Source organism: Streptomyces sp. 7N604 (genome assembly GCF_052245475.1).
Lineage (GTDB): Bacteria > Actinomycetota > Actinomycetes > Streptomycetales > Streptomycetaceae > Streptomyces.
Genome location: NZ_JBQQBX010000003.1, coordinates 55654 through 112002, shown reverse-complemented (window position 1 = coordinate 112002; position 56349 = coordinate 55654). Strand labels below are relative to the sequence as shown.

53 protein-coding genes (2 of these 53 cut by a window edge) are annotated in these 56349 nt (G+C 70.3%); 27 read left to right on the top strand and 26 right to left on the bottom strand.

All coding sequences use genetic code 11. The annotated features are described in order from the left end of the window. On the top strand, positions 1 to 302 hold the end of the coding sequence (ligD, locus tag ACTWP8_RS04335) for a non-homologous end-joining DNA ligase (RefSeq protein ID WP_443320812.1). The gene continues 718 nt to the left of window position 1, outside the view; only the last 302 of its 1020 coding nucleotides appear in the window; the start codon falls outside the window, past its left edge; it ends in the stop codon at positions 300 to 302. 23 nt (positions 303 to 325) lie between these two features. On the opposite strand, the gene ACTWP8_RS04330 is transcribed toward ligD, so the two are convergent. Next, a complete protein-coding gene (locus ACTWP8_RS04330; protein ID WP_443320811.1) occupies positions 326 to 838 on the bottom strand; it encodes a GNAT family N-acetyltransferase in 513 nt (170 codons plus the stop codon). 241 nt (positions 839 to 1079) lie between these two features. On the opposite strand from ACTWP8_RS04330, the gene ACTWP8_RS04325 reads away from it, so the two are divergent. The 4 genes from ACTWP8_RS04325 to ACTWP8_RS04310 all read left to right on the top strand — a co-directional run bounded on the left by ACTWP8_RS04325 (position 1080) and on the right by ACTWP8_RS04310 (position 6140). Continuing rightward, positions 1080 to 2855: a ricin-type beta-trefoil lectin domain protein gene (locus tag ACTWP8_RS04325; protein ID WP_443320810.1), complete on the top strand. Its 1776-nt coding sequence runs from the start codon at positions 1080 to 1082 to the stop codon at positions 2853 to 2855. Positions 2856 to 3063: 208 nt separating this feature from the next. Further along, complete coding sequence (locus ACTWP8_RS04320; RefSeq protein WP_443320809.1) at positions 3064 to 3480, top strand: STAS domain-containing protein; 417 nt, start codon at positions 3064 to 3066, stop codon at positions 3478 to 3480. A gap of 504 nt (positions 3481 to 3984) precedes the next feature. Next, a complete protein-coding gene (locus ACTWP8_RS04315; protein ID WP_443320808.1) occupies positions 3985 to 4992 on the top strand; it encodes an alpha/beta fold hydrolase in 1008 nt (335 codons plus the stop codon). Positions 4993 to 5165: 173 nt separating this feature from the next. Further along, the gene (locus ACTWP8_RS04310; protein ID WP_443320807.1) at positions 5166 to 6140 is read left to right on the top strand and encodes an acetylxylan esterase; all 975 of its coding nucleotides are present in this window, start codon (positions 5166 to 5168) and stop codon (positions 6138 to 6140) included. Between the two features lie 74 nt (positions 6141 to 6214). Here ACTWP8_RS04310 and ACTWP8_RS04305 read toward each other — a convergent pair whose 3' ends face one another. Then, positions 6215 to 6571 (bottom strand): DUF2255 family protein, encoded by a 357-nt coding sequence (locus ACTWP8_RS04305; protein ID WP_443320806.1) that lies wholly within the window; start codon positions 6569 to 6571, stop codon positions 6215 to 6217. A gap of 76 nt (positions 6572 to 6647) precedes the next feature. Further along, positions 6648 to 7079 carry a nuclear transport factor 2 family protein gene (locus ACTWP8_RS04300; RefSeq protein ID WP_443320805.1) on the bottom strand — a complete coding sequence of 144 codons (432 nt, stop codon included), beginning with the start codon at positions 7077 to 7079 and terminating at the stop codon, positions 6648 to 6650. Between the two features lie 108 nt (positions 7080 to 7187). Between ACTWP8_RS04300 and ACTWP8_RS04295 the strand changes: the two genes are divergently transcribed. Further along, positions 7188 to 7745, top strand: coding sequence for a PadR family transcriptional regulator (locus ACTWP8_RS04295; protein ID WP_443320804.1), 558 nt, complete (start codon positions 7188 to 7190; stop codon positions 7743 to 7745). 144 nt (positions 7746 to 7889) lie between these two features. Here the strand turns inward: ACTWP8_RS04295 and ACTWP8_RS04290 are convergent, their stop codons facing one another. Next, on the bottom strand, positions 7890 to 8597 hold the full coding sequence (locus ACTWP8_RS04290) for a class F sortase (protein WP_443320803.1): 708 nt from the start codon (positions 8595 to 8597) through the stop codon (positions 7890 to 7892). 8 nt (positions 8598 to 8605) lie between these two features. Further along, positions 8606 to 9439 carry a hypothetical protein gene (locus ACTWP8_RS04285; protein WP_443320972.1) on the bottom strand — a complete coding sequence of 278 codons (834 nt, stop codon included), beginning with the start codon at positions 9437 to 9439 and terminating at the stop codon, positions 8606 to 8608. A gap of 378 nt (positions 9440 to 9817) precedes the next feature. Between ACTWP8_RS04285 and ACTWP8_RS04280 the strand changes: the two genes are divergently transcribed. Then, complete coding sequence (locus ACTWP8_RS04280) at positions 9818 to 12079, top strand: family 2 encapsulin nanocompartment cargo protein terpene cyclase (RefSeq protein WP_443320802.1); 2262 nt, start codon at positions 9818 to 9820, stop codon at positions 12077 to 12079. Positions 12080 to 12304: 225 nt separating this feature from the next. Continuing rightward, complete coding sequence (locus ACTWP8_RS04275; RefSeq protein WP_443320801.1) at positions 12305 to 13888, top strand: S8 family peptidase; 1584 nt, start codon at positions 12305 to 12307, stop codon at positions 13886 to 13888. Positions 13889 to 14011: 123 nt separating this feature from the next. Here the strand turns inward: ACTWP8_RS04275 and ACTWP8_RS04270 are convergent, their stop codons facing one another. Continuing rightward, on the bottom strand, positions 14012 to 15076 hold the full coding sequence (locus ACTWP8_RS04270) for a lytic murein transglycosylase (RefSeq protein WP_443320800.1): 1065 nt from the start codon (positions 15074 to 15076) through the stop codon (positions 14012 to 14014). Between the two features lie 918 nt (positions 15077 to 15994). Between ACTWP8_RS04270 and rox the strand changes: the two genes are divergently transcribed. After that, positions 15995 to 17422 carry a rifampin monooxygenase gene (gene rox / locus ACTWP8_RS04265; protein ID WP_443320799.1) on the top strand — a complete coding sequence of 476 codons (1428 nt, stop codon included), beginning with the start codon at positions 15995 to 15997 and terminating at the stop codon, positions 17420 to 17422. 119 nt (positions 17423 to 17541) lie between these two features. On the opposite strand, the gene ACTWP8_RS04260 is transcribed toward rox, so the two are convergent. The 5 genes from ACTWP8_RS04260 to ACTWP8_RS04240 all read right to left on the bottom strand — a co-directional run bounded on the left by ACTWP8_RS04260 (position 17542) and on the right by ACTWP8_RS04240 (position 19963). Next, positions 17542 to 17718 (bottom strand): hypothetical protein, encoded by a 177-nt coding sequence (locus tag ACTWP8_RS04260; protein WP_443320798.1) that lies wholly within the window; start codon positions 17716 to 17718, stop codon positions 17542 to 17544. 231 nt (positions 17719 to 17949) lie between these two features. Beyond that, positions 17950 to 18180 carry a hypothetical protein gene (locus ACTWP8_RS04255; protein ID WP_443320797.1) on the bottom strand — a complete coding sequence of 77 codons (231 nt, stop codon included), beginning with the start codon at positions 18178 to 18180 and terminating at the stop codon, positions 17950 to 17952. A gap of 245 nt (positions 18181 to 18425) precedes the next feature. Beyond that, positions 18426 to 18995 carry an extensin gene (locus tag ACTWP8_RS04250; protein ID WP_443320796.1) on the bottom strand — a complete coding sequence of 190 codons (570 nt, stop codon included), beginning with the start codon at positions 18993 to 18995 and terminating at the stop codon, positions 18426 to 18428. Positions 18996 to 19197: 202 nt separating this feature from the next. Beyond that, complete coding sequence (locus ACTWP8_RS04245) at positions 19198 to 19605, bottom strand: hypothetical protein (RefSeq protein ID WP_443320795.1); 408 nt, start codon at positions 19603 to 19605, stop codon at positions 19198 to 19200. A gap of 148 nt (positions 19606 to 19753) precedes the next feature. After that, on the bottom strand, positions 19754 to 19963 hold the full coding sequence (locus ACTWP8_RS04240) for a hypothetical protein (RefSeq protein WP_443320794.1): 210 nt from the start codon (positions 19961 to 19963) through the stop codon (positions 19754 to 19756). Between the two features lie 9 nt (positions 19964 to 19972). Here ACTWP8_RS04240 and ACTWP8_RS04235 point away from each other — a divergent pair, with 9 nt between their 5' ends. Both ACTWP8_RS04235 and ACTWP8_RS04230 read left to right on the top strand, forming a co-directional pair. Next, positions 19973 to 20137 (top strand): hypothetical protein, encoded by a 165-nt coding sequence (locus tag ACTWP8_RS04235; protein ID WP_443320971.1) that lies wholly within the window; start codon positions 19973 to 19975, stop codon positions 20135 to 20137. Between the two features lie 95 nt (positions 20138 to 20232). Then, positions 20233 to 20658 carry a hypothetical protein gene (locus tag ACTWP8_RS04230; RefSeq protein ID WP_443320793.1) on the top strand — a complete coding sequence of 142 codons (426 nt, stop codon included), beginning with the start codon at positions 20233 to 20235 and terminating at the stop codon, positions 20656 to 20658. 55 nt (positions 20659 to 20713) lie between these two features. Here the strand turns inward: ACTWP8_RS04230 and ACTWP8_RS04225 are convergent, their stop codons facing one another. Then, positions 20714 to 22348, bottom strand: a complete 1635-nt coding sequence (locus tag ACTWP8_RS04225) for an IS1182 family transposase (RefSeq protein ID WP_443320792.1) — start codon at positions 22346 to 22348, stop codon at positions 20714 to 20716. 527 nt (positions 22349 to 22875) lie between these two features. Here ACTWP8_RS04225 and ACTWP8_RS04220 point away from each other — a divergent pair. Then, entirely contained in the window at positions 22876 to 24105 is a 1230-nt protein-coding gene (locus tag ACTWP8_RS04220) for a peptidoglycan-binding protein (protein WP_443320791.1), read from the top strand. Beyond that, positions 24098 to 24469, top strand: a complete 372-nt coding sequence (locus ACTWP8_RS04215; protein WP_443320790.1) for a hypothetical protein — start codon at positions 24098 to 24100, stop codon at positions 24467 to 24469. Before ACTWP8_RS04220 ends, ACTWP8_RS04215 begins: the two co-directional genes overlap by 8 nt. Before the next feature lie 307 nt (positions 24470 to 24776). On the opposite strand, the gene ACTWP8_RS04210 is transcribed toward ACTWP8_RS04215, so the two are convergent. Both ACTWP8_RS04210 and ACTWP8_RS04205 read right to left on the bottom strand, forming a co-directional pair. Next, the gene (locus tag ACTWP8_RS04210; protein ID WP_443320789.1) at positions 24777 to 25091 is read right to left on the bottom strand and encodes a hypothetical protein; all 315 of its coding nucleotides are present in this window, start codon (positions 25089 to 25091) and stop codon (positions 24777 to 24779) included. Positions 25092 to 25127: 36 nt separating this feature from the next. Then, positions 25128 to 25967, bottom strand: a complete 840-nt coding sequence (locus ACTWP8_RS04205) for a recombinase family protein (RefSeq protein WP_443320788.1) — start codon at positions 25965 to 25967, stop codon at positions 25128 to 25130. A gap of 269 nt (positions 25968 to 26236) precedes the next feature. Between ACTWP8_RS04205 and ACTWP8_RS04200 the strand changes: the two genes are divergently transcribed. Continuing rightward, positions 26237 to 27475, top strand: coding sequence for an epoxide hydrolase family protein (locus tag ACTWP8_RS04200; RefSeq protein ID WP_443320970.1), 1239 nt, complete (start codon positions 26237 to 26239; stop codon positions 27473 to 27475). Here ACTWP8_RS04200 and ACTWP8_RS04195 read toward each other — a convergent pair. Genes ACTWP8_RS04195 through ACTWP8_RS04185 form a run of 3 tightly spaced genes read right to left on the bottom strand, consistent with a single transcriptional unit; the run spans position 27405 to position 29985 of the window. Then, positions 27405 to 28433 (bottom strand): Tn3 family transposase, encoded by a 1029-nt coding sequence (locus ACTWP8_RS04195; RefSeq protein WP_443320787.1) that lies wholly within the window; start codon positions 28431 to 28433, stop codon positions 27405 to 27407. The two genes, ACTWP8_RS04200 and ACTWP8_RS04195, sit on opposite strands and share 71 nt — an antisense overlap. 18 nt (positions 28434 to 28451) lie before the next feature. Next, on the bottom strand, positions 28452 to 29420 hold the full coding sequence (locus tag ACTWP8_RS04190; protein ID WP_443320786.1) for an SDR family NAD(P)-dependent oxidoreductase: 969 nt from the start codon (positions 29418 to 29420) through the stop codon (positions 28452 to 28454). 58 nt (positions 29421 to 29478) lie between these two features. Beyond that, positions 29479 to 29985 carry a MarR family winged helix-turn-helix transcriptional regulator gene (locus ACTWP8_RS04185; protein WP_443320785.1) on the bottom strand — a complete coding sequence of 169 codons (507 nt, stop codon included), beginning with the start codon at positions 29983 to 29985 and terminating at the stop codon, positions 29479 to 29481. 99 nt (positions 29986 to 30084) lie between these two features. Between ACTWP8_RS04185 and ACTWP8_RS04180 the strand changes: the two genes are divergently transcribed. Next, positions 30085 to 30498: an organic hydroperoxide resistance protein gene (locus tag ACTWP8_RS04180; protein WP_443320784.1), complete on the top strand. Its 414-nt coding sequence runs from the start codon at positions 30085 to 30087 to the stop codon at positions 30496 to 30498. 163 nt (positions 30499 to 30661) lie between these two features. Further along, entirely contained in the window at positions 30662 to 31513 is an 852-nt protein-coding gene (locus tag ACTWP8_RS04175; protein WP_443320783.1) for a DUF427 domain-containing protein, read from the top strand. A 106-nt stretch (positions 31514 to 31619) separates the two neighbouring features. Here ACTWP8_RS04175 and ACTWP8_RS04170 read toward each other — a convergent pair whose 3' ends face one another. Together ACTWP8_RS04170 and ACTWP8_RS04165 are read right to left on the bottom strand one after the other, a co-directional pair. Next, positions 31620 to 32195: a peptidoglycan-binding domain-containing protein gene (locus ACTWP8_RS04170; RefSeq protein ID WP_443320782.1), complete on the bottom strand. Its 576-nt coding sequence runs from the start codon at positions 32193 to 32195 to the stop codon at positions 31620 to 31622. A gap of 673 nt (positions 32196 to 32868) precedes the next feature. Further along, the gene (locus ACTWP8_RS04165; RefSeq protein WP_443320781.1) at positions 32869 to 37446 is read right to left on the bottom strand and encodes a glycoside hydrolase family 2 TIM barrel-domain containing protein; all 4578 of its coding nucleotides are present in this window, start codon (positions 37444 to 37446) and stop codon (positions 32869 to 32871) included. Positions 37447 to 37625: 179 nt separating this feature from the next. On the opposite strand from ACTWP8_RS04165, the gene ACTWP8_RS04160 reads away from it, so the two are divergent. From ACTWP8_RS04160 to ACTWP8_RS04145, 4 genes are all read left to right on the top strand, one after another. After that, on the top strand, positions 37626 to 40580 hold the full coding sequence (locus tag ACTWP8_RS04160; protein ID WP_443320780.1) for an ATP-binding protein: 2955 nt from the start codon (positions 37626 to 37628) through the stop codon (positions 40578 to 40580). Between the two features lie 173 nt (positions 40581 to 40753). Further along, a complete protein-coding gene (locus ACTWP8_RS04155; RefSeq protein ID WP_443320779.1) occupies positions 40754 to 41551 on the top strand; it encodes a dioxygenase family protein in 798 nt (265 codons plus the stop codon). A gap of 61 nt (positions 41552 to 41612) precedes the next feature. Further along, positions 41613 to 42791: a hypothetical protein gene (locus ACTWP8_RS04150; protein ID WP_443320778.1), complete on the top strand. Its 1179-nt coding sequence runs from the start codon at positions 41613 to 41615 to the stop codon at positions 42789 to 42791. 250 nt (positions 42792 to 43041) lie between these two features. Then, complete coding sequence (locus tag ACTWP8_RS04145) at positions 43042 to 43629, top strand: GNAT family N-acetyltransferase (RefSeq protein ID WP_443320777.1); 588 nt, start codon at positions 43042 to 43044, stop codon at positions 43627 to 43629. Positions 43630 to 43700: 71 nt separating this feature from the next. Here ACTWP8_RS04145 and ACTWP8_RS04140 read toward each other — a convergent pair whose 3' ends face one another. Further along, on the bottom strand, positions 43701 to 44114 hold the full coding sequence (locus ACTWP8_RS04140) for a TIGR03618 family F420-dependent PPOX class oxidoreductase (protein WP_443320776.1): 414 nt from the start codon (positions 44112 to 44114) through the stop codon (positions 43701 to 43703). Positions 44115 to 45560: 1446 nt separating this feature from the next. Between ACTWP8_RS04140 and ACTWP8_RS04135 the strand changes: the two genes are divergently transcribed. The 3 genes from ACTWP8_RS04135 to tpg all read left to right on the top strand — a co-directional run bounded on the left by ACTWP8_RS04135 (position 45561) and on the right by tpg (position 50882). After that, positions 45561 to 47759, top strand: a complete 2199-nt coding sequence (locus tag ACTWP8_RS04135; protein WP_443320775.1) for a bifunctional polysaccharide deacetylase/glycosyltransferase family 2 protein — start codon at positions 45561 to 45563, stop codon at positions 47757 to 47759. A gap of 408 nt (positions 47760 to 48167) precedes the next feature. After that, positions 48168 to 50324 (top strand): telomere-associated protein Tap, encoded by a 2157-nt coding sequence (gene tap / locus ACTWP8_RS04130; protein WP_443320774.1) that lies wholly within the window; start codon positions 48168 to 48170, stop codon positions 50322 to 50324. Positions 50325 to 50327: 3 nt separating this feature from the next. Continuing rightward, positions 50328 to 50882: a telomere-protecting terminal protein Tpg gene (gene tpg / locus ACTWP8_RS04125; protein ID WP_443320773.1), complete on the top strand. Its 555-nt coding sequence runs from the start codon at positions 50328 to 50330 to the stop codon at positions 50880 to 50882. A gap of 158 nt (positions 50883 to 51040) precedes the next feature. Here tpg and ACTWP8_RS04120 read toward each other — a convergent pair whose 3' ends face one another. Then, entirely contained in the window at positions 51041 to 51208 is a 168-nt protein-coding gene (locus ACTWP8_RS04120) for a hypothetical protein (RefSeq protein ID WP_443320772.1), read from the bottom strand. Positions 51209 to 51403: 195 nt separating this feature from the next. On the opposite strand from ACTWP8_RS04120, the gene ACTWP8_RS04115 reads away from it, so the two are divergent. Together ACTWP8_RS04115 and ACTWP8_RS04110 are read left to right on the top strand one after the other, a co-directional pair. Beyond that, the gene (locus tag ACTWP8_RS04115; protein ID WP_443320771.1) at positions 51404 to 51949 is read left to right on the top strand and encodes a thioredoxin family protein; all 546 of its coding nucleotides are present in this window, start codon (positions 51404 to 51406) and stop codon (positions 51947 to 51949) included. A gap of 181 nt (positions 51950 to 52130) precedes the next feature. After that, complete coding sequence (locus ACTWP8_RS04110) at positions 52131 to 52328, top strand: hypothetical protein (RefSeq protein WP_443320770.1); 198 nt, start codon at positions 52131 to 52133, stop codon at positions 52326 to 52328. A 215-nt stretch (positions 52329 to 52543) separates the two neighbouring features. Here ACTWP8_RS04110 and ACTWP8_RS04105 read toward each other — a convergent pair whose 3' ends face one another. Beyond that, positions 52544 to 52783, bottom strand: a complete 240-nt coding sequence (locus ACTWP8_RS04105) for a hypothetical protein (protein WP_443320769.1) — start codon at positions 52781 to 52783, stop codon at positions 52544 to 52546. Positions 52784 to 53026: 243 nt separating this feature from the next. On the opposite strand from ACTWP8_RS04105, the gene ACTWP8_RS04100 reads away from it, so the two are divergent. Next, positions 53027 to 53413, top strand: coding sequence for a VOC family protein (locus ACTWP8_RS04100; protein ID WP_443320768.1), 387 nt, complete (start codon positions 53027 to 53029; stop codon positions 53411 to 53413). Between the two features lie 131 nt (positions 53414 to 53544). Continuing rightward, entirely contained in the window at positions 53545 to 53820 is a 276-nt protein-coding gene (locus ACTWP8_RS04095) for a hypothetical protein (RefSeq protein ID WP_443320767.1), read from the top strand. A gap of 114 nt (positions 53821 to 53934) precedes the next feature. On the opposite strand, the gene ACTWP8_RS04090 is transcribed toward ACTWP8_RS04095, so the two are convergent. The 4 genes from ACTWP8_RS04090 to ACTWP8_RS04075 all read right to left on the bottom strand — a co-directional run. Then, positions 53935 to 54831, bottom strand: a complete 897-nt coding sequence (locus ACTWP8_RS04090) for a RibD family protein (RefSeq protein ID WP_443320766.1) — start codon at positions 54829 to 54831, stop codon at positions 53935 to 53937. Beyond that, positions 54824 to 55537, bottom strand: coding sequence for a GTP cyclohydrolase I (gene folE / locus ACTWP8_RS04085; RefSeq protein WP_443320765.1), 714 nt, complete (start codon positions 55535 to 55537; stop codon positions 54824 to 54826). The genes ACTWP8_RS04090 and folE overlap by 8 nt, the downstream gene beginning before the upstream one ends. 253 nt (positions 55538 to 55790) lie before the next feature. Next, positions 55791 to 56153, bottom strand: coding sequence for a DUF488 domain-containing protein (locus ACTWP8_RS04080; protein WP_443320764.1), 363 nt, complete (start codon positions 56151 to 56153; stop codon positions 55791 to 55793). A 186-nt stretch (positions 56154 to 56339) separates the two neighbouring features. Then, positions 56340 to 56349 carry the 3' portion of an NAD(P)/FAD-dependent oxidoreductase gene (locus tag ACTWP8_RS04075; protein WP_443320763.1) on the bottom strand. It continues 1241 nt past the right edge of the window, so only the last 10 of its 1251 coding nucleotides appear in the window; the start codon falls outside the window, past its right edge; the stop codon is at positions 56340 to 56342.

Genomic DNA, 56349 nt, shown 5'->3' with positions numbered 1-56349 from the left:
TCGTGGGCTACTACGAGGGCGACCGGCTGCGGTACGCGGGCAAGGTGGGGACCGGCTACGACCGCCGAACGCTCACGACGCTGCGCGAGCGCCTCGATGAACTGGCCTGTGACCGGCAGCCCTTCGCCGGAGGCAGGATCCGCGAGCGGGGCGCGCACTGGGTCAGGCCCGAACTCGTCGCCGAGATCGCCTTCACCGAGTGGACCGGGGACGGCAAGCTGCGCCACCCGCGCTTCGAGGGCCTGCGTGACGACAAGCCCGCCCGGGAGGTGGTGCGGGAACGCCCGGTCGGGAGCCGCTGAGGCCGCGGCCGTCCGCAGGTGCCTCAGCCGAGGTGCTTCTCGAACCAGTGCTCCGCGTAAGGGGCGTTGTTGTAGGGCGGGATCTCCGTATAGCCCTGCCGGGCGTAGAGGTTCCTGGCCTCGACGAGGTCGCTGCGCGTCTCCAGCCGCATGGTCGTGGCTCGCAGCTCCCGGGCCGCCCGCTCGGCTGCCGCGAGCAGGCGCGCTCCGCCGCCACCGCGCCGCTGGCGGGGGTGCACGAACAGGCGGGTGAGCTCGGTGATCCGCGGTGCCAGCCGGCGCAGGCCGACGGCGCCGGCGACGCCCTGCCGGTCGCGCGCGAGGAGGAACACCCCGGTGGGCGGGACCAGGTCGGTGCTCGGATCCTCGGCGAGCGCGTCGTCGATCTCCTGCTCGGTCGCGGTCCGCCCGTAGTAGCGGCCCGCCATCTCCGCGGTGTACAGCCGCAGTACGGCGACGGCGTCCGGGTGGTCGACGGGGACCGGGCCGATGGCCCAGGCGGCGTCGGTGGAGCAGAGTGGGGGCGGTCTGTTCACACCGGCCTTCTCCCCACACCGGCAAAGTGATTTTCCGGACGTCGGGCGGCGCACGGGGTCCCGCGGCCCATCTCGCCCCGCATTTCCTGCACTTACCGCGGGAAACCCCTTTCCCATCCGCCGTCACTCCCACCACTATGGGCTCCTCCGTTGCACGCCGGTCATGTGGATGCCCCCTGCCCGGCGCTTCGGGCAGGCCGTAGGAGACCAGCGAGCCGAGTGCGTCAGGGGAGTCGAGAGGGTGCCTGAGCTCCACAAGACCGATCAGAGCCCCACGACCGACCCCCGCGGCTATGCCACCGTGTCCGACGCCGACCTCACCGAGCGGATCCGCGCCGGAGCCCCGTCGGCCTACCCGGCGACCCAGGAACTCCGCCGCCGCCACCTGCCCGCGGTCCTCTCCTACGCGCGGTTGTGCGGCGCCAACCAGGTCGCCGGCAACCAGCTCGCCGCGCAGGCCTTCGGCCGCGCCGCGCAGGAGGCGTGCCGGGGCATCGACCCGAAGGGCACCTGGCGGCACCACCTGCTGATGCTGGTCCAGCGGGTGGCCGTCGGCTGGGCCGGAGGCAGCCGGCGCGTCCGGCTCGAAACCGGCTTCGCCGACTGGATCGACGAGAACGCCGAGTCCTCGCCCGACCGGCCGGAGCCGCGGAGCCTGCGGCTCGAAGACACCTCCGCCATGCTCGCCGCCTTCTACGGGCTGCCGGAGCGTACCCGGGGTGCCCTCTGGTACGGGGTGGTGGAGGACGAGCCGGACACGGAAACCGCGATCTACCTCGGCATCCCCCCGGATTCCGTCGCCGAGGCGAAGGAACGGGCGCAGGAGGCCATGCAGCAGGCCTATCTGCAGACGTACCTCAAGCGCAGCGGCGACCGGAAGTGCCAGGGGTTTCGCCGCATCATCGAGGCCGCGGTACGGCCGGAGGACCGGCGGCACAGCGAGGACCTGACCCGGCACCTGGCCGAGTGCCCCTCCTGCACCCGGGTCCTCGACGACATGGTCCGGATGGCGGAGCAACCGCGGACCGTCCTGGCCGAAGGGCTGCTCGGGTGGGCCGGAGCCGCCTACATCACCGCGGGCCCGGTCCCCGGCCTTCCCGACCCGGAGACGGTGCATGCGGACCGCCCGCCCGCCGCGGGCGCAGACCCCGCCACGCCCGGCTCCGCCACGCCGGGCTCCGCGGCCGAGCCCGCCGCCGCGACCGCTGACACGCTCGCCGGCATGTCCGCGTCCGCCGGCAGGCCGGAGCCCGACGACGGCACGGGGGGCCGTGAGTGGTGGACCTCCCGGCCCTTCGTACTCGTCGCGGTGGCCGCCGCGGCGACCGCCGCCGTCGGCGCCGCCCTGCTCACGCCCGTCTCCGGCGACGGCGATCCGACTGCCGGGAGCACGGAGACGACCTCGGCGCCGCCGGTCACGCCCACCCCCAGCACCTCCGCACCCGCTCCGCCCCCCACCGCGAGCTCCACCAGCAAGCCGCCGCCCGAGAAGAAGCCCACCCCCTCGCCCTCGCCGAAGCCCACCAAGACGACCAGAGCCCCCAGCCGCACCCCCAGCCCCTCGAAGACCGCCCAGGCCCCGCCGCCCCCTCGCCTCCCGGGCGATGACTTCGCCCCGGTCGTCAACGCGAGTTCCGGCCTGTGCCTGGACATCGAGTACGGAGAGCTGGAGAACCGCACGGACGTCATCACGGCCCCGTGCACGGGGACCCCGACCCAGCTGTGGCGCGTGGACCCGATCGGCGTCGTGCAGTCGTACGCCGACCCGGACTACTGCCTGGATTCCCGGGGCGACACCGACCGGGGTGTCGGCATCTGGACCTGTTCCTCGGTCGAGGGCGAGAACGGCATGAACCTGCTCTTCATCATCGGCCGCACGGGCACCATACGGCCCCGGATCGCGCCGGACTTCGCCCTCACGCCCGAGGCGGGCTACCCAGGCAGCGATCTCGACCTGGACCCGGCCGTCGGCCGGAGCGATCAGCGCTGGACCGCGGATCCCGCAACGGCGCGGTGATCCGGGGGTCGGCCGGGGATCTGCGGGGGAGCCGGAACGGCCCCTCCTCAGGCGAAAACACTTTCGCGGTTGACAGGCGAAATGCCACGGATGGACGATCAGTCATGCTCGCCCCAAAAGGGTGCGGTGCCCGAAGTGTGCAGGTAGCAGTCGACCGGTCACCAAGGGAGTCAATCGTCCTAGGACGCGGTATTTCGGAGGTGGAGACATGCAGCTCCCCGACCCGTTCGAGGTACGCACCGACATGGCCGGTCAGGCCGCGGTGATCTCGGTGACCGGCGAACTGGACATCGACACCGCCCCGAGGCTGCGCCTCGCCCTCGCCCACTGTCTGCAGGCTCCCCTGACCAGCCTCACCGTGGACCTCAGCGGCGTCGCTTTCTGTGACTGCGCGGGACTCAACGTGCTGATCGGTGCGCGCAGGTCCGCCGACGCCGCCGGCATCCCCTTCCACCTGTCCGGCCTCGGCCGCCAGGTGACGAAGCTGCTGAAGGACACCGGCACCGCCAGCCTCTTCCGGGAGCCCCCGGACCGGCACGGGCGCGGTCACGCCCGGCCGGACCCGGCTGCCCGGGTGAGCGGCGTCCCGCATCCCGCGGGGGACCCCCGGGCCGCTCTGGCCTGACGGGGCATCACGCTTCCGCCTCGGCCTCCGGCGTGCGGCCTTAGGGCTCCGCCGCACGAAAGTGTGCATTACGAGCGGCGGCGGCACCGGCACGCGGGCCGCTGACCGCGCGGACGACTCGGCCGACTTACGGCTCCGGGCGCGCCCGTGGCCGCGCCCGACGCTGTGGGCCGTCCGGCCCCAGAGGGCAGGAAGGCGCCCAGGCAGGCCCGCACGCAGGAATGCAGAATCTGAGCAGGCCGGTACCCCGCCCCGTCGGCAGGTGACCGGCTCCCGTCACCGGGCCGCGTAGGACAGCATTGCGCGCCGGATCCCCCCGACCGTGCATCGAACACGAACACCCTGTCGCGAAGCGCCGGGAACCTCACGAGGACATCAACACCCGCCCTGGCAAGGGTGTTTCGGCGTGTCCTCCCGCGAACTCCCCGGCAAGCGGCTCGCGTCGTGTTCCCCCCTGCCCTCGTAGGCCCGACGTCACTTCGAGCTGCCTCCTGGAGGAAATCCATGAAAATCCGGCGCCTACCGCTGCGTGCCGTCGCCCTGAGCACCGCGGGCGCGGGCATGAGCCTCGCCATGCTCCTCACCCCGCTCGCCTCGGCCGAACCGATCGACTCGGCCTCCCCCCACGAAGAACCCGTCAAGCCCACCATCGTGCTCGTGCACGGCTCCTTCGCCGACGGCTCCAGCTGGGGCGCCGTCATCAAACAGCTGCAGAGCTGGGGATATACGGTCAAGGCACCGGCCAACCCGCTGCGCGGGCTGCAGAGCGACGCCAGCTACCTCGCCGACTTCCTTGAGAGCATCGAAGGCCCCATCGTCCTGGCGGGCCACTCCTACGGCGGTGAGGTGATCACCCAGGCCGCGGCGAACGATCCCGATGTGAAGGCCCTCGTCTACATCGCGGGTCTGGCCCCCGAGATGGGTGAGAGTGCCTCCGAGCTCTTCGCACGGAAGATCCCGAACCCGCTCCCGCCGCTGCCCCTGCTGCAGGTTCCCTTCACCGCGGCCGACGGCACCAAGGGCATCGACGCCTACCTCGACCCCGCCAAGTTCCACGAGAGGTTCGCGGCCGACGTGCCGGAGGACATCACCAACGTGATGGCCGCTGTCCAGCGCCCGATCAATGGCGCCGCGTACATGGAGGAGGCCCAGGCAGCGGCCTGGAAGAAGATCCCCTCCTGGTATCTCGTCCCCAAGCAGGACCAGATCATCGCGCCCGACCTGGAGCGGTTCATGGCCAAGCGCGCCGGATCGGAAACCGTCGAGATCGACTCCTCGCACGTCCCCATGATCAGCCACCCCGAGGACGTCAGCAGGCTGATCGAGAAGGCCGCCGACGCCACCGAGGCCAAGCCGGACACCGAAGGCACCCAGGCCAAGCAGAACAGCGACAGCGCCGAGGCCAAGCCGGACACCGAAGGCGCCGAGGCCAAGCCGGACACCGAAGGCGCCGAGGCCAAGCCGGACACCGAAGGCGCCGAGGCCAAGCCGGACACCGAGGCCCAGCAGTAGGCAGGACAAGGAGCCGAGCCGCAGGGCGAGGTGAGAAACCCGGGAACCCGGGCTCCGTACGGCCGTATGGAGCCCGGGTCCTCAGGTCGTCTCCCTGCATCTCCGCCTCCGTGAGAAGCTCGGAGGCCGATCTCGTTCTCCCGTGTTGTCCCGCCGAGAGGGAAAGGGTGCGCATGGCCCTCTTCGACCTTCCGCTCGACGCACTGCGCGGCTACCGGCCGCAGCTGTCAGAGCCCGAGGACTTCGACCTGTTCTGGGAGAAGACGCTCGCCGAGGCCCGCAGCCACGAGCAGGGCGCCCGGTTCGAACCCGTCCGCACCCCGCTCACCGCGGTGGAGGTGTACGACGTCACGTTCGCCGGTTTCGGGGGCCACCCCATCAAGGGCTGGTTCCTTCACCCGGCCGGGGCGCGCGAACCGCTGCCGCTCGTGGTCGAGTTCCTCTCCTACGGCGGCGGGCGCGGGCTTCCGCACACCCACCTCCTGTGGTCTTCCGCGGGCTTCGCGCACTTCGTGATGGACACCCGGGGCCAGGGCAGCGGCTGGAGCGGCGGAGACACCGCGGACCCGGTCGGCGGCGGTCCCGCCTTCCCGGGTTTCATGACCCGCGGTATCGAGGACCCGCACGGCTACTACTACCGCCGTCTGATCACCGACGCGGTGCGTGCGGTCGAGGCTGCCCGCTCCCACCCGCTCGCGGACGCGGCGCGCACGGCGGCCACCGGTATGAGCCAGGGCGGCGGCATCACCCTCGCCGTGGGCGCACTCGTACCGGACCTGGCCGCGATCGCACCCGATGTGCCGTTCCTGTGCCACTTCGAACGGGCCGCGACGCTCACCGACCGGCTTCCGTACCGGGAGATCGGCAGCTTCCTCAAGACGCACCGCGGCCGCGACGCGCAGGTCTTCCGTACGCTCTCCTACTTCGACGGAGTCCACTTCGCCGCCAGGGGCCGGGCCCCCGCACTCTTCTCCACCGCCCTGGAGGACCAGACCTGCCCGCCCTCCACCGTGTTCGCCGCCTTCAACGCCTACGCGGGCGACGACAAGCGCATCGAGGTCTACTCCTTCAACGACCACGAGGGCGGCGGGCCGTTCCACGAGGAGGCCCAACTGCGGTGGTTGCCACAGCGGTTGGCGGAGCGCTAGAGACGGGCGTACGGGTAGGGCGTACGTGTAGGCGAGTACGCGTAACGGCCCAGGGTTACGGGCCCGGGCTCGCGCTACGCCGGCGTCAACCGCATCGTGGTGGCCAGCGCCTCGCCGCCGACCATGCTTTCGGTCGGCCCCGGGGAGTCCGCCGCGTACTTGTCGCGGTACGCCTCCGAGACGCGCTGGTTGAGGGCATCGTCGTGAACGGATTCCAGCCGCACGGGCACGACCTCGTCGCCGACCTGGATCTCGCCGCTGCCGTCCGCCCGGGCGCGCCTGTACCAGTCACCTTCGCCGCCGCGGTACGAGCGCACGTACGCCCTCCGGTCCACGACGACCACCCAGATGGGACGGCTCGACCAGGAGCCGTCTCTGCGCCGTGTCCGCATCGCGATCTCTTTCACCTGATCGAGCTGGGTCACGTCCATGCGACCACCATGGCACCGGGCCGGTGGTGCCGCACGCGGGACGGGCCCAGCGGCTCGGTCGCTCAGTAGGCCGGGCTCAGTGACCGGCTGCCGCCGGGACCAGGCCGTCGGCGACCAGCCCCGCGAGCACCGCATCGCCGAGCGCTTCCACCGCGGACTTGGGGCGGACCATCACCGTGAACTCCTTGATCAGGCCCTCGTCGTCGAACTGCAGCAGATCGATCCCGTGGATCTCCTTGCCGTCCACGGTCGCCCTGAAGACCAGGGTGTGCGCGTCGGTCTCCTCACCGTCGGTGGTCGTCTCGGCCACGCCCTCGAACCGGCCGACGTACCGGAAGTCCTCGAACGTGCGCAGCAGCACGCCGAAGAGTCCCAGCACCATGGGCCGGCCCTCGAACGGGGTGAACTTCACCGGGCTGAAGAACCGGATGTCCGGTGTGAAAAGCCCTTCCAGCGCGGCCAGATCGCGCTCCTCCACGGCCTTGCGAAAACGCTCCGCTGTCGACATACGCCCTCCCTCGTGCTCATCAACATGACTACTCACATTCTTGACTATGATGAGGACCGCACACCAGCCCCCTGAAGAGGGGAATCCGGAGAGGGAGGAGCCGGGAGGATGGCTCTGCGCCACGCGGTCCTGGCCGCGCTGCTGGACGGCGAGTACAGCGGCTACCAGCTGGCCAAGGCGTTCGACATCGGCGTCGCCAACTTCTGGCACGCCCTGCCGCAGCAGCTCTACCTCGAACTCACCAAGCTGGAGAGGACCGGACTCGTCAGGGGACGGCAGGTCGTTCAGGAGACGCGGCCGAACAAGCGCCTGTTCACCGTCACGGACGAGGGGATCGCCGAACTCGAGCGCTTCGCGGCCGCCGCGGCCAAGCCGTCGTTCATCCGGGACGACCTCCTGGTCAAGGTCCAGGCCGTCGACCTGATCGGCGCCGAGCCGGTCATCGCCCAGCTCGAGGAGCGCGCGAAGGCCGCGGAGGCCAAGATCGAGGTCTTCGACAAGCTGCTGCACCGGCTGCGCGGCGACCTGGACGAGGAGACCTACCTGCGGCGCGGCGCACGGGTCGGCCCGTACCTGACCTGTCTGCGCGGGCGGGAGTTCGAGCGGGGCAACCGCGACTGGTGCCTGAGGACCGCGGGCATCCTGCGCGACCGAACGGGCCCCTGACCCGCACCGAGCTCCTGAAACTCACCGGCCTCTGAAACTCGCCGGTCCCTGCAGCTCACCGGCCCCCACCCACCCGCACCGGCCCCGTCTGTCGGGCCCCCGGCCCCTCGCCGCATCGATCGGCGAGGAGCCGGACCCGTGCCGTCACCCGCGACTGCCCGTCAGGGAGGCGTAGACGACGACGTTGTCGGCGTAGCGGTGGTCGGACTCGGAGAAGGTGCCGCCGCAGGTGATCAGGCGCAGTCCCGCGTGGTCGACGTTGCCGTACACCTTCGTGGTGGGGAAGCGGTCCTTGCTGTACTGCTCGACCCGGTCGACGGTGAACTCCGCGGTACGGCCGTCCCGCCGGGTCACGTCGACCTTGTCCCCGGCCTTGAGCGTGGAGAGGCGGAAGAACACCGCCTTCTCGCCGTTCCAGGTGACGTGCCCGGCGACGACCGACGGTCCGACGGCGCCCGGTGTGGGACCGGGCGCGTACCAGCCCGCCTTGGCCGGCTCGGCCGGTGTCTCCATCGCGCCGCCCTCGCCGCGGCCCAGCTTCACCAGGGACGAGGAGACCTTGATCGAGGGGATGGAGATCCGCTCCGGCGGCGACGACGGCATGGCCTGGGCCTTCTGCTGCCCTCCGGCCTCCTGCTCAGCCCCGGACTCGCCCTCCTGGGCGCCGCCTCCCTTCGCCCCGGTGTCGTCGGCGGCGCCCTGAGCCGGGGCCGGCGGGGGCGGGACCGCGCGCGGCGGAGCCTGTTCCTGCTGCGCGCACCCGGAGACCAGAAGGGCCGCGGCGGTCAGGGCGAGGACCGTACCGGCGCCACGACGGACGGCACGGCGGGAGGGGGTCCTCGCTCCGCTCATGCGCGGGCTCATGCACCGCTCCCCTCGGACCGCCCGGCGACCGCCTTACGGAGCCTGGCGTTCCGCTGCCGTGCCGCTGTCAGCACACCGGCCACCCCGATCAGCGCGAGGCCGCCGCCCATCGCGACCACGGAGGGCGTCCCCAGCGTGCTCTCAGCCGCTGCCTGGGTGCCGGTCTCGACACCGCCGACCGGAACCGAGCCGATGGCCGCGCCCTCGACGATGCCGCAGTTGGCCGGGGCGGTGGCCTCCTGGGGGAGCTTGGGGTCGAGTTCGCTCTTCCCCGCGCCTTCGAAGTCGTACTGCTTGTTGCCGTTCGGGTCGATACCGTGCTGCACCACGTGCAGGTCCTTGATCTGGTCGACCACGTCCTGCGACACGGGGATGGTGCGCTCGTACGAGAGCTTGCCCTCGGCGTCCGCCTTGGGCATGCGGTCGACGGCGAGCCCGCTCTTGTCCGCGCTGGTGTCGCCATCGGTGGTGAGCGAGATGTTGATGTCGCCGTAGTGCACCGTGGCTTCGGTGTTGTTGATGATCCCGTCGCCGTCCTTGTCGGCGCTCTCGTCCGGGCACTGGAAGTCGTGACCGTCGGTCGAGCCGTGGAGGTGCTGCGCGTGGGGCTGGCCGGGGACGAGTCCCTCGGCCTCGACCTTGACGGTCATTTCCTGGCCTTCGAGGCTCAGCCACACCGTCCCGGTGGCACCCGAGTCGTTCAGCGGTTTCAGGTCGATCTGATGCGACTCGATGTGGTCGTCGGCGAGCGACGGGGCGGCCGCCGCGAAGGTGAGGATGGCGGGCAGTGCGGCGAGCGCCGCCAGTCGTGCGGAGTTCCTGGCTATCACGTCGAGCATCCCCTTCCGTACGGCCCGTGCGTCAGCGGGGCCGCAGAGCGGTTTCCGTTCTCCGGTCGCCGCGCGTTCCCGGGGCCGAACGGGAGCCGGAGCTCCCAACGACCGTCCGGGCGAACGGCGTTGTCATCCGGCATTCGGAGCCACCCCGGGAGCGGATTGGTCGGATCGGCAATCGATTTTTCGTCGGCGACGTCGCGCGTACGGCGTCGGCTTGGCGCGGACCGCGCCCAAACGAGCGCCTGCGGGCCGCCGACCCGCCATACGCCCTGGTGGCGTTCATATGACTGTTGTGGCTGCCGGATAGCCAGATAGGGCCTGGGTAGTGCTGAGCCGACGCGGAGACGACCTTCTGAGGAAAGGCCGGGCACTGTGACACAGCCCTTCGAACTGCCTGACTTCTACATGCCGTATCCGGCACGACTCAATCCCCACCTGGAACAGGCGCGGGCCCATTCCAAGGAGTGGGCCCGCGGCATGGGGATGCTCGAGGGCTCGGGCATCTGGGACGAGCACGACCTCGACTCCCATGACTACGCGCTGCTGTGCGCGTACACCCACCCCGATGCGTCGGGTCCGGACCTCTCGCTGGTGACCGACTGGTACGTGTGGGTCTTCTTCTTCGACGACCACTTCCTGGAGACCTTCAAGCGCTCTCAGGACCGGGAGGGCGGGAAGGCGTACCTGGACAGGCTGCCCGCCTTCATGCCCATGGACCTGGCCGACGGGACCCCGGAACCGACCAACCCGGTCGAGGCGGGCCTGGCGGACCTGTGGGCCAGGACCGTGCCCGCCATGTCCGCCCAGTGGCGGGCCCGGTTCGCCGAGAGCACCCGGAATCTTCTCAACGAATCCCTCTGGGAACTCTCCAACATCAACGCGCACCGGATCCCCAACCCGGTGGAGTACATCGAGATGCGCCGCAAGGTCGGCGGCGCGCCCTGGTCGGCCGGCCTCGTCGAGTACGCGGTGGGGGCCGAGGTCCCAGCGGCGGTTGCCGCATCCCGGCCGCTGCGGGTGCTCCGGGACGCCTTCTCGGACGGGGTGCACCTGCGCAACGACTTGTTCTCCTACCAGCGGGAGACCGAGGAGGAGGGTGAACTCGCCAACGGAGTCCTGGTCGTGGAGACCTTCCTGGGCTGCACGACCCAGCAGGCGGCAGACGCGGTGGGCTACCTGCTCACCTCACGGCTCCAGCAGTTCGAGGACACCACGCTCACCGAACTCGGCCCGCTCTTCGCCGAGAAGGGCCTGGACCCGAAGTCCTGCGCGGACGTCCTGGCGTACGTCAAGGGCCTGCAGGACTGGCAGTCGGGCGGCCACGAGTGGCACATGCGCTCCAGCCGCTACATGAACGGCGGAGCCACCTCCTCCTCGTCCGGGTGCTCGTCCTCCTCGCCCGCGTCCGCACCGTGCTTTTCCCCGATGCCCACCGGGCTCGGAACCGCCGCGGCGGACATCCGGCAGGTCGCAGCGCGGGCCGGAGCCGGGCGGAGCGGCGCCAGGCGTGTCCGGAGGTTCACCCACATCCCGTACCAGCGGGTCGGCCCCTCCCGACTTCCGGACTTCTTCATGCCGTTCACCACCCGGCTCAGCCCGCACCTGGAGACCTCGCGGCGCCATACCCTCGAGTGGGCGCACCGGATGGGGATGCTCGAAGAGCAGCCCGGCATCCCCGGCTCCGGCATCTGGAGCGAGGACCGGCTCGCCGGCTTCGACTTCCCGCTCTGCGCCGCGGGGATCGACCCCGACGCGACCCCTGGCGGACTCGACCTGACGTCGCAGTGGCTGACCTGGGGCACGTACGGGGACGACTACTACCCCGCCGTCTTCGGCCGGACCCGGGACCTGGCGGGTGCCAAGGCGGCGAACGACCGGCTCTCCGCCTTCATGCCGGTCGACTCCTCCGCCACGCCCGTTCCCGCGAACGCCCTGGAGCGCGCTCTGGCCGACCTGTGGTCCCGTACGGCGGGTCCGATGGAGGTGAGCGCACGTCAGAAGTTCCGTACCGCCATCGAGGACATGACCTCCAGCTGGCTGTGGGAACTCGCCAACCAGGCCCAGAACCGCATCCCCGACCCGGTCGACTACATCGAGATGCGCCGCAGGACCTTCGGCTCCGACCTCACGATGAGCCTGTGCCGTCTCGCGCACGGGCAGCAAGTCCCGCCGGAGATCTACGACAGCGGGCCGATGCGGTCCCTGGAGAACGCCGCAGCCGACTACGCGGCCCTGATGAACGACACGTTCTCCTACCAGAAGGAGATCGAGTTCGAGGGCGAGGTCCACAACGGGGTCCTCGTCGTCCAGAACTTCTTCGACTGCGACTACCCGGCCGCCGTCGCGATCGTGGGCGACCTGATGACTTCCCGCATGCGCCAGTTCCAGCATGTGGCGGCCAACGAACTGCCGGTCCTGTACGACGACTTCAAGCTGAGCGCCGAGGCCCGGAAGATCCTGGACGGGTACGTGGAGGAGCTGCGCAACTGGCTTCCCGGGATCCTGACCTGGCACCAGGGCTGCCACCGGTACGCGGAGGCCGACCTGCGCCGTCGCACGGGAACGCCGGCGCAGCTCGGCGGCCCGACCGGCCTGGGAACCTCGGCCGTACGGATCCCGCTGCTGTCGTCCTGACCGTCAACCGAGGTTCTCTCGGGGGATTTTGTCGCTCATATGACAACTTTGACGGACTCTTGCGTGTTTTCTGCCGGTACGTCAACCTGGCGCTGACGGCTGCCTCGTACGCCATCACCCCCCCTTCACCTGCGTGGCACCGCCGTGCCCGGATCCGGCCGCCGCTCCGCGGCGGCCGACCCGGTCACCCCCCACATGCACATCACCGATGAGGAGGACCCTCACATGGCAGTGATGCGTCATTCACGGCGAAGGCTCACAGGAACCGCCACGGCGGTCGCGGTCGCGACCGCACTCGTGCTCGGCGCTGGAGCGGCGCTTCCGGCAGCCGCTTCAGCGGGCAGCGAGGCGGAAGGCCGGATCCACAACGCCGGAGCCCCCGGAGCAATCAAGGACAGCTACATCGTCGTCCTCGACGAAGAGGCGGTGGACGCCGAATCGGCCAAGGGCAAGGCCCTGGCGAAGCGTTTCGACGCGAAGATCGAGAAGACCTACGGCACGGCCCTCAACGGATACGCCGTGGAGGTCTCCGATGGGCAGGCCAAGAAGTTCGCCGCGGACCCCGCCGTGGAGTCGGTGGTGCAGAACCGCAGGCTCTCCACCATGGGCGCCCAGCCCAACCCGCCGTCCTGGGGACTGGACCGCATCGACCAGAAGTTCCTTCCGCTGAACGGCAGTTACACCTATCCGGACTCCGCAGGCAGCGGCGTCACGGCGTACGTCATCGACACCGGCGTCCGGATCAGCCACACCGACTTCGGCGGCCGGGCGAGCTACGGCTACGACGCCATCGACAACGACAACACCGCCCAGGACGGCAACGGCCACGGGACGCACGTGGCAGGCACGGTGGCCGGAAACGCGTACGGCGTCGCCAAGAAAGCCAAGATCGTCGGTGTGCGGGTGCTCGACGACGAGGGCTCCGGCACCACCGCCCAAGTCGTCGCGGGCATCGACTGGGTGACGCGGAACGCCGTCAAGCCCGCCGTGGCCAACCTGAGCCTCGGTGGCGGCGTGGACACCGTGCTCGACGCCGCCGTACGCAACTCCATCGCCTCCGGCGTCACGTACGCCGTCGCGGCGGGCAACGAGGGCGCCAACGCCGCCTACTCCTCGCCGGCCCGCGTGGCGGAAGCCATCACGGTCGGCTCCACGACCAGGACCGACTACCGCTCCAGCTTCTCCAACTACGGCAGCGTGCTCGACATCTTCGCGCCGGGCTCCTCCATCACCTCGGCGTGGAACAGCAGCGACAGCGCCACCAACACCATCTCCGGTACGTCGATGGCCAGCCCGCACGTGGCCGGGGCGGCGGCGCTCTATCTGGCCGGCAACCCGTCCGCCACCCCGGCGCAGGTCTCCAGTGCCCTGATGGCGGCCGCCAGTACCGGGGTTGTGCTCAACCCGGGCAGCGGCTCTCCGAACCGGCTGCTGAACGTCGGAGGCGGCAGCCCCCAGCCTCCGGGCCCGAGGTTCGAGAACACCACCGACTACCCGATCTACGACTACGCCACCACCGCGTCCCCGATCACGGTCACCGGTGTCGCCGGCAACGCGCCAGCAGGGCTCGCCGTGTCGGTCGACATCAAGCACACCTACATCGGTGACCTGCAGGTCGACTTGATCGCCCCGGACGGCACGACCTACCGGCTGAAGAGCTACGGCACGGGCGGCAGCGCGGACAACCTGATCACCACCTACTCGGTGAACGCATCCTCGGAGATCGCCAACGGCACCTGGAAGCTCAGGGTCAGCGACAACGCCAGGCTCGACACGGGCAAGATCGACGCGTGGTCGCTCCAGTTCTGATCGAGTTCTGATCGAGTTCTGATCCTGCGGACTCCGATCACCTGTCGCTGATGCACGCACCCCCAGGGGCAGCCCGCCGCCGCGGGCTGCCCCCTCCCACGCGTTCTCGCGCCGCGCGGAAGCCTATGGGTGCAGTGAAGCGGACGTCGGGACGGCGGCGTCTTCCGTCGGCAGCGGGACGACGTCGCTGTCGGGCAGCTCGGCTTCAGTGTTCGGCAGGGGGACCCGGGGCTTGCTGGGCTCCGGGTCGTCGGGCCGGTCCGTCGTCCGCGAGGGGGAGGGCTTGGGTGACGTCCGGCCGGAGTCCGGCTCCGGGCTGCTCGGGGCGCTCGGCTCGGCCTTGGCGCGGGTGGACGAAGGCTTCGGGCGCGGCGCGGGAGAGTCCGGGCCCGAGCGCCCGCCGGCGGGGTGGGCGTCCGGGACCTCCCGGTGACCGGTCCGGAAGTACGCGAACCAGGACTTGACGGTCCGCAGGTACTCCTGCGAGTGGTTGTAGCCGAGGATCGCGCGGTCCAGGTCGTACGGGTCCGACAGATCGCGTCCGTCCGCGCAGAGGTAGCGGCCGGCGGCGAGGGCCGCGTCGTAGATGTTGCTCGGGTTCCGCTCGCCGTCCCCGTTGCCGTCGGCGCCCCAAGTGGCCCAGGTGGACGGGATGAACTGCATCGGGCCGACCGCGCGGTCGTAGGAGCGGTCGCCGTCGTACACCCCGTCGTCGGTGTCGGAGATGGCGGCGAAACCGCGGCCGTTGAGCTGTGGCCCGAGGATGGGAGCGTGCGTGGTGCCGTCGGCGTCCACCCGCCCGCCGCGCGCCTGGGCGGATTCCACCTGGCCGATGGCGGCGAGGAGCTGCCAGGGCAGATGGCACCCGGGGTGGCTCCGCGCGAGTTCGGCCTCGGCCTGCTGGTACGCGGCGAGGACGGTGGACGGGATGGCGCCTGCGCCCGGGCTGGTGGTGACGTTGGGGCCAGCAGGGCTGTTGCCGGGTGCCGCCAGCGGGGGCAGTTCCGTGTAATAGGGCGTGTTGCCCGAAATCGGCGGGCCCGGGGGCGGGGTGACCTCCTGATCGGGGGCGGAGGCGCGCGCGAGGACGCCTGGAGCCTGTGACGCGGTCAGCGCCGCCATGGCCGCCGCGGCGACCGCCGTACCCGTCACACCTCTTCGTATTCGACTGCCGTACCGTCCAGCCATAGCCCCGGCCCCCTTCGGTTCCCACTCCCCAGTGCCGCGCCGGAACGTGGCCACGGCTCACGTGTTCTACGCGGCCGGCCACCCGGTCCGTCGCGACACCGGGGAATTTTTTTACGGACGGACCACGGCCGGTCGATCCTGACGAACATCGAGCCCGCACTGCCGGCCGGGCTGCGCTTGTCCGGCACGAGTGCGATGTGAGTTGCGAACATCGGAACGAAAACCGGCGCTACGGTCAGCCACCTGTGACTTAGCGCCTGAGTTGGCCCCGCTGAGCGCCAGGTTGGCCCGGCATGATGGCGATCATGCGCCGAGGACGCCGAATACGAATAGGTCATTCGTTAACGGCACCCGGACCTCAGTGGTGTCGTCGCCGGCGTGCTCGGTGTCGTGCATGCGTTTGGCGAGCTCCGCTCAGCGCTCGTGCGGCGCGGCGACGAACTCCATGAGGATGGCCGCGCTCTCGACGACGCTCGAGCCAGCCTTGCCGAAGAGGGTGAAGAACCTCTCGTTCCGCGGCTGCATCCGCAGGCCATGGGAATTCTCCTGGACTGCCGGCATCGCCGTATGCGCCGCGTCACCGCTTCGGGAGGGGCTTGTCCGTCCACAGCGGACGGCAAAAGACAAAGGCAAGGAGGTTACCCACTCCTTGCCACTCTCAACGTATAGCGCACCAGGGGCCTTGCGGCAAGACCCGGGTCGTGCCGCAAAATCGTCAGCCGAAGCAAGAACCTGCAGAAATCAGGGATTCGCGAAGTTCCTGTGCTTTTGTCGCCGTATGGGTCTCGCGGGACGTCGAACCGCCGGTGGGACTCGCGGTGCGGTTGGGGGCACTCGGCGCGGACGTGCGGGTGTGCGCGCCGCCGGACTGCGCGGAGCAGCTGGCCGAAATGCAACGTTGTTGAATGGGGGGTTTTCATGATTGACGTGATCGTTGCCGGTGGCGGACCGACCGGCTTGATGCTGGCCGGCGAGTTGCGGCTGCACGGCGTGCACGCGCTCGTGCTGGAGAAGGAGGCGGAGCCGACCGGGCAGGCCCGCGCGCTCGGCCTGCACGCGCGCAGCGTCGAGGTGATGGACCAGCGCGGTCTGCTGGAGCGGTTCCTCGCGCTCGGCGAGCAGTTCGCGGTCGGCGGTTTCTTCGCCGGCATCGACAAGCCGTGGCCTGACCGGCTGGACACCGCACATTCGTACGTCCTCGCCATCCCGCAGAGCGTCACCGAGGCCCTGCTGACCGAGCACGCCGCCGAGCTCGGCGCCGAGATCCGGCGCGGCTGCGAACTGGTCGGGCTGAGCCAGGACGAACACGGGGTGACCGCCGAGCTGGCCGACGGCACGCAGCTGCGCTCGCGCTACCTCGTCGGCTGCGACGGCGGCCGCAGCACGGTACGCAAGCTGCTCGGCGTCGGCTTCCCCGGCGAGCCCACCAGGGTCGAGACGCTGCTGGGCGAGATGGAGGTGGCCGTGCCACCGGAGACGCTGGCCGCCGTGGTGGCCGAAGTCCGCAAGACCCATCTGCGGTTCGGCACCATGCCCCTCGGGGACGGGATGTACCGCGTCATCGTGCCCGCCGAGGGGGTGGCCGAGGACCGCTCGGTACCGCCGGCCCTCGAGGAGCTCAAGCAACAGCTGCGGGTGTTCGCCGGCACCGACTTCGGCGTGCACTCACCGCGCTGGCTCTCCCGCTTCGGCGACGCCACCCGGCAGGCCGAGCGCTACCGGGTCGGCCGGGTGCTGCTGGCCGGCGACGCGGCGCACATCCACCCGCCGACCGGTGGGCAGGGGCTCAACCTGGGCGTGCAGGACGCGTTCAACCTCGGCTGGAAGCTGGCCGCCGAGGTCGGCGGCTGGGCCCCGGAAGGGCTGCTGGACAGCTACCACACCGAGCGGCACCCGGTGGCCGCCCGCGTGTTGGACAACACCCGTGCGCAGATGGAGCTGCTGTCACCCGAGCCGGGTCCCCGGTCAGTGCGCCGGCTGGTGTCGGAACTGATGGACTTCGAGGACGTGAACCGGTACCTGATCGAGAAGATCAGTGCGATCGGGGTCCGCTACGACTTCGGCGAGGGGCATGAACTGCTCGGCCGGCGGATGCGGGACGTGGGGCTGAAGCGGGGGCGCCTCTACGAGCTGATGCACGGCGGCCGCGGGCTACTGCTCGACCAGACCGGCCGGCTCTCGGTGGCGGGCTGGGCAGATCGGGTCGACCACGTCGTCGACGTCAGCGAGGAACTGGACGTGCCCGCGGCGCTGCTGCGGCCGGACGGCCACGTGGCGTGGGTCGGTGAAGATCAGCAGGATCTGCTCAGCCGGCTGCCCAAGTGGTTCGGCGCTGCCGTCAGCTGAGCGGGCAGTTGTGGCTCGAAAGGGTGGGACCTATCTCCGGCTGGGTTCGGCGCGGTCCGGTGCCGTACCCCGCCAGGTCGAAGCCTCCGCGAAGTACGCCGACCCCAGCAAGATCAATGTCATTCCATGGTGAGGCGGTAGTGACGCAGGCCGTCGAGCAGCGCGCTGCGTTCATCGACGGTCTCGGCATCGCTCTCGCGCGGGTCGTCGTCCGGATCGACCCACATGTCGGGGTGGATGGGTGACTGTGTCCACCGAGTTACCGCTGGTTCATTGATGCGCTCACCTGAGTCCATGCGGGCATCCTCGTGCGCATCACCACCGCCCGCCACTGAGATTGATCGTCTGCGTCCGCTCGCGGCCGGCCGACCGCGTCCCGCCTCCGCAGCGTTCACTCGTGCTCCCCGCCCTCCTCAGGCAGTGGTGCACCTCTGAGGAATTCACAGATCGCCACACCGCCGGTTATGCGCGGGCGGTGAACCGGACGTCGGGCAGTTTGTGCAGCCAGCCCCGGTCGGCCGGCTTCGTCAGCTTCCCGCGCAGCGGCTCCAGCTTGCCCCGCGCATCCCGGTGTCCAGGCCCGGTGCCTCGCCGATGGCCCGGGTCATGACCGGGCCCGCAGCCTGCCGCACGGCGGCGAGGATGCACTGGTACTCCGGCGGCAGCGCACTCTGCTCCCACTCCTGGACCTGCTCATCGCCAAGGCGCAGACGCGCCTGCCATCTGACACAGACGGCAGGCCGGCGGGCCCGGGCCATTGCCCGGCGCCTGTCAGCCGCCCGCGCCCAGCCCGTATCCCGGCACCTTGGTCACATGGTTCAGCTCAACCGCCGACTCCATGGCCCGCGGACGGGCCTCGAGTTCGGCCCGGTCGACCCCGCCCCGGTCACCAGGCCGCGCGGTCCGCAGGCCGCGAGCGCGAGAGGAAGCAGCAGAACCAGCGGGAGACGCAGGGGCGTACGGGCCACGGGTCATCCGTGCGTCTTGCCCTCTGCCGGGCGCCTCAGCGGAGGAGGCCGCCGACCGCGCCGCCGACGCCGCCGACGACGCCGCCCACCAGCCCCTGGTCACCGCCGCCCGAGGGCTGTTCGCTCGGCTGGTCGGTGGGGGCGGTCGAGTCGGCTGGTTCCGTCGTCGGGGTCGGCTCGGGCGAGGAGGACTTCGTGGGAGCCGGGTTCGCCGGTTGCGCCGCCGCATCGGAGGTGGGGGCGCTGGTCGGCGTGGCGGTGGGAGCGGCCGCGGCTGTGGTCGCGGAGTCCGGAGTGCGCGCTTCAGTGCGGCTCGTCCGGATTGCGTCCTGAGAACGCTCCTCCAGGAGCTTCGGCTCCTTGGAGGCGGTGGGGGAGAGCCCGGTCGTCGTGGGCTCCTCCGTGGCGGTCGGCTCGCTGTCGGGCTGCTGCTGCGGCTGCTGCCGCTCGGCGTTGGTGCCGGAACGCGCCTGGGCGGGCTTGTCGTCGCCGACGGTCGAGTGGAGTGCGAGGGCGAGGGCGCCGGCAACGCCCAGCGCGGCGGCCGCCTTGAGCGTCGTGGCACGGGCCTGCTGTACGCGCGTGGGTCGGCGGTGTTTGGCCATCTCGCTCGCGTCTCCCTGGTGGCGTCGCCTCTTGCGACGCCCCAGTTAACCTGATTCCGCAGCCGAACGCCCATCCGATGCGCAGTCGTTACACGGTGCGTGGAACCCGCTCCCGCCGTTGCCATCCGACATGTCGGACTCTGTCCGATACGGGCACCCGCGCCCGGTGTCGAACGTCACACACGGCACCCGCCCCCGCGCCTCAAGCGTGCGGCCCGCGGAGGGATTGCCAGATGTGCTCGGGCAGGTGGCGGCAGGCCTGGCGGAGGTCGATCGCGGGGTCGCCGGCGAGCCGCTGGCGCGCGGTTTGCGCAACCGGGCCGATGAGGAGCATCTCCGTCAGCGAGTCGGGCAGATCGACCACGCGCCCGGCTTCGGCGTGCGGGCGGAGCCACGCGAGCATCCTCTCGATACGGGGCGCCTTGGCCGTGGTGATGGACGCCGGGTGCGCCGGGACGAAACCCGCGTAGGCGGAGGCGTGGATGAAGCGGGCCTGGGCCGGTTCCGTCTCGACGAACCGGAGGTAGGCCAGGACCAGAGCGCGGATCCCGGTGCGTGGGGTCCTGGTCCGCCCGAGCGCCGCGATCAGGGTGTCGAGCAGGTTGGCCATACAGCGGATGTAGAGCGCGGCGGCGAGCCCGTCGAGGCTGCCGAAGTGTGCGACATCCCGTGAGTTCCTCTGAGCCCTGCTGACTCCTTGTCCCCGTGGCCAGGGTGTTCTGTCTCCTTGGGATGTTCTTCGAGCCGGTGACGTAACTTCAGGATTCTTGAAGCGTTCTCGCTTCGTCCGATCGATCTGTAATCGGGGTGAAGGCGAGGGGGGCTGGCCTTCTTCGCGCCTGTGGTGATGACGAGCCGTTGGCGATGTCGCGCAGGCTCATCTCCTGGTCGCGTAGGTGAAGGGCCATGGACAGCATGGGCTCGTCGGTGACGCCCACCGGCCATGACCTGACGAACAGGTACGTCATGCCCGCGACCTGCTCGCCCGCCCGGAGAACACCGTCACCTCGATCGCGAAGCTCCTCGGCGTTTCCAGGAACACGATCTACAACTACGTGCCCGAGCAGAAGGCCGGTCGCTCCGCACTCGCCGAGGCGACCAATACGCCGGAGCTGCCCCGACCTGGCAGGTCCGACGACTGATCACCGCCGTTTGCGGCTGGTGACGATCCTGCTGCTAATGCGAGGTCAGTACCTCTGCGAGAACTGCCGGCTGTCTACCTGATCTGGGCTGAAGCGTGTACGACGAAGGAGTTGAGGGACGCCCGTGCCTCGACCGACTTCGTCCGCAGTTCTTCGCGGTCTGTTGCGCGGTGAAGGGCACCGATCATCCCGATGGTTTGCTCTGCCCGTGCATGCAGGTCGTCATCGGGCACGAGCAGGCGGAGCTGGTGAACGGCCTGGAAGGCCTGGCCGCGGATCCGGAAGGCTTCCGTTCTGGCTGCCACGTGCGCCGGACCGTTCTGTTCCTCGTGCTGGCGGTGCCACCAGTCGTGTTGGCTCCGTATGAATTCGTTGGTCGCAGCGGTGAAGGCGAGGACGGCGCTGCGGCGTTCGCTCCGGTCTGCCACACGCTTCTGGAACTGGTACCCCAGAAGAGAACCGATGAGCGTTCCCGCCACTGCGATGAAGGTCGTAAGTACCTGGCCCACTCCGCTAGTTGACCATGCCTACTCCAGCATCAACAGGGAGCGTAGTGGCGAGATATCGCACAGGCCCTCATGCGGTGAGGGAGAGGTCGAGCCGGGCGAGGTGGCTGGTGCGGGTTCGGTCGAGGGGGTGGCCGTTCCACCATGCGTTGAGTCGGATGACGTTGAGCGCGACCGCCGAGAACGAGTGTTCCAGGTGGGTCTTCTTCAGGCCGTGGTAGCGGGCGCGTCTCATCCCGGTGGTGGCGACGGCCTGGTGGATGGTGCCCTCGACACCGGCGCGGGTGGCGTACTTGGTCCGCCAGTCCTGACTGGTCTGCTGGGCGCGGGCCTCATCGAGGACCTGCTGCTGTTCGCGGGAGCGCAGGGAGAGTGTGCGACCGCCTTTTCTGGCTCGCGTGCACTTGTCGCGGACTGGGCATGGCTGACAGGTCTCCTTGTCGAACCTGACCACGATCGCCTTGGTGCCGCGCTGAACAGCCGGGCTCCACCAGGTGCTGGTGTGCCCGCGCGGGCAGGTGGCTTGTCGGTTGTCCCAGTCGATGGTGAATGCGGTGCGGCCGAAGCCGGCACCGGCGCGGGCCTGGGGTGAACTGTCCAGCAAAACCGGGGTGACCAGGGTGACGCCGAAGCTCTTTTTCATGCCGACGATCAATTCGGCGGAGGGGTCGCCGGAGTCCAGGTAGTGCTCGGCGGGCAGCAGGTCGCGGGCGGCGAGCATGTGGTGGACCGGCTCGGTCATCTCCGCATCGGTCACGGTGGCGTCGGTGGTCGCGATGTTGGTGATGATGCGCAGTGGACCGGCCGTAGCTGTTCCGGATGCCGTCCTGCCATCAGCCGGGAGGTTCTCCTCCTCGGGATCGCAGGTCTCGCTGATGTGGACCTTGTAGCCGGTCCACCACGAGCCCTGTTTGAGGCCATAGCGCGCATCCAGGTCATAGGGCGAGGTCAGCCGCAGTCTGCTCGGCGGGAGACCCTCGCTCTCCCGCCGCTTTACCTCCTGCCCGGTCTCGGTGGCCGTGCGCGTGTAGTTCTGCAGCCATACCGCCCGCAGGATCTGCACCGCTGGGAGCTCCCGCAGCCACACCGGTGCGTCTGTGGCATGGGCCGCCTCCAGGAGCGCGAAGCCGTCCTGGCCGTAGACCAGCGCCAGCTCGGTGCTCTGGGCCTGGGAGGACGGCAGTTGCCAGGAGTCGATCCGCGGCCCGTACCGCTCTGTCCATAGTCGAAGCGGCACCGACTCGGCCAGCCAGTCGGGTGCCGCGCATGCCAGGGCCTCCAGTGCGGCGCGCAGAGTCTCCCCGGCCAGTTCCAGCCGGTTCAGGTCCCGCACCGCCGCCAGCACACGAGTGGAGTCGGTCCGCTGCCGCCCGCCTGCCTTCACCAGACCCTTGTCCTTCAACGCGGTCAGCAGCAGGTCCAGCGCCCGCTCCTCCAGGCCATGCCTGACCAGACGGGCACGGAACTCGCACGGTACCGAGGCGTCGAACCCGGGATCATCCAGTTCCATGCCCAGCGCATACCTGATGTCCATCCCGAACCTCACGCGATGCGCTGCGGCCCGGTCGGTGAGGTTCTCGGCGAATTGCAGCACCGTCACCAACGCCAGTTGTCCCGGCGACCAGCCCTGCCGACCGCGCACCCCGAATGCCTGGGCGAACTCGGCGTCCGCGAACAGCTCTCCGAGCTCGTCTCGCACTCGCATCGCGAACGGATACGGGCCCTTCGCCGCCGCGGCTCGCGCTGCCCGCCCAGTCGCTTCCGGAACCTGCGGCCACGGCCGCGCTTGCATCGACACCCCACACCCCGCCCTGCGGCCGAGGTCGGAAAGCGCGACCGCTGCACGAACAACGAGCACCACAACCGGCCAGCAACGGAATTGGCCAGCAGGATCGGTGACACGGTTCTTACTGGCACCCCATACTGCGCGAACATGACGAGCAGGCCGCCACAACGGTGAGTGCGTGATCATCCCGCTACTTTGCGGCTGGTGTCCGAGCCAGGGCTTCGAGGCCGTATCAGTGACCTTCGAGCCGAAGGACGTCGGCCCCGGCGCCGTGCGCATGCTCTTCGGTACCTCCTACGACGGCGATCGTGCGGGTTGTAATGGCCCCTGGAATCTGCCTCCCTGGCGGGGCCTTCCGGGTTTCCCGGTGCTCGGGCTGCCCCCTGCGGCTGCCGCAACCGCCGGTAGAGTGCGGGGAGTTGACCACTCAAGAGGGGGGAAGTTTCGTGCTTTTTGCTCGCCGGTCCGACTGGAACGCGCGTAAGCCCGACAACGGGCACGAGCCGGTCAAGACCAACGAGGGCGTCAAAGTCCACTACACCGGCACCCGATACGAGCCGTGGCTCGAGCAGCACGCCCTGTGCGCCATGCGGGTCAGGAACATCCAAGACGAGCATATGGACGGCAAGGGCGACGCGGACATCGACTACAACCTTCTGGTCTGCCGCCACGGCGTCGTCTTCGAAGGCCGCGGCGCGTACGCCCAGAACGCCGCCAACGGAAACAAGGAACTGAACCGGGCGCACTACGCGGTGTGCGCGCTCACCGGCTCGGGTGGCTACACCGACGTGCCGAAGAAGATGATCACCGGCATTCAGGACGCCATCGCCTACCTGCGGCGTCACGGCGCCGGCTGGGAGATAGCCGGGCACCGCGACGGCTACCCCACCCAGTGCCCCGGCGACCTGCTGTACGGGCACGTGCTGAACGGCAGCCTCGACCCCGGTGTCCTGTGGGACGGCGGGAACCACATCGTCACCGACGGCGAAACCCTGGGCAAGATCAGCGTCAAGTACAACGTGCCCAAGGACTACATCATCATGGCCAACCCTGATGAGCTCGACTCTTCCGGCAAGGTCAAGGCCGGGATGAAGCTGTGGATCCCCGCCCGCGGCGTTCCGCTGAAGGGCGCCGACCCGACCCCAGACGATGACGCGACGGAGTTCCAGCCCTTCCCCGGAGCCAAGTGGTTCCACGACGAGCCGAACAGCTCCATCATCACCGCCATGGGCGAACGCCTGGTCGCCGAAGGCTGCGGCCACTACACCAAGGGCCCCGGCCCGCAGTGGTCGGACGCCGACCGTGAATCGTACGCGGCCTGGCAGCGCAAGCTCGGCTTCGCCGGCGCCAAGGCCGACGGCTGGCCCGGGGAGACCTCCTGGGAACAGCTCCGCGTCCCCTACGTCGGGCAGACCCCGGGAGACTTCGAGGAGTTCCCCGGAAAGGAATGGTTCCACACCGAGCCCAAGTCGCGGATCATCACCGCCATGGGCAAGCGCCTGGTCGCCGAAGGCTGCGGCCACTACACCAAGGGCCCCGGCCCGCAGTGGACCGAGGCAGACCGCGCCTCCTACGCGGCGTGGCAGCGCAAACTCGGCTTCAACGGCGCCGCAGCCGACGGCTGGCCCGGCAAATACTCGTGGGACCGCCTCCAGGTGCCCGAAGACGATGACTAGAACACTGCGCGGGGTGCTGCTAGCTGTCGGCGCGGTCGGCGGCTACACATCATTCAAGCTCGCGGATGAGGCCCGACGGTACTGCGGCTCCTACGGGCTGGACGAGGGCAGCCTCGGCCTCGACCGGCTCTTCGAGCCAGTTGTCGCGATCACTGTCGGCATTGTGCTGGGCGCCTTGGTCCGGGTGCCGGCCAAAGGCCCCACCTGGCTGCGGGTGGCGGCCCCGGCCGTGATGCTCCTCGTGTTCTTGTTCTTCGTCACATGGGCGCACATGGCATGGCTCGGGACACCGTTCGGCGGCACCAGCGACAGCGGGCACTGCGGATACGACAACGTTCCCCCATGGTGGCCACTCCCCAGCTGACCAGCACACGGAGGGAACCGGTGATCTCGACGGGCGACGCCGACCTGCTCAGTCGCCGACCTCTGCTCGGCGCCCCACAGCAAGATCAGGACGAGACGTGGACGGGATTCGATGCCTCCGGTCACGGTCTGGACAAAGCAGCAGGTCAAGCAGGGTGCAATTCGGTGATCTTGAGGGGACTGTAAAGGCGCTGCTGGAGTGGTCCAGCCGCTACGACCACCTGCGAGAGGTCACCCGGGAGGACATCATCGCGGCCCGGGACGCTGTCACCGGCAAACAGCGCGAAAACCGGATCGTCGCCCTGCGGTCACTGTTCCGGCACGCGAAGAAGAACGGCCAGATCTTCCGCAACCCCACGATCCGCATCCGTGTCCCCCGGCAGACCGGCGGCGTCCTCCAAGCTCTCGTCCAGGCGGACATCGACGAAGCCATCGCCACCGCCACCACCCCGGACATCCGGCTCATCGTCGCCCTGGCCGCCATCCACGCGGCACGGCCGAAGATGATCCGCACCATGCAGTTGGAGGACGTCGACCTGGGCAACCGGCGCATCACCGTCGGCGGTCACGTCCGCCCGCTCGACGACCTCACCCGCCGGGCGGTCCTGGACTGGCTCGACCACCGCCGCAACCGCTGGCCGAACACGGCCAACCCCCACCTACTGATCACCCAGAAGACCGCCGTCGAACTCGGCCCGGCCGGCAAACTCTGGACCACCCGGGCCACCCGCAACCTCACCGCCACCCTGGAACGGCTCCGCGTCGACCGCCAGCTCGAAGAGGCCCTCACCCACGGCGCCGATCCCCTCCAAGGACAGCATGTCTTCGTCAGTGACGCCTGCGCCGCCGATGGGTTTGCCGCGCTTGCGGGCGGACTCGTGGCCTTCGAGGGTGCGGTCGCGGATGTACTCGCGCTCCATGCCGGACATGGCCGCGAGCACGGTGAGCACGATGCCGGAGGGGTCATGCGAGCCCTTCAGCTCGCCGGTGAGGAACTCCAGGCCGACGTCGCTCGCCTTCAGCTCCTTGGCGAGCATGGCGAGTTCGATGCCGCGGCCGAGCCGCTTGTGCTCGTGGACGACGAGGGTGACGGCGACGCCGGAGGAGCGGATCTCCCCGGCGAGCTTCACGGCGGCCTCCAGCTCGGGGCGCTTGGTGGCGCGGGTGGAGATCTTCTCCGAGAAGACCCGTGTCACCCTGGCCTCGGCGAGGGAGTCGAGCTGTGCGTCGAGGGACTGCCGGGCGGTCGAGGCGCGGGCATAGCCAAGGCGGACGTGCCCGACTGGTTCGGCGCCGACGCTCACCGGCCGGGGCAGCTCGGCCCACACCGACCCCGGCTTGCGTACGGCGGGGGTCTGCACGCTGAGCCCGTTGGCAAGTTGGGGCACGAGGCGGAAGCGGGCGGTGTGGTACTGGATGGCCACCTTGCCCTTTCCGGTCCGGCACGGGGAGCCCGCCGTGGCGGCACAGGTGGACCGCCGGGCGGGCGGGTGTTTCACGAGTGACCACCTATGCAACGCCGCCCCGGGGCGGATGTGGAAACGTCCTATCGTCAGAGCCGTTGAGTGTCCGCGCCGGTGCCAAGGTGGTCGAGTCGCGGCGAAAGGAGCGCATCGGTCGCCTGTCGGCCCTGGCCCACCAGCTCGACCCGCACCACCGGCAGGCACTCGCCGCATCGCTGCCCGCACTCCTCGAAATGGCCCGGCTCGCCGCCCAACCACCCACAGGTCGACGACACCGCTTCCCCCTACCCAGAAGGAACCACGCCATGACCACCCCTCCTCACGCCTTCCCCCTGGAGCCCACCCCGATCCACGTGTCCGACAAGGTTCTCGATGACCTGCGCGCCCGTCTCACATTGACCCGTCCGCCGCTGGACGAGGGGAATGGGGACTGGTCCTACGGCGTCCCGGACAGCTATCTCCGTGAGCTGGTCGCCTACTGGCGGGACGGCTATGACTGGCGCAAGGCCGAGGCCGCCATCAACGCCTACGAGCACTACCAGGCGAGCGTCGCCAGTGTCCCAGTGCACTTCATGCGCAAGCCTGGCCGCGGCCCTAGCCCGATCCCGTTGATCCTCACCCACGGCTGGCCGTGGACGTTCTGGCACTGGTCGAAGGTGATCGACCCGCTCGCCGACCCGGCCGCGTTCGGCGGTGACCCCGCCGACGCGTTCGACGTCATCGTGCCGTCCCTGCCGGGCTTCGGTTTCCCCGGCCCGCTCACCGGCTTTTCGGACGTCAACTTCTGGAAGGTCTCCGACCTGTGGCACACCCTGATGACCGAGACCCTGGGATACGAGAAGTACGCCGCCGGGGGCTGCGACATCGGCGGGATCGTCTCCAGCCAGCTCGGCCACAAGTACGCTGACGAGCTGTACGGCATCCACATCGGCTCCGGGCTGCCGCTCGACTTCTTCACCGGCCCCCGCGCCTGGGACTTCGCCCGGAATCGGCCCCTCACCGACGACCAGCCCGCCGACGTCCGCGCCCGCATCATCGAGCTGGACCACCGCTCGGCGTCCCACCTCGCCGTGCACATGCTCGACGGCGCCACCCTGGCCCACGGGCTGAGCGACTCACCCGCCGGACTGCTCGCCTGGCTGCTGGAGCGCTGGAACGCCTGGAGCGACAACGGCGGCGACGTCGAGTCCGTCTTCACCAAGGACGACCTGCTCACCCACGCCACGATCTACTGGGTGAACAACTCCATCGCCACGTCGATGCGTTACTACGCCAACGCCAACCGCTACCCCTGGGCCCCCGCCCACGACCGCACCCCGGTCGTGCAGGCCCCGGTCGGCCTCACCTTCGTCACGTACGAGAACCCGCCCGGCATCCACACCGCCGACGAGCGCGTCCGGGCGTTCAAGACCGGCCCGCAGGCCGATTGGTTCAACCACGTCAACGTCAACGCCCACGACCACGGCGGGCACTTCATCCCCTGGGAGAACCCCGACGCCTGGGTGAGCGACCTGCGCCGCACCTTCCACGGCCGCAGGCCCTGAACGATCCTGCGGGCTCGTCCGGCAACGGGCCAGGCGAACGTTGCCTGGCGGGAGCGTGCGCGTCGGCTGACCGGCCCGCACCGCCCGCCACGCCGTCTGCCTGAGCCGGCCTCCCTACGGGACTCCGCTCGCCGCGGGGGCGGGGCACGGCGGCGGCCGGCCCCAGGTCGAGGCGTTTGTCCATGTCCAGGCGGAAGGTGCCGTACGGGTTGACGTTGGACCAGTACAGCGCGGTCAGGCCGCGCCGGTCCTCCTCGCTCAGCCGCGATGCCCAGGCCGGTTCGGCCAGGACTTGCTGAACCAGCAGGGTGTTGACGTGGACGAGCGCGGACTGGAGCAGGTGCAGGGCGAGTATCGAGGTCTCGGCGTGCTCCTTGTCCGGGCCGGTCAGGGCACCGTCCTTGCCGTAGTGGAGCACGGTGTTCGCGCTGTTCCAGTTCTCCATGACCTGGAGCCCGCCGTGGATCTCCCGGCGCAGACCGGGGCTGGCCAAATAGTCGCAGGCGAAGGCCGTGCGGACCGCGCGCCCGAGTTCTTCGAGGGCCTGGTACGTGGGGTGGCTTGGGGCCACCGCGGGTGAAGCGCCGCAGCACCTGCTCCGCCTCGGCGGGCCGAGCCGGAGCGCGGTGGCGTACTTGACCATCTGGTCGTACTGCTGCTCGCTCAGCTCCCAGCGGATCGGCCGCGTCAGCGAGGCGCCGAGCGCGGGCCAGCCGGGCGGGGCGTCGTCGGGGCGGTACAGGCGGATGCTGCCGATGTTCTTCAGCCTCGGCAGCAGACGGAAGTTGAGCAGCTCGGTGAAGGCGAACCCGGCGGCCGGCGGGACCTCTTCCAGCACATCGGGGAACCGGCCTTCCAGCTCGAAGAACTTCAGCAACAGGCTGAAGCCCAGCCGGGTCGCCCCGCTCTTGTTCGCCACCAGGTCCCAGTCGCCGTCTACCAGCGTCCAGTTCGCCAACAGCTCCTCTGGCGACCACTACGGCCTGCACCGTGAAGCCTCTTCCGGCCCCTTCTGCTCGTGGACGTCGAGCGCGGCGTCGAGCAGCAGCCGCCGGGCCGTCTCCTCGCCGCGCTGCTGCTCAGGCGACATGGGGTGGCGAAGGCGGCGGTGTCGCGGCAGCCCGGTGAGCTCCAGGGCCTGCGCCCAGACCCGCTGCGCCAGTTCGGCGTCACGGGCCATCGGGGCCAGCGGCTTCTCGCGGTGGACGTGGAAGTACCGGCCGGTGAGTTCCGCGGCGGCCTCCCCATGGGCCAGCCGCACTATGGGCGCCGCGCCCGCTCGCGGCGGCTTCCACAACAGCTTCACGGCCTTCAGCAGCCGGCCCGGGACGCCGTCGCGGTCGCCGAGTCCGGTACGGATCACTCCGGGGTGCACTGCGTTGATCCTCACCCCGGCATCGTTCCAGCGCCGTGCGAACAGCGGGACCAGCAGCAGGTTGCACAGCTTCGTGTCCGCGTACGTGCGCAGCGGGTGGAAGCCGGCGCCCGTGGGCGTGCGTTCGGGATCCACTCGCCCCCTGACGTAGAGCGCGGCACTGACCTGGACCACACGCGCCCGTGAGGAGACCAGCCGCGGTTCCAGCAGGTGGTTGAGGAGGAACGGCGCGACATGGTTGGTGACGAACGCCTGCTCCAGGCCGTCCTCGCCGCGGGCCGGGTGAGTCGGCCAGACACCGGCGTTGTGGACCAGCGCATCGATACGAGGGCAGGAGGCGAGCAGCGCTTCGGCCGTGGAACGTACGCCGGAGAGGCTCGAGAGGTCGCCGGCGACGAGGGCGGCGTCCGGACCGCCGGCCGCCGCGAGCGCCGATCGGGCCGCTTCGCCGCGCTTCTCGTCCCGCGCGACGATGACGACTCTGCATCCCTGCCGCGCCAGCTCCTGCGCGACCGCATATCCGATCCCACGGTTGCCGCCTGTGACTACGGCGGTCGATACCGGGCTCATGGGCGCCACAGCATCCCCCTGTCCAGAACTTTTTCTCGAGAGATGCTCTAGATCAGAGTCACTCGCTCACGCGGTCGCCGGGCGGCAGGGCGTCGAGATCGGCGGCGTCCAGGGCGGTGGTCAGGGCGGTGGTCAGGGCGCTCAGGTGGGCGCGCAGGTCGCGGATCTCGCCCAGCGTGAGTCCGGTCGCCGCGGCGATCCTGCGGGGTACCTCCAGCGCCTTCTCGCGGAGCGCTGTGCCCGCCGCCGTGGGGCGGGCGGTGACGGAGCGCTCGTCGTCCGCGCTGCGCCGTCGCTCGACGTAACCGGCCGACTCCAGGCGCTTGAGCAGCGGGGAGAGGGTCCCCGAGTCCAGCCGCAGATGTTCGCCGATCCGCTTGACCGGCAGCTCGCCGTGCTCCCAGAGCACCAGCATCACCAGGTACTGGGGGTAGGTCAGGCCCAGATCCTTGAGCGCGCTGCGGTAGACGCCGTTGAAGGCGCGCGAGGCGGCGTGCAGCGAGAAGCAGATCTGGTGGTCGAGGCGGAGGAAGTCGTCGTCTCGCACGGTCGTCAGCGCGTCCATGGGATCCAGAGTAACGCGGGCGCCATTAAGTTGCACGCAACTGAATTGTGTGCTGTAGTTCTGGCTGTCGGTTCCCACGGACGAGAGGGATGGAACTCCATGGACGCGCTCTACACCGCCGTCGCCACCGCCAACGGCCGCGAAGGCCGCGCCGTCAGCTCCGACGGCCAGATCGACCTGCCGCTCGCCCACCCGGAGCCCCTGGGCGGCAACGGCCAGGGCACCAACCCCGAGCAGCTCTTCGCCGCCGGCTACGCCGCCTGCTTCGCCAGCGCGATGGGTCTCATAGGCCGCCAGGAGAAGATCGACGTCAAGGACGCCTCGGTGACCGCCGAGGTCAGCATCGGCAAGGACACCGACGGGGGCTTTGGGCTCTCCGTGGTCATGCGGGTCGAGCTGCCCGAGCACCTGCAGGGCGAGGCGGGCCGGGACCTCCTCGAGAAGACCCACGCCTTCTGCCCGTACTCCAAGGCCACCCGCGGCAACCTGCCGATCGAGCTCGTCGTCGAGTAACGCCCCGGCCTTCCCGACCCCCGGAGCCCGGCCCCCGCCTGTCCTGCCACCAGGGGCCGGGCTCCGGGCATGCCCGGACGCGCAGCGTACGGATCCCCGCTGGGCAGGGTGGTCCGCGGAGCGGAACAATCGGAGATGAGGCCTGCTCGGGTAGGAGGGACTCATGACCCCACCGAACGAGAACCTGGCAGCCGTGCCGGTCCTCCGCCACCGGCCCGACCCGTCCGACAGCGTGATCTGGGAGCCCAGCGAGCGCTGGGTACGCGGGACGAAGGGCGACGTCACGGTCGTCGACAGCCGCCGCCCGCTCCTGGTGTGGGAGCCAGGCCGCCCGGTGCCGCTGTACGCCTTCCCGCGGGAGGACGTCCGGACGGACCTGATGCGGGAGACCGAGAAGCCCGCGACCCGGCGCCACGCGGGAGCGACCGTCTTCTACGACCTCGAGGTCGCCGGCGAGACCATCCCGCGGGCGGCATGGACCTACCCCGGCGAGGAGCTGGCCGGGCACATCTCCTTCGAATGGTTCGGGCGGGAGGTCCTCGACCACTGGTACGAGGAGGAAGAGGAGATCTTCGTGCACCCGCGCGACCCGTACAAGCGGGTCGACGCGCTGCCCAGCACGCGGCACGTCCAGGTCGAGATCGAGGGCACGGTCGTCGCGGACACGCGTACGCCGGTGCTCCTCTTCGAGACCCATCTGCCCATCCGCTACTACATCCCGCGCGAGGACGTCCGCCTCGACCTGTTCACCCCCACCGACCTGACGACCCGCTGCCCGTACAAGGGTGTGGCGACCGAGTACTGGTCGTGGGCCGGCGGCGGAGATGTACGGCCCGATGTCGCCTGGAGCTACCCGGAGCCGCTCGCGGCCGCGAGCGCCATCAAGGACCGTGTGGCCTTCTACAACGAGGCCGTCGACATCATCGTCGACGGCGAACGCCTGGAGCGGCCGGTCACCGTCTTCAGCGCTCCCGCAGCGAGCCGCCCCGAACCGCCCGGCGAGTCGGCCCGGTAGGGCGAACCAGGCCAATGGGGATGCGCGGAACCCGTGCATCTCGAGAGCCGGTTCTCCGGTGTGGACGAAGACCGCCAGTTCAGTTCTCGTCCTGCCCACGAGAGGCTCAAGCTTCGAGGGCGTGGCGTGTGCTGGGTCCGTAGACACCGAGAGGGTCGTCGTTGATGCCCTTCTCGCTTTGGAAGTCGTGGACCTTGCGCGTGACCTCTTCGTCGTAGATGCCGTCCGCAGGGCTCATCTCGAGCAGCTGCTGCAGTTTCACCACTTCGGGGCCCCGGTCGCCCTCCGAGAGGACCGGTATCTCTCCGAGACCTGACGAGCCGTCCTCGGCAATACCGCCTGCTGAACTCCCGCCTGTCGCAGGGGGAGCCGGGTCCATGGAGGCCCCGTCGTCGCCGAGGCCGCTCGCGGGCGAATCCGCGTCCGGACTCCGGCGCGTGCCCTTCGCGTCCCCGCCTGTCCCGGATGCGAGGCTGCCCGCGGACACCGACGAAGGAACGGCCCCCGAGCGGTCCGCGGGCCCGGGCGAAGAGCCGGTTTCCGCTACGCCGGGAGTGGGTTCGAGCGATGCGGCGCGGTACGGGTTGCGCGGTCGGCTCTCGTCGTCGGACGTCCGGTCGTCGTTGAGCAGCCCGGCAGTGACCAGGACGGATCCTATGACGACGGAAGCGGCCACGGCCATGATCGCGACCTTGCGCCGACCCGGGCGGCGGCGGGTGCCTTTGCGGGGCGGCTCCACGACCGGTTCCGCATCCGCATCCGCATCCGACGCCGAGTCCGACGCCGATGCCGGCCCCGAAGCCGTCTCCGGTTCGGATACGGGATCCGGGGCCGGTTCGGGTTCTTCGCGGGGCCGGGCCGGTGAGAGAGGCGGTGGCACCCTTCGTGACGCCTTCTCAGGCATCGTGCGTGGCCGGAATGGGTCGAAGGCCGCCGCTACCGCCGCATCCGCGGTCATTGGCGCGCACTCGCACAACGGCTCGCCGCCGCGACGGACGGTCGCCCCGCACGTGGAGCACTTCTCTTCCGCCACCGACGGTCCTCCTCACTCGATGGACAAGCGCAAAAAGGCCCTTGATCGGCCAGTGTGCCCGGGACCTCGCGCCGTCGTCCCGCCGGGAGCGACACAAATTATCGGAACGTACGCGCCAGTTACAAGCGTGCACGCACTGTCCACGGGCCCGGCACAGCAGTTCCACGAAACGGGAGGAAAATGCCGGTTTTCTGGCTGTCGGCGGCGGTATTCGCCGTGCCGGTATTCAACGAGCATGGCTCACCAATTCGGGCTGCGTTGCGGCTGGTTGAGGTGTGAATGCCGTCGGCGGGCGGTCTCGGGCGGAGTGGTCGTGAATTCCTCACGCCGTCCGGCAGTGCACCACGGCCGTCGCCCAGTCCGCGTGGTCGTGCGCGGTGCCGTCGCTGCCGTCGGTGACCCGCAGCCGAAGCACCTGGGCACCGGCCACGGCGGCCTCGACGGAGACGGCCGCGTCGTCGCCCGTGAGCACCTCGCTCGCGTAGACGCGCTTGCCGTCCGCGTAGACCTCGAAGGCGGCGCTGCCGTTCGGGCCCGTCTCGTCGTCCAGACCGACTTCGGCTGTGAACGTCGAGCAGTTGCCGCCCAGATAGACCTCCACTGCCGATTCGGCGTGCACGCCCAGGCCGTGCTCGTACGTCGTACCGCCGATGGTGAGGGTCTTTCCGTCGCCCGGCGCGGACTCGCCATTGCCGGCGTCGCGTTCGACCGGGCCCCAGCCGTTGTCCGCGGTGATGAAGTCCATCCCGGACACGGGCACGTCTCCGCGAGGCGGAGGTGGGGTGCCGTCGAGGACGGCCGCTGCCTCGCTGCCCACCCTCGCCCCGCCCGCGGAGGTGGCGGACACCTCGGCGACCACGGGCCGCCTGCCGTCCGGCGTCTTCTCGCCGCGCGTGACCACGGCGTGTACGGTCGCGGACTCGCCCGCTGCCAGGTCGCCGAGCGCGGAGGAGCCTGGGTCGGCGGCCCAGCCCGCGGCCGGAGCGAAAACCGCGGCGACATCCTTCAGAGGCCGGTCGCAGGGGTTGGTGACGGTCAGTTCCACCGCCGTCGACGCGCCTGCCGCCAGGCTGGTGTCCTCGGCGGTCAGCCTCGCGCCGGGCGTGCAGATCACCGGGCCCTGCGGGGTCCCCGTACGCGCCTCGGCACCGGTCAGCGGGCGCAGCCGCAGGGTGTACGCGTACTCCTGGTCCGGCTGCACCTGATACTCCGGCAGCACGGAATGGAATGTCTCGCTCACCCCGCTGACGGCGTGGTCGAGGTGCAGCGTGTTGCCTGCCGGGTTCTTACGGAGCGCGAACGGGTATGCGGCCCGGTCGATCCCGGAGTACGGGGTCACGCCCGCCGAGAAGTCTCCGGAGACCAGGAGTCCGCTCCTGCCGTCGGACAGGGACGCCCAGCGGACGTCCTCGTGGTTCCCGTAGTCCTGCGGCCGGGTGTAGCCGGAGAACTGCTCGTCCACGCCGGTGGAGTACACACCGACGGGAGCGCCGTCCTCGCGGTCGTTGTAGTTCTCCTGCGGCCCCCGCCCGTACCAGGTGAAGGTGGAGTAGCGATCCGGAAGCCGCAGGGCGAGGCCGATGCGGGGAAGATAGGGCACCTCACGTGCCCTGCCCTGTGCTTCGACGCGGTGGTCGATGCGCATCTCGCCGGTGCCGGTGACCGTGTACCGGAGAGTCTGCGTGAACGAGGAGTCCTCGACGCCGGGGGCGGCGGCCTTGCTGGGAACGGTGATGGCGACCGCCCCGTCCTCTTCGGCGACCGTGACCTTCCCCGGCTCGGTCCGCAGCCGGTCCAGGCCCGCCTCGCGCCAGGGCCCCTCCTCCGACCCGATCTCATTGCTGACCGGGGGCCGCCAGGCATCCAGTTCGGGTCCCTGGCCGAGCAGTTCGCGCCCGTCGGCCTTCATGGAGATCAGCTCGCCGCTCTCGCGGTCGAATGCGTAGGAGAAGCCCTCCCCGGCGATGATGATCCGGGTACCGGTCTCGGTGGTCCGCACCGCGCGGGGCGCCTCGGCCTTCAGCACCCCGGCGAGCTGTTTGCCGCCGATGCCGAACTGCTCGACCGCGACGGTGTGGCCGGCCTTCGCCCAGGCGGTGTCCTTCGCCTGCACTGCCTCCACGGTCAGTTGGCGGTCGGCGTCCTTGGGGTTGGCCGGGGGCTCCGGCAGCCGGACATCCGCCCGTTCGCCGGGGTCGAGGGCGAACGGCCGGGAGCCCTGGGCGAGGGTCCTGGCCCCTTCGGTGACTTTCCACCGCAGCCGCAGATCGCCGGTGCCGGTGAAGGAGCGCTCGTTGAGCAGGGAGATCTCTCCAGCACCGGAGCCCACGTCCGCATCCGCGTCCGTGATCCGTATGGGCGCGTGGACGGCGGCCATGGCGCGGGCCTCGGGCTGCACGGTGCGGTCGGCGGAGACCACGCCGTCCACGCCGCCGGTGCCCGACCCGTAGGAGTGGTACGCGCCCTCCTCGGTGAGCTGGTCGAAGTCCAGGGCCAGGACCGCGTCGGACGCGGGGTCTGTGGTGAGCTGCTGCGGTGTGAGCGCCTTGTGGTAGACGCGCACCTGGTCGATGATGCCGTGGGCCATGCGGGTGGTGATGTTCTCCTGGCCGGTCTCCGGGTCCCGGCCGATGTTCACCGGTTGGGCCGAGTACGCGACTGTCCCCTTCCAACGGGACGCAGCAGCCTGCTCACCGTCGATGAAGAGCCGCAGTGCCGCACCGTCGTAAGTGCCCGAGATCCGGTGCCACTGGCCGTACCAGTCGCCGGGGACGTCCGCTTCCGCGGAGTGCCAGGTGCCGTCTCCGTAGACGAAGAACTCCAGGGTGTCCTGGTCCTTCATCTTGAGCGCGTAGCTGTGGTTCCCCTTGGCGATCACAGTGAAGTCGCCGGTCCAGTCGTCCGGTTCGACCCAGGCGTCCACGGTGAGGGCGTCGGTGACCGCGTCGAGCTTCGGGTCGCGGTAGACCTCCACGAAGTCGTCGAGACCGGAGAGCGCGAGCGCCTTGCCGCTGCGCCCGGGCACGTGCTCCGGCTTCCCGGTGATGTACGAGAGGATGCCATTCCCCGAGGAATCGGGCGTCGTGATCAGGGGCTGGGTGATGTTCTGCTCCGCCCAGTCCCAGATGTAGCCGCCCTGGACCTGGGGGTAGGCGCGGACGACGTCCCAGAACTCCCGGAAGTTGTCGAGCGAGTTGCCCATGGCGTGCGCGTACTCGCCCATGATGATGGGCTTACCCGTGGACTTCGCCTTGTCCTCAAGGCCCTTGGGGGAGGGATAGCGCGGGCCCCACACGTCGGCGAACGGGGCGTCGCCGTCCGGGACGTTCGGCTGGTGGTAGACCGGGCGGGACGGATCGTGCTTCTCGAGGAAGTCGGCCATCGCAAAGTGCGCCTTGCCGAGCCCCGCCTCGTTGCCCGTGTCCCACATCAGCACGCTGGGGTGGTTCTTGTCCCGCTCGTACATCGCCGTCAGGCGGTCCATGAACGCACGTTGCCACTCGGGGCGCTCGGCCAGGCAGTTGTCGGGGCAGCCGTCGTGGTGGTGGGTCTCGATGTCCACCTCGTCATCGATCCACAGGCCTTGCGCATCGGCCAGTTCGTACAGGTGGGGATCCGACGGGTAGTGAGAGGTGCGTACCGAGTTGATGTTGAGCCGCTTCATCAGGGAGACATCGGACGCGGTGCGCTCACGGCTCGCGTAACGGCCGGTCTCCGGGTCGGTCTCGGAACGGTTGACACCCTTGATGAGGATGCGCTTGCCGTTGACGAGCAGCCGTTTGTCCTTGATCTCGATCTCGCGGAAGCCGACCGGCTGGGCGGTGGTGTGCGTCACCCGGCCGTCGGAGCCGGAGAGTTGTACGACGAGCGTGTGGAGGTTGGGCGTCTCGTCGGTCCACTTGGCGGGATCGGCGACTTCGGCGCTGAGGGTGGCGGACGCGGTGCCGCTACTGGGGTCGACCTCGCCCGACATCGTTGTCACCTTGTGCCCGCGCTGATCGTAGAGGGTTCCGGTGACCTTCCGCGCGGTCTCCGCCGCACCCCCGGCCGCGCCCCTGGCGCCCACTTCGACCTCGGCGGTCAGCCGCGCGTCGCGGTACGCCGCATCCAGGTCGGTCCTGATGGTGACGTCGCGCACAGCGGTCGCAGGGGTCGAATACAGCTCGACGGAGCGGAAGATGCCTGCGAACCGCCACTGGTCGTAGTCCTCGAGATGGGCTCCCGAGCTCCAGCGGTGGACCTGGACCGCGACGGTGTTCCTGCCCGTGTGCAGGTGCTCGCTGATGTCGAACTCGGCGGGCGTGTAGCCGCCTTGGTCGTAGCCCGCGTACGAGCCGTTGACCCAGAGCAGGTAGCCGCTGGTGACGCCTTCGAAGCGCAGGAAGGTCCGCCGCTCCTGCCAGCTGTCCGGCAGCTCGAAGGTACGGACATACGCCCCGGTGGGGTTGATGTCGTGCGGGACCTTCGGCGGATCGTCGGGATACATCTCGGTGGGTATGTTGCGGAACATGGGGTGGTCGAGGCCGTCCGTCTGCCAGGTGTGCGGCACGCGGACGCTCCGCCAGCCGCTCCCGCCCGTGTCGTACCCCTCCGAGGCGAAGCCCTCCGGAACCTCCTCGGGACGGTCCGACATGTGGAGCTTCCACGTACCGTCGAGCGACGCGGTCCACGGGCTGTCCGGCCCGCCCTCGAGCGCGCTCGCGATGTCGCTGTACGGCGTCAACTCGGCGTGCGCCGGCTCCTGTCCGATCCCGGTCGCCTCGGGGTCCTCCAGGAGCTTGTACACATCCGCGGGAGGGTGGGCGGGGCCGCCCGCCGCCGCGGAGGGGACGGGCGCTGTCAGCGCCCCGGCGAGGGCCACTACGGCGAGCCCGCGGAAAGTCCTACGGAGTCGGGGCATCTGGTGGTCCACCCTTCTGCGGGCGCGAATCGCTCCAGAATCAACAGGAACGAACGGTAGCCAACAAGCCTTGCTGCGCCAAGATGTGCGGTCCGATGGCTTCACAGTTCCGGGTACTAGCGTTGACGGCTCGATCGCTCCGCCTGGCGGGGCCGGGCTTCGATACGTGAGGTGCCGCGATGGCGTCGACGACGCGCAGGTGCGTGGTGTGCGGGAGTCAGGTGGCCGCCGCCGCGGGCAGGCGGGGGAAGGGTGACAGGCCGAAGGGAGGCCGCCCGGCCAAGTACTGCTCCAACGCGTGCCGGCAGCGCGCCTTCCGGGCCCGCACCGCCGTCGTATCGGCGCCGGTGGAGCCGTCGGAGGGGGAGTGGCAGGCGGAGCGCGCGGAGCCGGACGAACCTCGCACGGCGCCCTACGGGCCTCCGCCGGGAGGGGAGTTACCCGGAGCGCTGGATCGTTTCGTCGGACGCGCCGAGGAGCTGACCGGGCTGCGTACGCTGCTGCGGTCCTCGCGCCTGCTGACACTGGTCGGACCGGGCGGATGCGGAAAGTCACGGCTGGCGCTGGAGCTGGTGGGCGGGTCGCGCAGCGGGCGGAAGGGCGAGGCCCGGCTGGTGGAGCTCGACTTGCTGCGCGAGGGCGCCGGACTCCCGCAGTACGTCGCCGCGGTACTCGGCGTCGCGGAACGAGACAGCGCCCCGGAGGGCGGCGTCACCGAGTCGCTCGTCCGCGCCTTGAGCGTTCCCGGGCTGCTGCTGGTACTCGACAACTGCGAGCATCTGGCCGAAGAATGCGCGGAGTTGGCCGCGCTGCTGCTGCGCCGCTGCCCGGGCCTGCGCATCGTGGCGACGAGCCGGGAGGCGCTCCGTGTCCCCGGCGAGGTGGTCTTCCGGGTCGGCGAACTCACCCTGCCCGCGGCGGGTGGTGCACCCGGGGACGTCGCCGAGGCGCTGCGCTCGGACGCGGTCCGGCTGTTCGTGGAACGTGCTCGCGCCTGCGCCCCCGGCTTCGAACTCACGGCAGGCAGTGCGGATTCTGCGGCTACAGCGGCCACTGCGGCTACGACGGCCACTGCGGCCACTGCGGCGACGTCGGCTACCTCAGGCACGGTCGCCACGGCAGGCACAGCGGGCCATGTGGACCTGGTGGCGGAGATCTGCCGTCGGCTGGACGGACTGCCGCTGGCCATCGAGTTGGCGGCGCGCCGGGTCGCAGGCCTGCCGCTCGGCCAGATCCTGGCAGGGCTCGACGACCAGCTCGGCCTGCTCACGGACGGAAGCAGGGTCGGGCCCGCCCGGCACCGCGAGCTCGCGGCCGCGATCGAGTGGAGCCACCGCCTGCTGGACCCCGCCGAGCAGGCCGTCTTCCGTCGCGTGTCGGTCCTGGTGGGCGGCTTCGACATCGCGGGGGCGCGCGCGGTCTGCGCCGCGGGCGACATCGAGCCGGATGCGGTGCTGCGGCTGCTGTGCGCTCTGGAGGCGAAGTCACTGCTCGTCCGCGTGCCCGGCGACGGTGGCCGGTACGCAAGCCCGCCCGCGCCCCAGGACGGAAGCGCGTACGAAGAGCCGCACGCAAGCGCCTACGGGAGCCCGTACGGGAGCCCGTACGCAGGCGCGGAGGGGGAGCGCGCGCGGTTCCGGCAGCTGAACCCGATCCGCGCGTACGGGCTGCGCCGACTCGAAGCGTCCGGTGAGCTCTACGAGGTCCGGAAGCGGGCCCTGGACTGGCTGGCGGACCTGACCCGCCCCTCCTCGGACACGGCCTCCGTCGGTGTCGTGCCCCCGGAACTGCTCGCCGAGCAGGAGAATCTCGCCGCTGCGGTGGCCTGCACCGCGGTCGACGCAGCCGTCGAAGCCGACGCGTCCGACGCGGCCGACTCGTCCGGCGGGTCCGGCGCGGCCGACGCGTCCGACGCGTCCGACGCGTCCGACAGCGGTGACCGGCACATGCGGCTGGTGGTGGCGATGGCCCGGGTCCGCCGTGAGCAGGACCAGTTGACGGCCTGTCGGGAGCTGCTGACCACCGCCCTCGCGCGCGTGCCCCGGTCACGCCACCGCGGCGACGCGCTCGCGCTGGCTGCCCGTGTCGCCTGCCAGCAGGCGGACTGCGCCGAAGGGCTGCGGCTGGCCGAGGAAGCGGTGCGCGTCGCGCGCGGGAACGACGACCCCGCGGCTCTCGCCGACGCGCTGGACGCCCGCGCGGTGGCGCTGGTCTGCGGGCGCGAGTTCGGCGCCGCGGTCGCGGTGTACCGGGAGTGCCTGAAGATCACCCGTACGCTCGGCCGCCCCCTCGCCACCGCCGTGTGCCTGCACCGGCTCGCCTGGGGGCTGCACCATGTGGGTGCCGTCGCCGAAGCACAGGAGCTGATGGCCGAGTGCCTGCCGGTCCTCCGCGAACTGGGCACGCCACAGCACCGGAACGCGGCAGGCCACACCGCCGGTGCGCTCCACCTCGCCGCGGGCGAACTGGCCGCTGCCGAGGAGGCGTTCGCCGAGGTGCTGCGGCAGGCGCCGCCGGACAGCTTCCACGCCATGTACCCGGTGGAGGGCCTGGCGATCGTGGCGGCGGAGCGCGGTGAACTCCGGCGCGCGCTGAGGCTCTTCGCGGCCGCCGCCGCGGTGCGCGAGCGGATCGGCATGCGGCCCGAGGCGGAGTGGCGGCGATGGGTCGGTGCCACGGTGGATCGGGCCGGACGCGGACTCGACGCGTCGGCCGCCGGTACGGCGGAGGCCGACGGGCAGCTGCTCCGCGGGCGGCGTCTGATCGCGTACGCCCTGCGTGAGCTGCGGCCGGAGAACGGCCGCCAGGGTGGCGAGGCGGGCGCCTGCCCGCTGACGGAGCGGGAGTTGCAGGTCGCCGAGCTGGTGGCGGAAGGGCTCACCAACCGGCGGATCGGCGCGCGGCTGAGCCTCTCGCCCCGTACGGTCGCGACGCACCTCGACCACATCCGCGACAAGCTGGGACTGCGGTCGCGGACGAAGATCGCGCTGTGGGTCGCCGCACGCGCGCGTACGGCGGGGAACGCGGCTGGAAGCGCTATGGGTACGGCCGGAAGCGGGGCTGGGGGTCCGGCCAGGAGCGCGGCACCGCCGTCGGGGCGCCGGCCGTCCGCAGCGGACGGCGAGGTTCCGTAACGCCGGGGAAGTCCTCGGTCATCCGGTCGATGCGCCCGTACGTCATCTGCCGCAGGCTCGTTGCCCGGCACGGGTGGCCATCCCCCCGTGTCATGCACCGAGACCGGCCCGACGGTCCCGTCCCCCACTCGGGACCGATCGGGCGACACCTCCTGCGAGGCAAGGAGCCCCCCATGCCCCCCATGCGGCACGATCACCACGACCCGGATCACCATGACCCGGATCAGCACGACCCCGGGCACGGGGTCTCCGGCCCCGGCCAGGACTCTCGGTCCCGCCGGAACTTCATCCGTGTCGGCTCGCTCGGCGTGACGTCGGTCGCCGTCGCGGCCACAGGCATCTCGTCAACGGGCCTGTCCGCCGCGGCGGATGCGGCAGAGGCGGCGGACGCGGCACCGATGGCAGCGGCCGCTCCGCGGACGGCCGGCGCACCGGTCGCCTTGACCCCTGCCTGCTCCGGACAGGAAACCCCGGAGATCATGGAGGGCCCGCTCTTCAAACCCCAGTCCCCCCAGCGGACGAACTTCATCACCCCCGCCATCAGCGGCGTTGAACTGCAGCTGAGCGGCGTCGTTTACGACACCGCGTGCACACCGCTCGCCGACTGCCAGATCGAGTTCTGGCAGTGCGACCAGAACGGCGACTACGACACGGCGGGTTTCTCGCTGCGCGGCCACCAGTTCACCTCCGCACGCGGCAAATACCGCCTGGACACCATCATTCCGCGGGACTACTGGGGACGTTGGGGTCGGCGTACGCCCCACATCCACACCCAGGTCCAGGTTTCGGGCGGCCCGCTGCTCGTCACGCAGCTGTACTTCCCGGACGACACGCAGGCCTACGGCCGGGACTTCGCGGCCCTCAACGCCGGGGACGGCAGCTTCAACCGCGCCTGCGTGATCGCACTCACGGCCAAGGAAGGCGGCGGCTACACCGGCACCTTCGACTTCGTCATCAAGACCACGGCCTGACGCCATGCCTGACGACGACAGCACCAGACTCGAGGGCGCAGAGGTACAAGGGGATACCCACATGACACAGAGCACACCCGGCGATGGCGCGATGACGCGACGGACGCGGCACCGGCGGGCGGCGCTCGCTTCCGCCGTCGCGGCCGCGGCGCTGGTCGCCGCCGGGCTGATCGGCTTCCAGGCCTGGGGCGAAGAGCCGGTCGCGGCGGGCTCGGCATCGGCCGTGACGGACAAGGACCGGCGGGCGGACGACTGGCAGCGGACGCCGGTCCCGGTCGAGAAGGGCGACCTCACCGCGGTGGCGGCGCTCGACGAGCGGCAGGCCTGGGCCGTCGGCTACCGCCTCAAGAGCGACACGGAAGTCGAAGCCCTGGCCCTGCGGTGGGACGGCGAGTCCTGGACCCAGGAGTCCACCCTCCCCAACGGGAACTTCCCGCAGTCCCTCGCTGTACGGTCCGCCGACGACATCTGGGTGGCCGGCACCGGCTCGTCCCACTGGGACGGCGAGAAGTGGACCGACCGCGCGCTGGCGACGGACCCGGCCGGCCGCGTCATGTCCGACGCGATCACGGTCAGTGGCGACGCCGGCGTCTGGACGGCCGGCCGCGCGGTTCCCGGATCCATCAAGGACAGCGTGCCCGCCATCCAGTCCTGGGATGGCGACAGCTGGCAGCGGCAGGAACTGCCGGATGTCGGCAAGGGCGAGCTGAGCGGCATCGTGGCCCTGGCAGAGGACGACGTCTGGGCCGTCGGCGCGACGTACGCCGCCGACGCGGATTCCCCGCAGACCCCGCTCGTACTCCACTGGGACGGGACCTCCTGGAAGAAGTCCGATGCACCGGGAGTGGACGGGAAGACGACGTGGCTCGGCGGGGTCACCGCCCTGGCCCCCGACGACATCTGGGCGGTCGGCGGAAGCGCGAGTGCGGACTCGGACCGGCCCTACGCCCTGCACTGGGACGGCAAGGCCTGGAAGTCCGCCCCGACTCCGGATGTGGCGGACGGCCGGCTTCGCACCGTCGGGCGCGCCGGTGACGGCTCGCTGTGGGCGATCGGCGGCAAGGGCGCGGTGTCCGTCGCCCTGCGGTGGAACAGGGAAGAAAAGCGCTGGGACGAAGCCGCCGCCCCGGAAGTCGTCGTCAGGAGTACGACGACGGTCCCGGGCAGCAACGCCCTCTGGACGGCCGGGATCGCGCGGCGCGGGGACCTGGTGCCCGAGATCGTCCGCTTCACGGGCTGACGACGGGCGTCCCCCGGCCCCCGGTCCACGGGATGCCGCCCGATACGCGGAGGCGGGGGCGGCCGGTCAGCCGGCCGCCCCCGCGGTCAGAAGCCCCTGGCATGCGGTGATGCTGCGCGCAATTGTTGGTTATGCCCCCTATCAATGCTTGATCAGTCGCATCCTTCCAGGCCGATCGGCGAGTAAGGGCACGCGCGCGGCGAACCGGCGAATCTGTCCCTTCGGGCATTCGTCTGGATAACGTGCCGACATGGCAGCACGGACACCCGCTCCGGTGGTCATCGAGGGCCGGCACATCCGCCTCGAGCCCCTCGCCTTCCACCACGTTCCGGACCTCTTCGCGGCAGGCGGCGGGGACGACGAGGTGTGGCGCTGGCTGCCCGTGGTCTCGCCGGGCTCCGAGTACGAGATGCGCATGATCGTGGAGCAGCGGCTGGCGCAGCAGGCCGCGGGCGACGCGATTCTCTTCGCGGCCGTCGACCGTCCGACGTACCGGGCGGTCGGCTGGATCGCGTACTTGGACATCTCCGTCGCCGACGAGCGCCTGGACATCGGATGGCACTGGCTGGGGCGCTCCCTCTGGTACACCCCGGCCCTCGCCGAAATGCACCTCCTGCTGCTGCACAACGCTTTCGACACGCTGCGTTTCGGCCGCGTGCAATGGCAGATCGATCATGATGACGTGCGCTCGCGAGACGCCGTGATCGGGATCGGGGCGCGCAGTGAGGGGACGCTGCGCCGGCACGCCAGGCGGCCGGACGGCACATGGCGGGACACGCTGGTCTACGCGCTGCTGGCATCGGAGTGGCCCGCGGTGAAGGGGCGGGGGATCGCCTGACGTGGGTTGCGGCGGCCTCGGAGAGCCGGGGTCCTGCCTGCTGACCTCGGTGCTCCGGTCCGGCTTGTTGTTTACCGCCGTTTGAGGGGTTCGACGCCGACGATTCGGCGCACGCGCAGGGGCTCGATCACCACGGTCACCCGCTGCTCCTCGGGCAGCAGCCACTCATACGGCGTGCCCAGGTACTTGCGCGCGAGCCGGTCCATGTCGTGCTCCGCCTGCGGGCCCTGGACGAAGCGGGTGACGCGGCCGTGGATCTGGATGCGGTCGAAGGGGTCGGCGTGGTGGGAGAGGCACACCCGCGGGTCATGGCGGAGATTCCGTAATTTGACCCTGCCCACCGAGGTGTTGAACCAGGGGTGTTCCCCGTCCACATCGACCCACATGGGACTCACGTGCGGTGCCCCGTCGGGGCATGTGGTCGCCACGGACCAGACGACCGCCGCCGCCAGCCGCTCTCGTATGCCGTCGCCGAGCTCCTGCACTCCTGGCTCCCCTCACGCTCGTTCCCTGGCCGTCACCGACCGCCCGCACCATCCTGCCCCGGCTCCCTGCCCCGAATTCCGCTTCGGGGGTGCTCACCGGGTCGGCTCTGGTGGGTGACGTGGAGGGGATCCGGTACGTCGCCGCAGGAGTCGCGATCGTGCGCGGAACGGCGTCGGTCCTCATGCCGTGGCGGTCCGAACTGCCCAAGCGGCGCCTGTCCCGGCAGACGCTCGTGGCCCTCAGTACGGACGATGGCTGGCGGTTCACCGCGCTGCACAACGGCCGCGTCGGCCGGTTTGCATCCCCGGCGCGGGACTCGGTGCCGTCCCTCATGTCGCAGGGGATGAGCGGGGTTGGGCCGTCCGGTTGCTGGGTGATCGTGGCCCGCCCGATCCCGGTTGTTGCTGTTGGGATTTGAAGCGGTTGGGGTTGCTGGGGTGGTGAGGATGGCGCTTGGGGCGTTCGTGGCGCGGGTGATGACCGTTGTGCTCCCCCCCCGCCCCTGGGGGCGACCGCGCGGGCGTCGGCTGGTCGCCTCTTGGCCGGGCTGTGGGGGCGATTTGTTGGTCGTCTGCTGGACATGTCGTGGGTCGAGTTTAGGCTGAATGCATGGCGTACCGGCCTTTTTCGGGATATGTGGGGGGTGGGGCGTCGGCGGTTCCGCATGGTCCGGTGTTCGTGGATTCCTCGGGCCGTCGTGCGCGGCTGGTGCGTCGTGCCGGGTACGGGTTGGCGGGGCTGGCGGCGGCGTATCTGGCTGCTGTGGGTCTGAGTCTGGTGGGTGCAACGCCTTTCGCGCCGGGGGCGATTGTGCCGCTGCCGGGTGTGTTCGCTCCGCCCGCCGAGCCGGGAGCCGATGGCCCTGGTTTCCCCGGTGCCGGCGGCGGTGATGTTCCGGCTCCTCTGTTCCCTCCGGTTGCGCAGGGCCCTGGGGGCGCAATTCTGGTGGTGCCCGGCGGCCCTGGGCCGTTGGGCGGTTTCCTGCCTGGTGCCGGGACGGTCGCCGCCCCGGGGAGCCCGCTTGTTCCGGGGCTCGTTACTCCGCCTGGCGTGCCTGGCGTGCCTGGTGCTGTTGTGCCTGGGGGGTTGGTGGTGCCGGGCGTACCAGCGCCTGTCCTGAGCCCTGGGGCGCAGGAGCCGGCGTCCCCGGGTGACTCGCCACCCGCTCCTGCTCCCGCTCCTGCTCCGGATGGCGGGCAGACGCCTGCCGCCCCGCCTCCCCCGGCGCCTGCGCCGGCCCCCGCCCCGCCGCCTGCCTCGCCACCGGCCACCCCGGCGCCTGAGCCGCCGCCTGCCCCGCCCGCTCCGCCGCCTGCGCCTGAGTCCCCGCCGGCCCCTGCGCCGCCGGTGCCGCCTGCTCCAGCACCGGCTCCAGAGGTGCCGCCCGCGACCTCGGACTCGGGTACGGTGCCGCCCACCACCCCGCCGGCGGTCGAGGCCCCCTGATGCACCAGGGGCGTCACCGGTCCCCCCACCGCCCAGCGGCCTCCCGTGCCGTGCGCGTACCTGGACCGGGGCGGTCCCGGCGGGGGCGTCGTTTCCGGGTCGTCGTTCCGCTGGTCCTGCTGGCGTTTCTGGTGTCGGTTCTGCTGGTTCAGGGGCTGACGACCCGGGGTTTCGCGGGTGATCAGCAGCCACGCGCCGGGGGGCCGGCCGCTTCTGTGCCCCGGCATATCGCCGGTGGCGGTCCGGTTGTGGACACCACCCGGGGGCAGGTGCGCAGTTACCGTACTCCGGCGAGGACGGTGGTCCTTACCTTCGATGACGGTCCCGATGCCACGTGGACGCCTAAGGTGCGGGCGGTGCTGGATCGTTACCGTGTTCCCGGGACGTTCTTTGTGACGGGTCAGCAGGCGGCCCGTCATCCGGGTCTGGTGCGGGATCTGGTCCGCTCGGGCCACGAGATCGGCGTGCACACCTTTTCCCATCCGGACCTGACGGCGGTGTCGGCGGGTGAGACGGACCGGGAACTGGCCCTGACCCAGCTTGCCCTGGCCGGTGCGGCCGGTATCAACAGCTCCGTGTTGCGGATGCCGTATTCCTCCACGCCCGGCGCGCTGGATGACCGGTCATGGTCTGTGGCCCGGCGCCTGGGGGAGAGGGGCTATCTTCTGGCGTTCATCGATCGTGATACCCGGGACTGGCAGCGGCCGGGTGCCGGGCGGATCGTGGATGCCGCGCTGCCGCAGGCCCCGGGGCAGGGGGCCGTTCTGTTGCTGCACGACGCGGGGGGTGACAGGTCGCAGACCGTGAAGGCCCTGGACACCTTGATCCCCCGGCTCAAGGCGCAGGGCTACCGGTTCACCACCGTCGACGACATCGTCGGCGCGGGCGCCCTCACCCACCCTGTCGAGGGGGCTCGGCTGTGGCAGGGAAAGATCTTCGTGGCCGCCGTGGGCGTCTCGGCGACGGCCGTCTCGGTCGTCACCACGCTGCTCCTGGTGGTCGGCTCGCTGATTCTGGGACGGTGCCTGCTGCTGCTTGTCCTGGCCCACCACCACGCCCACCGCCACCGCCGCCGCGGGCCGCCCGGCCCCGGCGACAACCGGCCCGTCACCGAACCCGTGAGTGTGGTGATCCCGGCCTTCAACGAGGAGTTGTGCATCGCCACGACCCTGCGTTCCCTGTCCGCCGGCCGTCACCCTGTCGAGATCATCGTCGTGGATGACGGTTCCACCGATGCCACCGCCGGTATCGCCGCTTCCTTGGGTATCGCCGGGCTCACCGTCATCCGGCAGGCCAACGGGGGCAAGCCGTCGGCTCTGAACACCGGTATCCGGGCCGCGTCCTGTGATCTGGTCGTGCTGATGGATGCCGATACCGTCTTCGACCCCTGGACGGTCCATCATCTCATCCAGCCGTTCGCCGATCCCCGGGTCGGCGCGGTGGCCGGCAATGCGAAGGTCGGCAACCGGGGGCGGCTGCTGGGGCGGTGGCAGCACATCGAGTACGTCATGGGTTTCAATCTCGACCGCCGGATGTACGACCTGCTGCACTGCCTGCCGACGATCCCGGGCGCCGTGGGGGCTTTCCGCGCCGCGGCTCTGCGCAGCTGCGGGATGATGAGTGCGGACACCCTCGCGGAGGACACCGATGTCACCATGGCTCTGCACCGGGCGGGCTGGGAGGTCGGCTACGCCCCGGACGCCCGGGCCTGGACCGAGGCTCCGGGTTCGTTGCGGGAGCTGTGGCGCCAGCGTTACCGGTGGAGCTACGGGACCATCCAGGCCGCGTGGAAACACCGCCGGGCTCTGATCGAGCCCGGCCATGCGGGCCATTTCGGCCGGGTGGGTCTGCCGCTGCTGGCGGTCTTCCAGATCATCACGCCGCTCCTGGCCCCGCTGATCGACATCCTGACTCTCTACGGCCTGGTGTTCCGCCATCCCCTGGGCACGATGGCCGCGTGGACGGCCGTGCTGGTGGTGCAGTTGCTCTGCGCCGGTTATGCCTTCCGCCTCGACGGCGAGAGGCTCCGGCCGCTGTGGGCACTTCCCCTCCAGCAGGTGGTCTACCGTCAGTTGATGTATTTGGTCCTTATGCAGGCCTGTCTCACTGCGGTCAAGGGTTACCGGTTGCCCTGGCAGCGGCTCAGGCGCACGGGAGAGGTCATGCTGCCTCCTCAGCCTTCCAGTCCCGAGCGGTGAACCTTCCGCGTCTCCGGGGCTGGATGGCCTCTCGCGTGAACGCAGTCCGTGGTCTGTGCCCGGCATTGCCTCGTCCTTCACTGCTCCTGCTTCCCCCTTCATGCCGATGTCTTGCATCCCCAGGAGCCGGTGCCGGTGTTCCCGGCAGGCGGCCCCTGGCAGGGTCGTTGGGCGCGAGCCGTTCGCCGGGCTGTGCGGGGGCCGGCGTGTTCGTGCGAGGGTCTGTGCCCGCGCGTTGTCGTGCGTGTGGTCTTGCGTCTGCCCCGGCTCCTGTCGCGCCGCTCGCTGCTCTGCAGGGGGTTGTCAGTGGATGGGTGAACGTGTGGGGACGCCCTGGGGGGTTGGGGGTGTTCCGTGTACGTCTCGTGTGTGTTTCCGCTAGTGTCGGGGTGGGAGGTGGTGTTGCTCATGCCTGCGGAGCAGGAGAGTCTGTTTGCGGCGGTGGACGCTTTGCTGGAGAAGGCGGGCGGGATTCTGCCCCCGCCGGGGGAGCGGGAGCGGCTGCGTACGGCGGCGAGCCTGACGCAGGCTCAGGTGGCCAGGGCGCTGAAGGTGCGGCGGGAGACGGTGGCCGATTGGGAGGCGGGCCGTAAGGAGCCGCGGCCGCCGAAGCGTGCGGCCTATATCCGTCTCCTGGAGGGCCTTGCCGCGTTGTACCCGGTTCCCTCGGGGGAGGCCGGGACGGGGAGTGCGCCGGCTGTGGCGCCCGCCGCGCCGGAGGTCGCCGCCGGGCCGTTGGGCGTTGCCGGCGGGCCTGCTGCCGGTCCGCCGGCGCCGGCTGCGCCCAGCGCTGTTCCGGCTCCGGCGGCTGCGAGTTCCCGGCCCGTGGCCGCGACCAGGAGCACGGCGAGGACGTCGACGGCGCGCCGTCCAGCGGCGAAGAAGGCCGCCGCGCCCGCTGTTGATCCGCGGTTCCCGAACGGCCCCCTCGCCGTGCTGGATGGGGACGGGGCCGCGTACTGCATCGGCGGTGTGGTGCTGGACTGCCCGGCGACGACCGTCCCGGCACTGGTGGAGTGGACGCTCACGGAGTCCGGCATCGGCGCTGCGCGGCTGCACCGCAACGGCAAGGACGCCGACCCGCTGATCGTGCTGACCGAGTCCGCTGCCGAGCGGTTCGGCCTGCCCGCGCGGCTGGAGGGCCCGGAGGCCCGCCGGTCGCTGCGGCTGCCGGAGGACCACACGGTGGTCAAGCAGATCGCCCGCGCGAAGTGGAAGCTCACGCAGCGCGGGTTCGGGCCGTGGGCGCGGATCTACCGCCCAGCACAGGGCGGGCAGCGCCAGTGCGTACAACTGGCGATCCTGTCCTGGGACGCGCTCGACACCCGCGCCTGGGGCAACGCAGCCGAGCTGCACCCCGCGGAACTCGCTCGCATCCTGGGCGTCTACGCCACCCGCGTCATCACCCCGCGCGGCTCCACCGCGGTGTCGGGGCTGGAGCTGATGACGAGCTTGCGCCCGCCGACCCGCGCCGTACGCGACAACGCCACCGGCACCTGGGTCCCCGGGCCGAACCCCGGCGCGCTGACGCACCCGGTGGACCCGGCGCCGCCGGAGGCCCCCATCGAGCACCCCGTCGCCCAGGGCTGGTCCGGCGGATTCCTGGATGAGGAGGCGTACCAGTGGGTGCGCGATCCGAAGCTGCTGGAGGATGCCGAGTGCCTGCTGCCCTTCGCGGTCGGCATCGACATCAACACGGCCTTCCTCGCGGCCGCCGCCCGCCTGACGGTCGGCCTGGGCGAGCCGGTCCACGTGAAGGCGCCCGTATTCGACAAGAAGCACCCGGGCTCCTGGTTCGTGGACCTCTCGCACATCGAGCTGGACCCGTGCCTGCCGTCGCCGTTCACCCCGTCCGGGCAGCGGCCGGAGGGCCCGGCCTGGTACGCCACGCCGACCGTGGCGTACGCGGTGGAGCTCGGGGCCGACGTGCGGCCGCTCGAGGCGTACCTGCGCCACGAGACCGGCGCGTACCTGGACCCGTGGCACGACCGGCTCAAGGACGCGTACGTGACGACGATGGCCGACCTCGGTGTCCCGGTCGGCAAGGACGTCGGCGAGGCCGTGTTCCTGGCCGCGATGGAGCACCACAAGGACGTCGACCCGGCCCTGGCGTGCGTGCTGTCCGCGATCAAGTCGACGGTCAAGGGCGGCATCGGCAAACTCAGGGAGCGCCCGCAGGGCCGCCACTACCGCGACGGGAAGCGCTGGCCCGCCCTGGAGCGCCCGACCTGGCGGCCGGACATCCGGGCCGCGGTCATCTCCAAGGCGAGGGTGAACATGCACCGCAAGATGCTCAACACCGCGAAGGCGTCCGGCCTGTACCCCCTCGCCGTGCTGTCCGACTGCGTCGTCTACCCGTCGGCCGGCCCCTCGCCGCTGGACTTCCTGCCGCTCACCGACGACGGCAAGGTACTTCCGGGCACGTTCCGCCTCGGCGCCACCCCGGGCCTGGCCAAGGTAGAGGGCGTCCAGGAGATGGCGTGGGCGGTCGACCTGATGGAGCAGGGCTACAACCCGGCCCGCCACATCAAGGGCGGCGACGCCGTCATGGACGAAGGAGAGTGAGCCGTGACGGATATCCACGACGCCCTCCACCGCGCGGACCAGGAGGTTTTCACCCGTGAGCCCCCGAAGTCGACCCAGAAGCGGGTGGAATTCCTGCTGGGGAAGCTGAAGACCACCAAGGCCGTGGCTGACCTGCTCGGCGTCACCCAGCGCTCCGTGGAGCGCTATCTCAAGGGTGAGCGGAAGAAGCCGCCCCGGGCCATCGCGGACCGGATCGATGCCGAGGTCCGCCGCCGCTGGCAGCCGCGGGTGCGCCAGCGCCGCCGCCGGCAGGCCGCCGCTGCCACCGGCATCACCATCGAGACCCGGGCCCGCTTCGGCTACACCGCGCCCATCGGCACCACCGACGACCCGCGGCTGCGACGGCTGACCGTGCACCTCCCGCCCGAGTACGCCAACCGCCTCTTCCAGGCCCAGCAGCAGGGCGCCAGCGACCAGCAGTTGCGCCAGATCGTCGCCGAAGGACTGCAAGAGATCTATTTCCAGGACAGCGGACGACGCGCCCAGGGCCTGGAAGTCGAGTTCACCGACGTCGACTACTTCGACGTGTCGTTCTGAAAAGTCCGAGGCCCCCGGAGGTCCAGGAACACCTTGTGACTGAGCGCCTCAGTTGGCCGGTGACCCACGAAAGATGGCCGGTTGAGCACCCAGTTGTCGGCACACGCACCTGCGGTCCCATAACTGCCCGTTCAGGGCGACGGTGGTGTCGGTTGGCGTCAGGTCCACGACCCCGCCGCCTTCGACCCGCACGGTTTCCGGAGCGTGCGGGGGCTCAGGCCCTCCAGGCGGGCTGCCAAGACCTGTTCCAGGGCGTGCCGGTAGGCGTCGTGCTGCTTCTCCAGGCGGAAGTCCACGGTGACCGCGTCCATCAGCGAGCGGGCCATCTGCAGCTCCTGGCGGCGCGGCGGTTCGGTGCGACACGGCGACGTCCGCGGTGCCGCCCAGCTTTGAACCTCGGCAACACGCCAAGCTCGGGACAAGGCCTTTCGACCAGCGACCCGAGTTCCGTAAAGCGAGAAGGTCGCCACGGTGGGCGAGCCGGAACGGTGCCGCGATCCAAGGTCCCTAGGATCGCCCGTATGGCTGTCTCGTCACAGATGGTGCCACTGGGTACGCCCGCACCGGACTTCGCGCTGCCCGATCTGGCAGGTCGGACTGTCCGCCGCGACGACTTCGCTGCTGCGCCTGGGCTGTTGGTCGCGTTCTTGTGCAACCACTGTCCTTACGTCCGCCACGTCGAGGCCGGGCTGGGAAGGCTGCTCGCCCGCCACCCGGACCTGACGGTGGTGGGCGTGTGCGCCAACGACACCGACGCGTATCCGGACGACCGGCCCGAGCATCTGGCTGAGCAGGCCCGGCGGGCAGGCTGGAGTTTCCCGTACCTGGTGGACTCCGAACAGACGGTCGCCCGGGCCTACCAGGCCGTTTGCACGCCGGATTTCTTCCTCTACGACACCCAGCGGCGGTTGGCCTACCGCGGCGCGATGGACGACTCCACGCCGGGGAGCGGCAAGCCGGTCACCGGTGAACTGCTTCAGGATGCGATCACTCACGTTCTGGCCGGTGAGCCGGTACCCGAGCCGCACCGGCCAAGCCTGGGCTGCTCCATCAAATGGCGGGAGTGATGGCACCAGTCGTACAGCGTCTCGCGGGTCGGCCGGGCCACGATGCGGCAACCATCCGGGACATCTCCGTGCCGCAGGGAACACACGGCGATGAGGCCTCGGTACTCACCGGGCGGGATTCTCCGGTCCCCAGCGCCGTGTCGTTCCCGGCGGACAGGCTCTGGAGCGCAGGGGTGACGACGTGGTCGCGTGGGTGTTCTCGATGTCGTTCTCGGCTCCGCACCTGTACGGCACGCGCCGCGACGACTTCGAGGCAGACCTGCGTCGACTACTGCGGGAGGTCTCCCCGTCGGGCCGGTTCTCCGAACGCCGGCCGAGCACCGAGGTCTTCGTCTGGTGGAAAGGCCCTGCCGAACCGGCACCGCTGCCAGCCGCGTGACCCCCTTCCGCGGAGGCCAACTCATGTGAGGATGACACCAGCCCGCATTCTCGGACCATCTGGCAGCCCTGCAGGTCAGAGCTTTGCCATCTGCCAACGGGAATGCGGTGGGACACATGTCAGGCGAGCGATGGTGAGGGAAGGGCCGCCGTCGTGACCAGCTTGCAGGGCCGACCCTGGGGCTGCCGTGCGGTGCGCCCCCCCGCTCGCGGACGCTAGGCGGTTGCCGCAAACGCGTCGATGCCGGTGAGCTCGGCCGAGAGCGTCCACAGACGCGCGGCCTGCTCGGGATCGGACGCGTAATCGCGCACGCCGGCCAGCGCGTCATCGCCCGCGGCGGGCTCGCCGCCGTCGTCACCCCGACGTCCCGCGGCTCCGATGCGCTCGGCTGCCTCCGCCGGGCCGTTGTCGAGGCCGAACGGGCCCTCGACCTCGCACAAGGGTGAGGAGCCCACAAACCAATGGCGTGGTCGAGCGGTTCTTCGGCACGCTGAAGTACGAACACCTCTACCGCGCCACCACCGGCGACGGCAACGCCCTCGCCGTCGAATTCAACCTGTTCCGACCACACCTACAACACTCTGCGACCCCACCAGGCCCTCGACGAACGCACACCACGTGCGGCTTACCTCGCCGTCGAACACTGCGGTTGGCGTGTGGCCTTTGGCGGACCCGCTACTTGACTGGGAGGTCCTGACATGACCAGTAAGTTCACCGAGCTTGCGATCGACTGTGCCGATCCCCACGGTCTCGCCCGGTTCTGGTGCTCGGTCCTTGACTACGAGGTGCAAGACGAAGACGACGGAATTGTCACAATTGGCTCCCCTATGGTGCCTGAAGGCAAGAACCGCCTTGGCCCAGTGCCACCGACGTTGACATTCGCGCACGTGCCCGAGGGCAAGACCGTCAAGAACAGGCTCCACCTCGACGTCAACCCAACCGACAGGGAGCAAGACGAAGAGGTCCGTCGCCTGCTCGACCTAGGTGCTCGACACGCCGACGTCGGCCAAGGCGATGAGAGTTGGGTCGTACTTGCCGACCCGGAGGGGAACGAGTTCTGCGTCCTTGCGGGCCGCCGCCCCTGATCGGAGGCCACACACCGCGCCAGACCTCCTTCCGGTCGCCTACCCACGCTCACGCGAACACGATGAGGAGCCCCTCCAAAGATGGAGAATCCCGACCCGAGCGAGATCAAACTGTGCCAACTTCTTGACTCATGACACTCGTCGCCTGCACGCAGGACGACATCGACACCTGGCTCGCCGATGGCACCGTGATGCGGTACGACGCCCGCGGCTTCGTCCTGTGGGTCGCCCGCAGCAGCCGCGCCCTGCTGGACCTCGCCGCCCAGATGCCTCCCGCCGTCCTTGGCCAAGTCCTCGGCGTTGCCATCAAAACGGCCACCGAATGGGCCGAAGCCGCCGGCAGTGCACGCTCGGAATACGCCGCCGAGCTCAGCCGACGCCCACAGGACGCCGATCACGACCGCTGACGAGCAGCACCCCTCGGTCGCTACCGTCTACGGCATCCTCGCCGAGGACGCCGAGGACGACGCGGCCGATGGCACGGCCTGAGCGCGCGACATCGCCGTCGCATTCGGCCTGCGTCAACTGGGCAACGATGATTGCGGGCCGGCGTGTGTGCGTGGCGGCCGAAGTCGGTAGCGGAGGAACAGGTACGAATCCCGTCGCCGCGTGCTGATCAGATCCATCCACGCCGGCCGGTTCGGCAGCAGTTCGAGCCCTTCGATCAGCCCAGGTCGGGAGGTGTCGGCACGGCCGACCAGCACCGGGGATGTCGTGAGGAACAGTTCGTCCAGCAGGTCCTCACCGAGCAGGTGACCGATGAGGTGCGGCCCACCCTCCGTGAGCACCGCGGTGTGTCCGTGGGCGCGGAGGGCTGCGAGGACGTCGGCCATACGGAGGGTGGATCCTTCGACTGCGGTGAGTAGCGTGCACGCTGCCGGCAAACGTCCGTCCAGTCGGCGGGCGCCGTCCACTGTGGTCGCCACGAGCGCGCCCGACTGCAGGGCTGGGTGCTCGGTGGGCACGTCGCCGCTCGCGGTGACCACGACCAGGTCCGGTTGGGTGGCGCGTCCCAGGCTGCGCCGTAGCTCGGCGAAGTCGGGGGCTGCTTGCGGACAGACGTGGTCGGGTGTCCATTGGTGGCCGGGCGTGGCCCGGAGCGTGCCCGCTCCGATGAGTACGGCGTCGGCGCAAGCGCGCAGCAGTCCCATGACGAAGCGGTCCGCCGGTTCGCGCCCGCTGATCGCCGAGCCGGAGGACGGGTATTCGGGGCCGAGGGCGACCACTCCGTCGATGGAGGTGACGAAGTTCGCGTACACGCACGGCGGGGTGAAGCCCAGATCGCCGCCGTAGGCCGTGGCGAGCGCCGGAGGCAGACCGAAGCGGGGCTGCCCGGCCTCCTCGTACAGCAGCTCCAGGGGCTCCAACGAGCCTGGCGGTGTTCCGCCGGCGGGATGCGTGGCGGTGTGCTCAGCCATGTCCGGCCAGGCCCCGTTGGCCGCACAGCGTGAAGAATTCGGCACGCAGTTGCGGATCCTCGTCGTAGGTGCCCCGCCAGTGGGTGGTACGGGTACTGGACTCGATCTCCCGTACCCCGCGCATCTGCGTGCACAGATGCACCGCTTCCAAGTGGACCGCGACGCCGTGTGGCTGCAGGAGCTGCTGCAGCGATTCGGCGAGCTGGCGGCCGATGCGCTCCTGCATCGAGAACCGGCGGGCGAACAGCCGCACCAGTCTGGTCAGCTTGGACAGTCCGAGGATGTGTTCGTGGGCGATGTAGCCGATGTACGCCTTGCCGAAGAAGGGCAGGCTGTGGTGCTCGCACAGGGAGAAGAACGGGATCGGCCCTTCGACGATCTGGCTGATCCGGCAGTCCGAACCGCCGTGGCATTCGGTCTCGAAGGCGGTGACCAGCTTCTCGTCGCCTTCGTACCCGCTGGTGGCGTCGAAGAGGGCGCGAAGGAAGCGGCGGGGGGTGTCGGCCGTGGCCTCTGACCCGACGGCCAGGCCCAGCGCCCCGAGAATCTCCTTCAGGTAGTCCTCGAACCGCTGCCACTCTTCGGGGGTGATCTGCCGCGGCGACACGGCCGCCCACTCGACCTCGTCCGTGAGGGGTACGAGTCGTTCGCCGACCAGCCCTACGACGGGCGGAGGGCCGTTCATCTGCGTGGATTGATCGTTCATATGCAGCCTCAAGACGGGACGAATGTCTCGCTGGAGTTGGCCGCTTCCATTATCGACCGATCTCTGCGTGACCGCTGAGCGAGTTCACGATGCCTCGTGCGGCAGCGCACTGAGGTGCCGTGTCCGTCGGCGCCGTCGCGCTACCCGCCGTGTGTGCACCCACCGACGCTGCGGTTGTGCATCTTCCGTGTCCGTCTCGCAAAGGCCTCCCGTGGGTCCGCCTGCGAGAGCGGAGCTCAGCTGACCCAGGCTGTCAGCCCCGGAGCAGCTCGGCGAGCACCTCGGCCTCGCTGATCTCGGGATGCTTGGTTGCGGTAAGGAGTGTCAGGGTCCGGTCCTTGGCGAGGTCGCGCAGGTGCGCCAGTGCGTCTGCGTGCTGCGGATCTTTGAGCTCGGTCCGGTAGCGGCGGCTGAATTCCGCGAAACGCTCGGGGTCGTGGCTGTACCACTTGCGCAGCTCCGTGGACGGTGCGACCTGCTTGCACCACTCGTCGAGGTGGGCCTTCTCCTTGGTCATTCCCCGGGGCCAGACCCGGTCGACCAGCACTCTGGCGCCGTCGGCCTGCGCTGGAGCCTCGTAGACCCTGCGGACGTGCACCGACCTCTTGCGTGCCATGGAGGGACCTCCTCGTAAGCTGAGTACTCCGCTTCTTCGACAACACGTAGTAACGAGAGATGATCTCGAGCCGCGCCACTTGTCGTCAGGCCGGTTCGTCTGCTCACGCCGGGGCCTGTCCGGCACCGACGATGGAGGACCCGACCTGGACGGTGTCGGGCCACCTCAGCGGGTTCCCTTCCGGTATCACCCGGCC

Coding starts and splice junctions, on each gene's coding strand:
- ACTWP8_RS04165 (WP_443320781.1), bottom strand. CDS start 37,446: ATGCCCCGACTCCGTAGGACTTTCCGCGGGCTCGCCGTAGTGGCCCTC.
- ACTWP8_RS04175 (WP_443320783.1), top strand. CDS start 30,662: ATGACCCCACCGAACGAGAACCTGGCAGCCGTGCCGGTCCTCCGCCAC.
- ACTWP8_RS04250 (WP_443320796.1), bottom strand. CDS start 18,995: ATGGCCAAACACCGCCGACCCACGCGCGTACAGCAGGCCCGTGCCACG.
- ACTWP8_RS04255 (WP_443320797.1), bottom strand. CDS start 18,180: ATGGCCCGGGCCCGCCGGCCTGCCGTCTGTGTCAGATGGCAGGCGCGT.
- ACTWP8_RS04305 (WP_443320806.1), bottom strand. CDS start 6,571: ATGGACGTGACCCAGCTCGATCAGGTGAAAGAGATCGCGATGCGGACA.
- ACTWP8_RS04155 (WP_443320779.1), top strand. CDS start 40,754: ATGCCCCCCATGCGGCACGATCACCACGACCCGGATCACCATGACCCG.
- folE (WP_443320765.1), bottom strand. CDS start 55,537: ATGAACGATCAATCCACGCAGATGAACGGCCCTCCGCCCGTCGTAGGG.
- ACTWP8_RS04180 (WP_443320784.1), top strand. CDS start 30,085: ATGGACGCGCTCTACACCGCCGTCGCCACCGCCAACGGCCGCGAAGGC.
- ACTWP8_RS04300 (WP_443320805.1), bottom strand. CDS start 7,079: ATGTCGACAGCGGAGCGTTTTCGCAAGGCCGTGGAGGAGCGCGATCTG.
- ACTWP8_RS04215 (WP_443320790.1), top strand. CDS start 24,098: ATGACTAGAACACTGCGCGGGGTGCTGCTAGCTGTCGGCGCGGTCGGC.
- ACTWP8_RS04225 (WP_443320792.1), bottom strand. CDS start 22,348: ATGCGAGTGCGAGACGAGCTCGGAGAGCTGTTCGCGGACGCCGAGTTC.
- ACTWP8_RS04290 (WP_443320803.1), bottom strand. CDS start 8,597: ATGAGCGGAGCGAGGACCCCCTCCCGCCGTGCCGTCCGTCGTGGCGCC.
- ACTWP8_RS04240 (WP_443320794.1), bottom strand. CDS start 19,963: ATGACGTACCTGTTCGTCAGGTCATGGCCGGTGGGCGTCACCGACGAG.
- ACTWP8_RS04310 (WP_443320807.1), top strand. CDS start 5,166: ATGGCCCTCTTCGACCTTCCGCTCGACGCACTGCGCGGCTACCGGCCG.
- rox (WP_443320799.1), top strand. CDS start 15,995: ATGATTGACGTGATCGTTGCCGGTGGCGGACCGACCGGCTTGATGCTG.
- ACTWP8_RS04260 (WP_443320798.1), bottom strand. CDS start 17,718: ATGGACTCAGGTGAGCGCATCAATGAACCAGCGGTAACTCGGTGGACA.
- tap (WP_443320774.1), top strand. CDS start 48,168: ATGCCTGCGGAGCAGGAGAGTCTGTTTGCGGCGGTGGACGCTTTGCTG.
- ACTWP8_RS04270 (WP_443320800.1), bottom strand. CDS start 15,076: ATGGCTGGACGGTACGGCAGTCGAATACGAAGAGGTGTGACGGGTACG.
- ACTWP8_RS04170 (WP_443320782.1), bottom strand. CDS start 32,195: ATGGCCGTGGCCGCTTCCGTCGTCATAGGATCCGTCCTGGTCACTGCC.
- ACTWP8_RS04080 (WP_443320764.1), bottom strand. CDS start 56,153: ATGGCACGCAAGAGGTCGGTGCACGTCCGCAGGGTCTACGAGGCTCCA.
- ACTWP8_RS04275 (WP_443320801.1), top strand. CDS start 12,305: ATGGCAGTGATGCGTCATTCACGGCGAAGGCTCACAGGAACCGCCACG.
- ACTWP8_RS04120 (WP_443320772.1), bottom strand. CDS start 51,208: ATGGCCCGCTCGCTGATGGACGCGGTCACCGTGGACTTCCGCCTGGAG.
- ACTWP8_RS04190 (WP_443320786.1), bottom strand. CDS start 29,420: ATGAGCCCGGTATCGACCGCCGTAGTCACAGGCGGCAACCGTGGGATC.
- ACTWP8_RS04115 (WP_443320771.1), top strand. CDS start 51,404: ATGGCTGTCTCGTCACAGATGGTGCCACTGGGTACGCCCGCACCGGAC.
- ACTWP8_RS04320 (WP_443320809.1), top strand. CDS start 3,064: ATGCAGCTCCCCGACCCGTTCGAGGTACGCACCGACATGGCCGGTCAG.
- ACTWP8_RS04100 (WP_443320768.1), top strand. CDS start 53,027: ATGACCAGTAAGTTCACCGAGCTTGCGATCGACTGTGCCGATCCCCAC.
- ACTWP8_RS04095 (WP_443320767.1), top strand. CDS start 53,545: ATGACACTCGTCGCCTGCACGCAGGACGACATCGACACCTGGCTCGCC.
- ACTWP8_RS04315 (WP_443320808.1), top strand. CDS start 3,985: ATGAAAATCCGGCGCCTACCGCTGCGTGCCGTCGCCCTGAGCACCGCG.
- ACTWP8_RS04200 (WP_443320970.1), top strand. CDS start 26,237: ATGACCACCCCTCCTCACGCCTTCCCCCTGGAGCCCACCCCGATCCAC.
- ACTWP8_RS04295 (WP_443320804.1), top strand. CDS start 7,188: ATGGCTCTGCGCCACGCGGTCCTGGCCGCGCTGCTGGACGGCGAGTAC.
- ACTWP8_RS04245 (WP_443320795.1), bottom strand. CDS start 19,605: ATGGCCAACCTGCTCGACACCCTGATCGCGGCGCTCGGGCGGACCAGG.
- ACTWP8_RS04145 (WP_443320777.1), top strand. CDS start 43,042: ATGGCAGCACGGACACCCGCTCCGGTGGTCATCGAGGGCCGGCACATC.
- ACTWP8_RS04160 (WP_443320780.1), top strand. CDS start 37,626: ATGGCGTCGACGACGCGCAGGTGCGTGGTGTGCGGGAGTCAGGTGGCC.
- ACTWP8_RS04090 (WP_443320766.1), bottom strand. CDS start 54,831: ATGGCTGAGCACACCGCCACGCATCCCGCCGGCGGAACACCGCCAGGC.
- ACTWP8_RS04185 (WP_443320785.1), bottom strand. CDS start 29,985: ATGGACGCGCTGACGACCGTGCGAGACGACGACTTCCTCCGCCTCGAC.
- ACTWP8_RS04150 (WP_443320778.1), top strand. CDS start 41,613: ATGACACAGAGCACACCCGGCGATGGCGCGATGACGCGACGGACGCGG.
- ACTWP8_RS04135 (WP_443320775.1), top strand. CDS start 45,561: ATGCACCAGGGGCGTCACCGGTCCCCCCACCGCCCAGCGGCCTCCCGT.